54 protein-coding genes, 1 tRNA gene and 1 pseudogene are annotated in these 55,553 nt (G+C 67.3%); 31 read left to right on the forward strand and 25 right to left on the reverse strand.

Features of this window, described 5'->3' with window-relative positions; translation table 11 throughout:
• Positions 1 to 79 precede the first annotated feature (79 nt).
• Together NO887_RS01060 and NO887_RS01065 are read left to right on the forward strand one after the other, a co-directional pair.
• The gene (locus NO887_RS01060) at positions 80 to 1,699 is read left to right on the forward strand and encodes a COG1361 S-layer family protein (protein WP_256416659.1); all 1,620 of its coding nucleotides are present in this window, start codon (positions 80 to 82) and stop codon (positions 1,697 to 1,699) included.
• Positions 1,700 to 1,702: 3 nt separating this feature from the next.
• Positions 1,703 to 4,174: an efflux RND transporter permease subunit gene (locus NO887_RS01065; protein WP_256416660.1), complete on the forward strand. Its 2,472-nt coding sequence runs from the start codon at positions 1,703 to 1,705 to the stop codon at positions 4,172 to 4,174.
• 59 nt (positions 4,175 to 4,233) lie between these two features.
• Here the strand turns inward: NO887_RS01065 and NO887_RS01070 are convergent, their stop codons facing one another.
• Both NO887_RS01070 and NO887_RS01075 read right to left on the reverse strand, forming a co-directional pair.
• Complete coding sequence (locus NO887_RS01070; RefSeq protein WP_256416661.1) at positions 4,234 to 5,772, reverse strand: tubulin/FtsZ family protein; 1,539 nt, start codon at positions 5,770 to 5,772, stop codon at positions 4,234 to 4,236.
• A gap of 57 nt (positions 5,773 to 5,829) precedes the next feature.
• Positions 5,830 to 7,002, reverse strand: a complete 1,173-nt coding sequence (locus NO887_RS01075) for a tubulin/FtsZ family protein (RefSeq protein WP_256416662.1) — start codon at positions 7,000 to 7,002, stop codon at positions 5,830 to 5,832.
• A gap of 205 nt (positions 7,003 to 7,207) precedes the next feature.
• Here NO887_RS01075 and NO887_RS01080 point away from each other — a divergent pair, with 205 nt between their 5' ends.
• Positions 7,208 to 7,639 carry a DoxX family protein gene (locus NO887_RS01080; RefSeq protein WP_256416663.1) on the forward strand — a complete coding sequence of 144 codons (432 nt, stop codon included), beginning with the start codon at positions 7,208 to 7,210 and terminating at the stop codon, positions 7,637 to 7,639.
• Here NO887_RS01080 and NO887_RS01085 read toward each other — a convergent pair.
• Complete coding sequence (locus tag NO887_RS01085; protein WP_256416664.1) at positions 7,614 to 7,919, reverse strand: hypothetical protein; 306 nt, start codon at positions 7,917 to 7,919, stop codon at positions 7,614 to 7,616. The genes NO887_RS01080 and NO887_RS01085 overlap by 26 nt on opposite strands.
• 156 nt (positions 7,920 to 8,075) lie before the next feature.
• On the opposite strand from NO887_RS01085, the gene NO887_RS01090 reads away from it, so the two are divergent.
• The 3 genes from NO887_RS01090 to NO887_RS01100 all read left to right on the forward strand — a co-directional run bounded on the left by NO887_RS01090 (position 8,076) and on the right by NO887_RS01100 (position 9,856).
• The gene (locus NO887_RS01090; RefSeq protein WP_256416665.1) at positions 8,076 to 8,315 is read left to right on the forward strand and encodes a ribbon-helix-helix domain-containing protein; all 240 of its coding nucleotides are present in this window, start codon (positions 8,076 to 8,078) and stop codon (positions 8,313 to 8,315) included.
• The gene (locus tag NO887_RS01095; RefSeq protein ID WP_256416666.1) at positions 8,308 to 9,033 is read left to right on the forward strand and encodes a queuosine precursor transporter; all 726 of its coding nucleotides are present in this window, start codon (positions 8,308 to 8,310) and stop codon (positions 9,031 to 9,033) included. The genes NO887_RS01090 and NO887_RS01095 overlap by 8 nt, the downstream gene beginning before the upstream one ends.
• Positions 9,034 to 9,124: 91 nt before the next feature.
• Complete coding sequence (locus tag NO887_RS01100; RefSeq protein ID WP_256416667.1) at positions 9,125 to 9,856, forward strand: DUF5781 family protein; 732 nt, start codon at positions 9,125 to 9,127, stop codon at positions 9,854 to 9,856.
• 413 nt (positions 9,857 to 10,269) lie between these two features.
• On the opposite strand, the gene NO887_RS01105 is transcribed toward NO887_RS01100, so the two are convergent.
• Positions 10,270 to 11,649, reverse strand: a complete 1,380-nt coding sequence (locus NO887_RS01105; RefSeq protein WP_256416668.1) for a hemolysin family protein — start codon at positions 11,647 to 11,649, stop codon at positions 10,270 to 10,272.
• A 142-nt stretch (positions 11,650 to 11,791) separates the two neighbouring features.
• Between NO887_RS01105 and NO887_RS01110 the strand changes: the two genes are divergently transcribed.
• Both NO887_RS01110 and NO887_RS01115 read left to right on the forward strand, forming a co-directional pair.
• Entirely contained in the window at positions 11,792 to 12,052 is a 261-nt protein-coding gene (locus tag NO887_RS01110) for a glutathione S-transferase N-terminal domain-containing protein (RefSeq protein WP_256416669.1), read from the forward strand.
• Position 12,053: 1 nt separating this feature from the next.
• Positions 12,054 to 12,563, forward strand: a complete 510-nt coding sequence (locus NO887_RS01115) for a redoxin domain-containing protein (protein WP_256416670.1) — start codon at positions 12,054 to 12,056, stop codon at positions 12,561 to 12,563.
• Positions 12,564 to 12,611: 48 nt separating this feature from the next.
• On the opposite strand, the gene NO887_RS01120 is transcribed toward NO887_RS01115, so the two are convergent.
• The 4 genes from NO887_RS01120 to NO887_RS01135 form a co-directional block, all read right to left on the reverse strand.
• Positions 12,612 to 13,595, reverse strand: coding sequence for a replication factor C small subunit (locus NO887_RS01120; RefSeq protein ID WP_256416671.1), 984 nt, complete (start codon positions 13,593 to 13,595; stop codon positions 12,612 to 12,614).
• An 89-nt stretch (positions 13,596 to 13,684) separates the two neighbouring features.
• Positions 13,685 to 14,635: an electron transfer flavoprotein subunit alpha/FixB family protein gene (locus tag NO887_RS01125; RefSeq protein ID WP_256416672.1), complete on the reverse strand. Its 951-nt coding sequence runs from the start codon at positions 14,633 to 14,635 to the stop codon at positions 13,685 to 13,687.
• The gene (locus NO887_RS01130) at positions 14,632 to 15,420 is read right to left on the reverse strand and encodes an electron transfer flavoprotein subunit beta/FixA family protein (protein ID WP_256416673.1); all 789 of its coding nucleotides are present in this window, start codon (positions 15,418 to 15,420) and stop codon (positions 14,632 to 14,634) included. Before NO887_RS01130 ends, NO887_RS01125 begins: the two co-directional genes overlap by 4 nt.
• A 78-nt stretch (positions 15,421 to 15,498) precedes the next feature.
• Positions 15,499 to 17,103 carry a DUF7345 domain-containing protein gene (locus tag NO887_RS01135; protein ID WP_256416674.1) on the reverse strand — a complete coding sequence of 535 codons (1,605 nt, stop codon included), beginning with the start codon at positions 17,101 to 17,103 and terminating at the stop codon, positions 15,499 to 15,501.
• A 139-nt stretch (positions 17,104 to 17,242) separates the two neighbouring features.
• Between NO887_RS01135 and NO887_RS01140 the strand changes: the two genes are divergently transcribed.
• Positions 17,243 to 18,583, forward strand: coding sequence for a DUF7094 domain-containing protein (locus tag NO887_RS01140; RefSeq protein ID WP_256416675.1), 1,341 nt, complete (start codon positions 17,243 to 17,245; stop codon positions 18,581 to 18,583).
• Between the two features lie 14 nt (positions 18,584 to 18,597).
• Here NO887_RS01140 and NO887_RS01145 read toward each other — a convergent pair whose 3' ends face one another.
• The gene (locus NO887_RS01145; protein ID WP_256416676.1) at positions 18,598 to 18,951 is read right to left on the reverse strand and encodes a hypothetical protein; all 354 of its coding nucleotides are present in this window, start codon (positions 18,949 to 18,951) and stop codon (positions 18,598 to 18,600) included.
• A 398-nt stretch (positions 18,952 to 19,349) separates the two neighbouring features.
• Here NO887_RS01145 and cysS point away from each other — a divergent pair, with 398 nt between their 5' ends.
• The 3 genes from cysS to NO887_RS01165 all read left to right on the forward strand — a co-directional run bounded on the left by cysS (position 19,350) and on the right by NO887_RS01165 (position 22,751).
• On the forward strand, positions 19,350 to 20,885 hold the full coding sequence (gene cysS, locus NO887_RS01155) for a cysteine--tRNA ligase (RefSeq protein WP_256416677.1): 1,536 nt from the start codon (positions 19,350 to 19,352) through the stop codon (positions 20,883 to 20,885).
• Positions 20,886 to 20,995: 110 nt separating this feature from the next.
• A complete protein-coding gene (locus NO887_RS01160) occupies positions 20,996 to 21,475 on the forward strand; it encodes a TrkA C-terminal domain-containing protein (RefSeq protein WP_256416678.1) in 480 nt (159 codons plus the stop codon).
• A 58-nt stretch (positions 21,476 to 21,533) separates the two neighbouring features.
• Complete coding sequence (locus NO887_RS01165; RefSeq protein ID WP_256416679.1) at positions 21,534 to 22,751, forward strand: cation:proton antiporter; 1,218 nt, start codon at positions 21,534 to 21,536, stop codon at positions 22,749 to 22,751.
• Positions 22,752 to 22,805: 54 nt separating this feature from the next.
• Here NO887_RS01165 and ilvA read toward each other — a convergent pair whose 3' ends face one another.
• Positions 22,806 to 24,017, reverse strand: a complete 1,212-nt coding sequence (gene ilvA / locus NO887_RS01170) for a threonine ammonia-lyase (protein ID WP_256416680.1) — start codon at positions 24,015 to 24,017, stop codon at positions 22,806 to 22,808.
• A 354-nt stretch (positions 24,018 to 24,371) separates the two neighbouring features.
• Between ilvA and NO887_RS01175 the strand changes: the two genes are divergently transcribed.
• The 3 genes and pseudogenes from NO887_RS01175 to NO887_RS01185 all read left to right on the forward strand — a co-directional run bounded on the left by NO887_RS01175 (position 24,372) and on the right by NO887_RS01185 (position 27,240).
• Complete coding sequence (locus NO887_RS01175; protein ID WP_256416681.1) at positions 24,372 to 25,439, forward strand: ATP-binding protein; 1,068 nt, start codon at positions 24,372 to 24,374, stop codon at positions 25,437 to 25,439.
• Positions 25,440 to 25,476: 37 nt separating this feature from the next.
• Positions 25,477 to 25,671 (forward strand): annotated as a pseudogene (locus NO887_RS01180) (MATE family efflux transporter); the annotation flags it as partial.
• 60 nt (positions 25,672 to 25,731) lie between these two features.
• A complete protein-coding gene (locus NO887_RS01185; RefSeq protein ID WP_256416682.1) occupies positions 25,732 to 27,240 on the forward strand; it encodes a stage II sporulation protein M in 1,509 nt (502 codons plus the stop codon).
• A gap of 32 nt (positions 27,241 to 27,272) precedes the next feature.
• Here NO887_RS01185 and NO887_RS01190 read toward each other — a convergent pair whose 3' ends face one another.
• Complete coding sequence (locus NO887_RS01190) at positions 27,273 to 27,752, reverse strand: DUF7529 family protein (protein ID WP_256416683.1); 480 nt, start codon at positions 27,750 to 27,752, stop codon at positions 27,273 to 27,275.
• 216 nt (positions 27,753 to 27,968) lie between these two features.
• Between NO887_RS01190 and NO887_RS01195 the strand changes: the two genes are divergently transcribed.
• From NO887_RS01195 to NO887_RS01210, 4 genes are all read left to right on the forward strand, one after another.
• Positions 27,969 to 28,682, forward strand: a complete 714-nt coding sequence (locus NO887_RS01195) for a phosphoribosyltransferase family protein (protein ID WP_256416684.1) — start codon at positions 27,969 to 27,971, stop codon at positions 28,680 to 28,682.
• Positions 28,683 to 28,863: 181 nt separating this feature from the next.
• On the forward strand, positions 28,864 to 30,264 hold the full coding sequence (locus NO887_RS01200) for an NCS2 family permease (RefSeq protein ID WP_256416685.1): 1,401 nt from the start codon (positions 28,864 to 28,866) through the stop codon (positions 30,262 to 30,264).
• A gap of 100 nt (positions 30,265 to 30,364) precedes the next feature.
• Positions 30,365 to 30,619: a glutathione S-transferase N-terminal domain-containing protein gene (locus NO887_RS01205; RefSeq protein WP_256416686.1), complete on the forward strand. Its 255-nt coding sequence runs from the start codon at positions 30,365 to 30,367 to the stop codon at positions 30,617 to 30,619.
• Positions 30,620 to 30,685: 66 nt separating this feature from the next.
• On the forward strand, positions 30,686 to 31,066 hold the full coding sequence (locus NO887_RS01210; protein WP_256416687.1) for a DUF192 domain-containing protein: 381 nt from the start codon (positions 30,686 to 30,688) through the stop codon (positions 31,064 to 31,066).
• Between the two features lie 105 nt (positions 31,067 to 31,171).
• Here the strand turns inward: NO887_RS01210 and NO887_RS01215 are convergent, their stop codons facing one another.
• From NO887_RS01215 to NO887_RS01230, 4 genes are all read right to left on the reverse strand, one after another.
• Positions 31,172 to 32,719: a sensor histidine kinase gene (locus NO887_RS01215; RefSeq protein WP_256416688.1), complete on the reverse strand. Its 1,548-nt coding sequence runs from the start codon at positions 32,717 to 32,719 to the stop codon at positions 31,172 to 31,174.
• A gap of 70 nt (positions 32,720 to 32,789) precedes the next feature.
• Positions 32,790 to 35,384 carry a DNA topoisomerase I gene (locus NO887_RS01220; RefSeq protein WP_256416689.1) on the reverse strand — a complete coding sequence of 865 codons (2,595 nt, stop codon included), beginning with the start codon at positions 35,382 to 35,384 and terminating at the stop codon, positions 32,790 to 32,792.
• Positions 35,385 to 35,846: 462 nt separating this feature from the next.
• A complete protein-coding gene (locus NO887_RS01225) occupies positions 35,847 to 37,040 on the reverse strand; it encodes a DR2241 family protein (protein WP_256416690.1) in 1,194 nt (397 codons plus the stop codon).
• A gap of 2 nt (positions 37,041 to 37,042) precedes the next feature.
• The gene (locus NO887_RS01230; RefSeq protein ID WP_256416691.1) at positions 37,043 to 37,912 is read right to left on the reverse strand and encodes a CbiX/SirB N-terminal domain-containing protein; all 870 of its coding nucleotides are present in this window, start codon (positions 37,910 to 37,912) and stop codon (positions 37,043 to 37,045) included.
• A 171-nt stretch (positions 37,913 to 38,083) separates the two neighbouring features.
• On the opposite strand from NO887_RS01230, the gene NO887_RS01235 reads away from it, so the two are divergent.
• From NO887_RS01235 to NO887_RS01260, 6 genes are all read left to right on the forward strand, one after another.
• Positions 38,084 to 38,632, forward strand: a complete 549-nt coding sequence (locus tag NO887_RS01235) for a DUF7523 family protein (RefSeq protein ID WP_256416692.1) — start codon at positions 38,084 to 38,086, stop codon at positions 38,630 to 38,632.
• 204 nt (positions 38,633 to 38,836) lie between these two features.
• Positions 38,837 to 39,652 (forward strand): hypothetical protein, encoded by an 816-nt coding sequence (locus tag NO887_RS01240; protein ID WP_256416693.1) that lies wholly within the window; start codon positions 38,837 to 38,839, stop codon positions 39,650 to 39,652.
• A gap of 54 nt (positions 39,653 to 39,706) precedes the next feature.
• Positions 39,707 to 40,513, forward strand: a complete 807-nt coding sequence (gene pheA, locus NO887_RS01245; protein WP_256416694.1) for a prephenate dehydratase — start codon at positions 39,707 to 39,709, stop codon at positions 40,511 to 40,513.
• 95 nt (positions 40,514 to 40,608) lie between these two features.
• A complete protein-coding gene (locus NO887_RS01250; protein WP_256416695.1) occupies positions 40,609 to 40,974 on the forward strand; it encodes a DUF7562 family protein in 366 nt (121 codons plus the stop codon).
• An 84-nt stretch (positions 40,975 to 41,058) separates the two neighbouring features.
• Positions 41,059 to 41,976: a GIDE domain-containing protein gene (locus tag NO887_RS01255; RefSeq protein ID WP_256416696.1), complete on the forward strand. Its 918-nt coding sequence runs from the start codon at positions 41,059 to 41,061 to the stop codon at positions 41,974 to 41,976.
• A 57-nt stretch (positions 41,977 to 42,033) separates the two neighbouring features.
• Entirely contained in the window at positions 42,034 to 43,335 is a 1,302-nt protein-coding gene (locus NO887_RS01260; protein ID WP_256416697.1) for a ribonuclease catalytic domain-containing protein, read from the forward strand.
• 75 nt (positions 43,336 to 43,410) lie between these two features.
• On the opposite strand, the gene NO887_RS01265 is transcribed toward NO887_RS01260, so the two are convergent.
• From NO887_RS01265 to NO887_RS01275, 3 genes are all read right to left on the reverse strand, one after another.
• The gene (locus NO887_RS01265; protein ID WP_256416698.1) at positions 43,411 to 44,034 is read right to left on the reverse strand and encodes a MaoC family dehydratase; all 624 of its coding nucleotides are present in this window, start codon (positions 44,032 to 44,034) and stop codon (positions 43,411 to 43,413) included.
• A gap of 94 nt (positions 44,035 to 44,128) precedes the next feature.
• Entirely contained in the window at positions 44,129 to 45,412 is a 1,284-nt protein-coding gene (locus NO887_RS01270) for an MFS transporter (protein WP_256416699.1), read from the reverse strand.
• A 147-nt stretch (positions 45,413 to 45,559) separates the two neighbouring features.
• Positions 45,560 to 45,694, reverse strand: coding sequence for a hypothetical protein (locus tag NO887_RS01275; protein WP_256416700.1), 135 nt, complete (start codon positions 45,692 to 45,694; stop codon positions 45,560 to 45,562).
• A gap of 179 nt (positions 45,695 to 45,873) precedes the next feature.
• On the opposite strand from NO887_RS01275, the gene NO887_RS01280 reads away from it, so the two are divergent.
• The 3 genes from NO887_RS01280 (at position 45,874) to dpsA (ending at position 49,074) form a co-directional block, all read left to right on the forward strand.
• The gene (locus tag NO887_RS01280; RefSeq protein ID WP_256416701.1) at positions 45,874 to 47,049 is read left to right on the forward strand and encodes a CARDB domain-containing protein; all 1,176 of its coding nucleotides are present in this window, start codon (positions 45,874 to 45,876) and stop codon (positions 47,047 to 47,049) included.
• Positions 47,046 to 48,314, forward strand: a complete 1,269-nt coding sequence (locus NO887_RS01285) for an ABC transporter substrate-binding protein (protein ID WP_256416702.1) — start codon at positions 47,046 to 47,048, stop codon at positions 48,312 to 48,314. Before NO887_RS01280 ends, NO887_RS01285 begins: the two co-directional genes overlap by 4 nt.
• A gap of 214 nt (positions 48,315 to 48,528) precedes the next feature.
• Complete coding sequence (gene dpsA, locus NO887_RS01290; protein ID WP_256416703.1) at positions 48,529 to 49,074, forward strand: DNA starvation/stationary phase protection protein DpsA; 546 nt, start codon at positions 48,529 to 48,531, stop codon at positions 49,072 to 49,074.
• 129 nt (positions 49,075 to 49,203) lie between these two features.
• Here dpsA and NO887_RS01295 read toward each other — a convergent pair whose 3' ends face one another.
• The 6 genes from NO887_RS01295 to NO887_RS01320 all read right to left on the reverse strand — a co-directional run bounded on the left by NO887_RS01295 (position 49,204) and on the right by NO887_RS01320 (position 51,708).
• Positions 49,204 to 49,542, reverse strand: coding sequence for an amphi-Trp domain-containing protein (locus NO887_RS01295; protein WP_256416704.1), 339 nt, complete (start codon positions 49,540 to 49,542; stop codon positions 49,204 to 49,206).
• A 5-nt stretch (positions 49,543 to 49,547) separates the two neighbouring features.
• Positions 49,548 to 49,715, reverse strand: a complete 168-nt coding sequence (locus NO887_RS01300) for a hypothetical protein (protein WP_256416705.1) — start codon at positions 49,713 to 49,715, stop codon at positions 49,548 to 49,550.
• Between the two features lie 124 nt (positions 49,716 to 49,839).
• On the reverse strand, positions 49,840 to 50,241 hold the full coding sequence (locus NO887_RS01305; RefSeq protein WP_256416706.1) for a metal-dependent transcriptional regulator: 402 nt from the start codon (positions 50,239 to 50,241) through the stop codon (positions 49,840 to 49,842).
• Between the two features lie 10 nt (positions 50,242 to 50,251).
• Positions 50,252 to 50,473 carry a hypothetical protein gene (locus NO887_RS01310; RefSeq protein WP_256416707.1) on the reverse strand — a complete coding sequence of 74 codons (222 nt, stop codon included), beginning with the start codon at positions 50,471 to 50,473 and terminating at the stop codon, positions 50,252 to 50,254.
• Between the two features lie 9 nt (positions 50,474 to 50,482).
• Entirely contained in the window at positions 50,483 to 51,193 is a 711-nt protein-coding gene (locus tag NO887_RS01315) for a thermonuclease family protein (protein WP_256416708.1), read from the reverse strand.
• Between the two features lie 443 nt (positions 51,194 to 51,636).
• Positions 51,637 to 51,708: transfer RNA gene (locus NO887_RS01320), tRNA-Ala, on the reverse strand.
• A 240-nt stretch (positions 51,709 to 51,948) separates the two neighbouring features.
• Between NO887_RS01320 and NO887_RS01325 the strand changes: the two genes are divergently transcribed.
• The 3 genes from NO887_RS01325 to NO887_RS01335 all read left to right on the forward strand — a co-directional run bounded on the left by NO887_RS01325 (position 51,949) and on the right by NO887_RS01335 (position 54,562).
• Positions 51,949 to 52,698, forward strand: a complete 750-nt coding sequence (locus tag NO887_RS01325) for a DUF120 domain-containing protein (RefSeq protein ID WP_256416709.1) — start codon at positions 51,949 to 51,951, stop codon at positions 52,696 to 52,698.
• Positions 52,698 to 53,435 (forward strand): 3,4-dihydroxy-2-butanone-4-phosphate synthase, encoded by a 738-nt coding sequence (gene ribB, locus NO887_RS01330; protein WP_256416710.1) that lies wholly within the window; start codon positions 52,698 to 52,700, stop codon positions 53,433 to 53,435. Before NO887_RS01325 ends, ribB begins: the two co-directional genes overlap by 1 nt.
• A 197-nt stretch (positions 53,436 to 53,632) precedes the next feature.
• Positions 53,633 to 54,562 carry a branched-chain amino acid transaminase gene (locus tag NO887_RS01335; protein WP_256416711.1) on the forward strand — a complete coding sequence of 310 codons (930 nt, stop codon included), beginning with the start codon at positions 53,633 to 53,635 and terminating at the stop codon, positions 54,560 to 54,562.
• A 58-nt stretch (positions 54,563 to 54,620) separates the two neighbouring features.
• On the opposite strand, the gene NO887_RS01340 is transcribed toward NO887_RS01335, so the two are convergent.
• Positions 54,621 to 55,400, reverse strand: coding sequence for a DUF502 domain-containing protein (locus tag NO887_RS01340; protein WP_256416712.1), 780 nt, complete (start codon positions 55,398 to 55,400; stop codon positions 54,621 to 54,623).
• Positions 55,401 to 55,553 lie beyond the last annotated feature (153 nt).

Raw genomic sequence — 55,553 nt, forward strand, 5'->3', positions numbered from 1 at the left:
ACGATTCAGTCTCCTGCTGGCAGATTGCCGCCCTCTCACCGTGTTCCAGACGATCGCAGCCGCGGCCGAGAGGTAGCGAATGCGAACTCGAACACTGTCCGTGCTTCTCGTGAGCGTCCTGCTCGTTACAAGCGGCGTCGGCGTCGGAGCCGTCGCCGCGGACTTGGCCGACACATCGGTCGGGAGTGCGACACCGGCACAGACCTCGAACGTCGGCGGCTCACCCGATCTCGACGTGTACGCGTCGAACCCGAACCTCGTCCCGGGGCAGACCAACACGGTCGAGTTGACGATCGCGAACGACGGGAACCTGCGGTTCGGCGATCCGTCGGCGGCTGAAACGGTTATGACCGCGCGTAACGTTCGCGTCGACGCCGAGGCGGGGGGCCCGCTCTCCGTCGAGTCCGGTGAAACCGCGATCGGCGGCGTGACGACGAACGCGCCGGGGGAGGTCCCGGTGAGCGTCAACGTCCCCGACGACATCGACGCCGGCACCTACACGCTCGACCTCGATCTCACTTACTCGTACATCTCCTCCGGCGACGACCGCACCGTCACCGTCTCTCGCGACGTCGAACTCCGCGTCCGCGACGACGCCCGCTTTCAAGTCGTAGACGTCGAGAGCGACGCGCAGATCGGCGACAGCGGCACCGTCGAGGCGACCATCGAGAACGTCGGCGCGGAGACGGCCCGCAACGCCGACGTGAGCTTCAGTACGCAGAGCAACAGCGTCACCGTGAGCGACGCCCAATCCGACACGGTTCGCGTGCCGGAACTCGATCCCGGCGAAACCACGACGGTCGCCTACGATGTCGGCGTCGCGTCGGGCCTCCCGGTCCAACAGTACACCCTCTCTGGCTCAGTGGCGTTCGACGACCCCGACGGAATCAGCCGCACCGACGACGGACTCTCGATCGGTGTCCTCCCGCTCGCGGAACAGGAATTCGCGCTCACCGACGTGGAGTCGCAGCTCCGGGTCGCCGAGGACGGCGACTTGGTCGGCACCGTGCGCAACGACGGGCCGGTGCCGGCCCGCAGCGTCGTGGTGCAGTACGCCGGCGACGACCAGAGCGTGATCCCGGCCGAGCGATCAACGGCCGTGGGAACGCTCGACCCCGACGAGTCCGCGAACTTCTCGCTGCCGATTGCGATCGGCGGCGAGGCCGAGGCCGGCCTGCGCTCGCTCGACATGGCGGTGCAGTACCGCAACGACGAGGGCGAGACGCGGGCGTTCGAAGACCTCGTCGTCGACGCCGAGGTCGCGCCCGAGCGCGACCGCTTCGACGTCGCGATCGAGAACCGCACCATCCAAGCCGGCGGGACGCGGACCGTCGACGTCGCGGTGACGAACAACCTCGAAGAGACCGCGGGCGACGTGGAGGCTCGCCTGTTTGCCGACGATCCGCTCGACACCGGCGACACCGACACGGGCTACGTCCAGTCGCTCGACCCCGGCGAGACCACGACGATGACCTTCGAGTTGACAACCACGGGCTCCGCGACAGCCGGGAGCACGTATCCCATCTCGCTCGACTTCCGCTACGACGACGCCGACGGCGACAGTCAACTGACGGACACCTACCGCGTTCCCATCGACGTGACCGAAAGCGAGGACGGCGGGCTGCCGCTGCCGGTCATCGTCGTCGCGCTCCTCGTCGTCGGGACGGGAGCGCTCGTCGTCTACCGGAGGCGGCAGTAGCCGATGTCGCTCGGCGAGCGCACCGAGGCGTGGACGCGACGGCTCAACGACGCCATCGTCGACAGCCCACGCCGAGTCATCGTCATCTTCCTCGTACTCACGCTGGTGTTCGCCGGCGGAATGGGACTCGTCAGCACGGACACCGGAGCCACCGACTCGTTCACCGAGGGCCTTGACGAACAGGAGGCGCTCGACGCCGTCAATCAGGAGTTCGAGGACCCGTTTGAACCAGAGAGCGAGTCCACCCAGCTCATTCACTCGGGCGGTAACGTCCTGACGAAGGAGGCGCTTGTCAGAGATCTCCGCGTCCTAGAGGAAGTGGAATCGCGCGACGACCTGCGCGTCGCCTCGACGAACGGCCCGGCGACGGTCGTTGCTCAGCGGATCGACCCGTCGGCGACCACGGCGGCCGAACAGCGGCGTGCGATCGAGTCGACGAGCGCGACGCGAGTCCGGCAGATCGTCCGCGGCCTGTCCGAGAATCCACGGTTCACCGGAACGCTCGCGACCGATTTTAACCCGACGAGCGCGAGCGCCTCGGCGTCGATCACGGTGGTCTCTCACGATGTGCCCGCCGGGTTCTCCGACGGCGACCTCCAAGAGGTCCAGACGACGATTCGGTCGATTGCGGCGGATCAGCCCGGCGAGATCACGGCGTTCGGCACCGGTGTGACCAACGCGGAGACAGCCAACGTCATCGGCGACTCCCTCACCATCGTGATGCCCGTCGTCGTGCTGTTGCTGCTGTTGTTCTTAGTCGTCGCCTATCGCGACCCGATCGACCTCTCGCTCGGACTGTTGTCGCTCCTGATGACCGTCATCTGGACGTTCGGGTTCCTCGGCTTCTCCGGGATCCCGTTCAGCCAACAGCTCATCGCCGTCCCCGTGTTGCTGCTCGCGGTGGGTGTGGACTTCGGGATCCATATCATCAACCGCTATCGCGAGGAGACCGTCGCGGGGTACGAGGCCACGGAGGCGATGCGAGAGGCGAACAACCAGCTGATGATCGCCTTCATCATCGTCACCGTGACCACCGTGTTCGGGTTCGGCGCGAACGTCATCTCCGATCTCGGACCGATCCGGAATATGGGGATCGCCTCGGGGATCGGGATCATCTTCACCTTCCTGATCTTCGGGCTGTTCCTCCCGGCGGCGAAACTGGAGGTCGACGAACTACGCGAGAAATACAACGTCCCCGAGTTCAACTCCGCGCCGATCTCCTCAGAGGACTCGACGCTCGGGAAGTTCCTGACGTTCCCGGCGCAAGTCAGCCGGTACGCGCCGATCGCATTCGTCGTCGTGTTACTCGTGACGGGCGGCATGGCCGCGACGTACGGCAGCGGCGTCGACACCTCCTTCGAGACCGAGGACTTCCTTCCGCCGGAAGAACAACCGGCCTACGTGACCGGCCTCCCGGAACCGTTCGCGCCGAGCGAGTACACCGTCACCGAGACGCTGAACCTCCTCGAAGATCGCTTCTCGACAAATCAGGATCAGTCGGTGAAGTTGTACGTCGAAGGGAACTTCGAGGAGGGGCACGCGCTTGAGGCCCTCGCCGATCCGAACGATGATGCGCCGGGAGCGCTCGCCGTCGGCGACGGCGGGAGCGCGCAGCCGACCAGCATCGTGACGGTGATGCAGTCGCACGCCGAACAGGATCCCGAGTTCGCCGACCTAGTCGCCCGAAACGACATCGACGGCGACGGGATTCCCGACCGCAACCTCGCCCGAGTCTACGACGCGCTGTTCGCCTCGACGTCGGGCGACCGCGCCGAACAGTACCTCACGCCGGACCGACGGAGCGCGCAGGTCGACTACGCGATCGATTCGAGCGCTTCACAGGCCGAGGCCGCCGTCGACGCCCGACAGTTCGCGGGGGACTTCCGATTCGAGACGACGGCGACCGGCCAGCTCGTCGTCTTCGACGCGGTGACGGACATCATCTTCAACTCGGCGATCCAGGGACTGATCCTCGCGATGGGGCTGACGGGGCTGTTCCTCGTCATCGCGTACGCCGTCTTGGAGGGCAAGCCGCTTCTCGGGATCGTGAACCTCTTCCCGATCCTGATCGCGATCGCGTTTCTGCTCGGGACGATGCGGTACCTCGATATGTCCCTGAACGCGCTGACCGCGACGATCCTCTCCATCTCGATCGGACTCGGGATCGCGTACTCGGTGCACGCGACCCACCGGTTCATCGATGAGTTCAACGAGGGCGCTGACGCCTACGAGTCGATGATCATCACGCTCTCTGGGACGGGCGGTGCCCTACTCGGGAGCATGCTCACGACCTCGCTCGGAACGGGTGCGCTCGCGCTCGCCATCACCCCAGTGCTCGGCGACTTCGGTCTATTGATGGCGCTCAGCGTGGTGTACTCGTTCGTGTTCACTGTCGTCGCTCTCCCACCCGCGGTGCTGTTGTGGGAGCGATACAACGGCACGTGGGACGGCCTCGCGATGCCCATGACGGGGTGAGGAATACCTCCCGCCTCAGCGCCGGAAGCGAGTGCGTCTCAGGCGTCTCAACGATCCGTTCACTTTTCTGCGTCCTCGCCGGGTGCGTCGTCAGTGAATTCGAACTCATGATCGCGCGCCGCGACGGCGTCACCCGTGTCGGGGTCGGTCTTATCGGAGTCGGCCGTACCGCGTTCACCCACGTCAGTACCGCCGACGTTAGGCGATTCGATACCGTCGTCAGTAGGTTCGATATCGTCGTCACCGCGGTCGATGTCGACCGTTCCGCCGTCGGTATCGGTGAGCGTGGTGTCGCCGGTGTCCTCCGCGCCGCCGGTGTCCTCCGCGCCGCCGGTGTCCTCCGCGCCGTCGGTGCCCGTCTCACTCGGCTCGAACGCGCCGGCCGCCGTCGCCCGTGCCTGTAGCTCGTCGATGCGCGGGACGGTAGTCACGTTCGCGAAAAGCACCGTCGCGGTGATCGTCGAGGCGTCGGGAAGCGGCTCGTCGCCGGCGAGCACCTCCACGGTCCCCGTCTCCTCTTCGAGGAGATACCGGCCCGTCTCGAAACCCTTCCGGGAGATCGCCGACGGAGGCCCAGAGAGGATCAACAGCGCGCGGTCGGTCGAGGTGATGTCACAGGGCAGCGTCAACTCGGCGTTGAGCACCTGCTGGACGAGCCGTTTGACCGTCGCCGCGTCGGTCTCTTGGCCGCCGCGGGTGTCGTCCGCGAGTCCGAGAAGTCGGAGCAGGCGAGCCATTAATCCCGACGAGTCGGTCTCGATGGTAACCGTCTCGCGGCCGATCGAGGCGAGGCCGCCGACCTCCAGCGTTCGCCGGATGTCTGCCGGGTCGATCCGCATCTCGGAGGGGGAAGTGGGGGCGCGCTCGCCGGCACCGAACAGTCCCACGATCCGCGTCGCGATCGCGTCGTTGATCGCGTCGTAGCGCTCGTCGACCGGCTCTACGCCGTGTCGCCACGCCTCGTTATCGACCGGGAAGACGGCGTCGGCGAGTGGAACGAGCGTCCGGATCCCGCGGGCGGCGGTCAGTGCTCGGCGGTCGGACTCGGTCGACGCCGGGAGGACGCCGAGCGCGTACACCGGACTCTCGTGGACCGCCTGCAGTTCCTCGACGATCACGCTCCCGACGCCGGCTCCCGTTCCGCCGCCTAGTCCGGCGACGACCATCGTCGCCGCCACCTCGGTCTCGTCGATGCTGTCCAGCGCGCGACGGATCTCCGGGAGGTCCGTCGTGGCGACGTCGGCACCGACTTCCGGGTCGCCGCCGACGCCGGGGCGTTCGGTAGACGACTTATCCGATCCGTCGCGGTCCGAGTCCGAGGCGGCTTCCGTGTCGTCTGCGTCGACGCCGTCCACGTGGGTGGAACTCGTGTCGTCCGCGTCGGCCGCGACGCGCTGGGTCACGTCCGGGTGGGTGTCGCCGATCAGGACCTGCCGTTCGTCCGGGATCGACTCGGTCTCGTCGAACGCGTGCGCCGCGGTGTTGAACGCGAGGACGTTCCCTTCGGTGAACCACCGGCCCGTCTCCGCCTCTGCGGCGACCAGCCGGTCGACAATTCTCGTGCCCGCGTCGCCGACGCCGATCAGAGCGAGTTTCATGTGTGCCTCGCCTCTCGTTGCGGCCGCCCCGCCTCTGCGGACCGTCGGTTCCGATCGTTAGACGATCGGGTCGAGGTCATTGTTGTCGTCGGTGATCAGCGACTCGATCTCTTCGTCGCGGACCGCGTCCAACTCCTGAATCTTGTTCTGGGCGTCGACGGCCTGGTTCTGGATCTCGTCGATCCGAGGCGTCTCAGTGACGTTCGAAAGCAAGACGACCGCCGCGAGCGTCGAGGAGTTCGGGCGGGGGTCGTCGCCGGCGAGCACGTCGACGGTGTCAGCCTCATTCTCCAGCCACTCGCGGGCGGACTCGACGCCCTTCCGCGAGATGACCTCCGGCGGCCCGGCGAAGACGATCAGCGCGCGGTCCGCGCTCGACACCTCACAGGGGACGGTCAGTCGAGAGTTGACCGCCCGGCGGACGAGCCCCTTGATCTTGGCGGCGTCGGTCGACTCCGCCTGCGGCTCCTCGGCGTCGTTGAACTTCGAGAGCAGCCCCTCCTTGGGAACGTCGAGGTCGGTCGACGCGTAGCCGATCGAGGAAACGCCGCCGACATCGAGGGTTCGCATGATGTCGCTCGAGTCCATAGCGTTCTCGCCGACATCGGACTCGTCGACCTCGCCGGCCGCGAGCAGCGTGACGATCCGCGTCGCAAGCTCTCGGTTCATCTCGGCGTACCCCTGCTCTATCGTCTGGCCGCGCGAGCGCCACGCGTCGTTGTCGAACGCGATGAAGTTGTCGACGTTGGTGACGAACGACTGCAGCGAGCGGGCGGCGTTGAGGGCCGGCCGACCGCCCTCGTACTGGCCGGGAAGCACGCCGAGCCCGTAGATCGGCTCGTCGTACATCTTCTGGAGTTCGGTGATAACGACCGGGGCGGCTCCGCTGCCCGTCCCGCCGCCGAGGCCGGCCGCGACCAGCACCGCGTCGACCTCGTGGATCTCAATGTCGTCGAAGACCCGGCGTATCTCGTCGATGTCGGTCTTGGCGACCTCTGCCCCGATCTCGGCGTCGCCACCAACGCCGTGGCCACGGGCCTTGCTGTGGGTGTCACCGATGAGGACGCGGCGGTCCTCCGGGATGTTCTCGGGCTTGGCGAGGTCGGTTCGAGCCGTGTTGATGACGAGCGCGTGTCGGCAGAGGTCCCGACCGGTCTCGACCTCGAACTCGATCATCTGGTCGATTATCTTGCTGCCGGCGTTGCCGACGCCGATCGTCGCGAGCTTCATCGGCCTACCCTCCGGGATCGCTCGGTGGGGGAAGGCGATCGGGTCTGTCGTCCCGCGCTGTCGGTACGGACGTGAATCTCGTTGATCATGGGGTTGTTGGGTGTCTCGTACTCGACGCGTATTAAGCTGTGTCAGACGCGACGACGCAGACGAGGCCGTCTCGAAAGCGAATCCGTTAACACCGCGACAGCCGTCTATTGGATAGATGGAAGACAGAGACGATACATCGGCGAGCACCGCCGACACGCAGACCGACGCCGAAACCGACGGATCTGCACCGCTTTTCGGACGACTGCTCTTCGCCGGCGGACTGCTCGCGCTGGCGGTCCGGAACCTCACGGACCTCGACGGCCGCATCGCGTACGCGGACGCCAAGGGCGTACCCCTCGCCGACGCACTCGTCCCGGCCGCGAGCGGCCTCCTGCTCGGCGGGAGCCTCGGTATCGGAGCTTGGAAGCGCCCGAAGCTCTCCGCGGGAAGCGTCGCTGCCTTCTTCCTCGGAGTCACACCGATCATGCACGACTTCTGGGCGGTTGAGGACGAATCGCGCGACGAAGAGCTCACCTCGTTCCTCCAGAACCTGACGCTGTTTGGTGCCGCGGTCGCGTTCTTCACTCGCGCCGGCGACGGCGAGTGAGCGGGTAGCCGATTGCTCGCTCTCGGGCGGCCGCAGTAGCTGTCCAGAAGAACAGCCATACGAACAGGAACGCGAACAGGAGCCCCGTCGGCGACAGCGCTCGGAGGGGGCTCGCGAGGTCGGCGAGCACCGGCAGCGCGAACAGGAAGACCGCGGCCGCCGCGCCGCCGCCAGCGAGACACTCGATCAGTCGCCAAACCGCGATCTCACCGACGCCGACGTCGCGACTCGAGGGACGCTGTCCCTCCGCTTCCGCCTCCGCGCTCATTGGTGTGGTCATACATACCACTCACCATAATAATCACAATCTTTTATTATAAATCTGCCGGCAAGACGACACGCCGGAAGCGATCCGGTGAGCCGTTCGAGCATCGATATTCTTCACAGAGCACCCGAATAAGAACGCTCTTGAGCGTCCGCGGCGGACTAAATCGACATGCCCAAGATCAGCGTGGAGATCCCCGGCGAACTGCTCGCCGACCTCGACGAACACGTCGGCGACGACGGGAAGTTCGTGAACCGCAGCGACGCCGTCCGCGCGTCGATCCGCAAGACGCTGGACGTACTCGACGAGATCGACGCCCGCCACGATCGGCTGGTGGCCGAGAGCGCGGGGAGCGAGGACGGGACCGCGGGGAGGGAGGGCGAGACTGACCGCGAGGGCGGCGATGAGTAGCCGAGCGGACGGCCTCGCCGGCACGGACGGCCCCTTCGCAGTCGACCCGCTGGACCGGTCCGCGGTGGCCGCGGTCGCGCTCGTCACCCTGTTCACCGTCGCGCTCGCGACGGCACAGCTCACCGCGGCGAAGGTGATCGCGCTGCCGTTGCCCGTCGCGCTCCCCGTCGTCGGCCCCGAGATCACGCTTCCGGGTGCCGCGCTCGCGTACGCGCTCACGTTCCTCGCCTCGGACTGCTACGCCGAGCTGTACGGTCGCCGCGCGACGCAGGTGGTCGTCAATGTCGCCTTTCTCGCGAACTTCCTCGTGCTCGCGTTAGTGTGGTCGACCCTCGCTGCGCCCGGCGTGAATCCCGAGATCTCGGCCGCGTTTGAGACCGCGCTCGCCCCGGCGACTGGGATCGTCGCCGGTAGCCTGCTCGCGTACGTCGTGAGCCAGAACTGGGACGTGTTCGTCTTCCACGCGATCCGCGACCGGACCGGCAGTGGGCTGCTGTGGCTGCGCAACATCGCGTCGACGGCCACTAGTCAGGCGCTCGATACCGCGATCTTCGTCGGCGTCGCCTTCTACGCGGCTCCGACTCTGCTCGGTGTCGGATCGCCGCTTCCGCCCGCCGCCCTGCTCGCACTCGGACTCGGCCAGTACCTCCTCAAGCTCGCGATCGCGCTGCTCGACACCCCCGTCGTCTACCTCGTCGTCGGCCTCGTCAGCGAGTGAGCGGGGCGCGGAGGTCGCCCGCGCGGACGACGAATACGAGCAGGTGGCCGGCGCAAGAGACTTACCGGTCGCACCCGTGTGAGTAATACACATGGACCTCCGCGTGCAGGGAGACGTGCCTCCCGATCCGTTCCTCGGTGCCGCAGACCTGTTCGAGACCGAGTGCTCGCTCGCCGATCCCGTTCACGTGAAGGTGCGCGAGGACCCCGACGAGCGGACGTGGGCGGGCCACTACGACGGCTACCACGTCCTGAACGTCTCGAAGCGCGCCGCTACCAGTGCGATGGCCCGCGAGCTGGCCGTCCACGAACTGTCGCACATGGCCCGCCACGAGGAGGGCCACGCCTCCCACGTCCAGTCGACGGAGGAGGCGCTATACTTGGGGCTCTCCGGCGAGAAGGTGGAGCGCCGGAAGCTCGCGCACTGTTACCAGATCTCGAACCACATGAAAGACATCTACGCCGACGACATCACGCTCTCGGTCGCGCCGGCCGACAAGCTGCTCGGCTTCTTAGAGTCCACCCTCGCGGCCGCCGTCGCCGACAGACCGGCGGTCTCGCGCGACGGCTCCCCGCCGGTGACGGGTGGCGCGGACCCGGAGATCACCGCCGTCAACGCCGCCTTCGCGCTGGCGTTGGTCGAGCGCCACGACATCGCCGGCCCCGGTCACCGAATCTATGACCTCGCGCGGGCCGCCGGCAGCGACACCGACGCGGTCGACGTCGACGCGTTCAAGCAGCGGTTCCTCGCGCTCGGTCCCGATCCCTCCGAGAGCGACTACCGAAAGGCCCTCGTCGACGCCGCCCGCGCGTACGCTATTTAAAAAATATACAGGAAATAGTAGATCGTAGCGCTCGAACAGAGACACGGTTGGATCGCCGAACGGACCGAGTCGGAGACAGGACTACGGAACGGCGGCCGGATTCGAACACTGGCGCGTGATTCTGACGGTGGCGCGCGCCGGTGAGCGCCGCACCGCGGCGCGAGCCGCCCGCGCGAGGGAGGGCGGCGGCGGCCGAGAGCGGTGCGGGGTCCGCGGCCGCCGCCGACCGAGGCTGGGGAGGCGCGAGGTGCGGAGCGGTACTGTGCGGGCGACGAAGGATCCGAACGCGTGCCCGCAGCGACGATCACCGCACCAGCAACGATGCGTGAACAGCCACCAGCAACGATGCGTGAACAGCCACCAACAACGATGCGTGAACAGCCACCAGCGACGACACCCGCCCGACGGTCGAGCTACGCCGCGTCGTCCGTGGGTGTCTCGGCGTCGCTCGCCTCGTCGTCGGAGAGTACGTCGCCGTCGTCAACATCGAGCACGGTCACTCGGGCGGACATGATCCGAGTGTTGTCCACGCGCTCGATCCGGATGCGGATGCCGTCGAATTCGATCTCTTCTCCCTCCTCGACGAGCCGTCCAGCGCGGTTGAACACGAACCCGGCGAGCGTCTCGAACTCCTCGCCTTCTGGCAGATCGATGTCGAGCAGGTCGTTCACCTCGTCGATGTTCACCTCGCCTTGCACGACCGCGACGTTCTCTTCGATGAACTCGACCGGCGCGGACTCGTCGCCTTCCAAGATCTCGCCGACGATCTCCTCGACCATGTCTTCGAGGGTGATGATCCCCTCCGTCGTCCCGAACTCGTCGATCACGGTGACCATCTGGAGACGGTTGTCCTGCATCTCCGCGAGCAGTTCGTCTGCATTCTTCGACTCGGGGACGTGCAGCGTCGGCTTCACGATCCGTGCCAGCGACGGCTCCCCCTCGGAGTAGCGCAGTTCGCGGACTAGGTCTCGAACGGTGACGACGCCGATGATATTGTCGAGGTTCCCTTCGTAGACGGGGACGCGCTCGTGGTCGGCTTGGATGCACGTCTCTATCGCCTGCTCCACGTTCGACTCCTTCGCGACTGCCGTCACGTCGAGCCGGGGCGTCATCACCTCCTTGGCGATGGTGTTGTTAAAGCGGAAGATCCGGTCGAGCATCTCCCGTTCTTCCTCCTCGATCACGCCCTCGCGCTCGCCCGTTTCGATGATGTCTTGGATCTCGTCGCGGGTGACGTACGTCGACTCGATCGCGGCGGAGCCGCCGATGACGCTGTTGACGCCCTTGACGATGTAGTCGAAGAGCACGACGAGCGGGTACAGCGCGTACTCCGAGAGCTTCAGGGGGCGGGCGATTCGCAGCGCCCACGACTCGGTGTTTTCGACCGCGTACGACTTCGGCGCGCTCTCGCCGAAGATCAACACGAGCGTCGTGATCCCGAACGTCGTCGCCAGCACGGACTGCCCGCGGGAGAGGTAGATCCCGAACAGCGCGGTCGCGATGGAGGTCATCGCCACGTTGACGATGTTGTTGCCGACGAGGATTGTCACCAGCAGCCGGTGAGGGTTCGCCTTCATTTCGCGGATCGTCTCCGCGCCGCGGACGCCCTCGTCGACGAGGCTGTCGACGCGGTGTTGCGGCAGCGAGAACATCGCGATCTCCGACGAGGAGAAGAACGCCGACAGTCCGACTAACGCGAGGATCGCCAAGATTCCGAAGGCGGTGATCACGTCCTGCCCCGGGATCGGAAGCTGGAGGAGGCCGACAGTCAGCGCGCTCAACGACAATCCCATGTTCATTCGTCTTCCGACGGCACGAGGTTAAAGGATTACCTTCGGACGGTGCCGTCATCGGTCCGAGACGACCGCATCGACTACACACGAGGAACGTGCCGCCGCCGATACGATTACCCGTTCCGCGTTCGAAACGTGAGCCATGACAGACACACAGATCACCCTGTACCGACTGCAGGCGTGCCCGTACTGTGAGCGCGTCGCCCGGACGCTGAACGAGCTCGGTCTCTCGTACCGCTCGCGGTACGTCGAGCCGATGCACTCCGAGCGCAACGTCGTCAAGCGCGTCTCCGGCGCGCGGAGCGTCCCGGCGATCGTCGACCCCGAGACCGGCGTGACGATGTCCGAGAGCGCGAACATCGTCGAGTACCTCCGCGGGACCTACGGCGAGGGAGGTGCCTGAGATGCCCGACTTCGATGTCGTCTCTCTGCCCGAGACGGACCACGTCGCCGAGAGCGACACCGCGCCCGACTTCACCCGACCGCTCGTCGACGAGGAGTACTGGGAGGATCGGTCGCTCGATTCCGTCGTCGACGGGCCGACGCTGCTCGTCTTTCACCCGATGGACGGCGCGTTCCAAGCGACGTACCTCTACAACACGGTCGACGAGCACGGGTGGGCCGACGACCTCGACGTGGTCGGACTGTCCGTCTCTACCCCGTACGCCCACAAGCGCCTGCTCGCCGAGCGCGCCGACGGCGTCCGGATCTTCTCCGACCCCGGCGCGGCCGTGATCGAAGAGTACGGCCTCTCCCACCACATCGACGGTATGACCGGGATCACGGAGACGCGCCCGGCCGTGTTCCTCCTCGATGCCGACCGGACCGTCGAGTTCGCCTGGGTCGCGAGCGAACACCCCGAGTTCCCCGACGCCGAGGCGATCGACGACGCGATCGACGACCTGCTCGACTGAGTCGTCGACGGTCGGTTCTCCGGCTTGTCGCTTCAAGCGGTCGACGGCCTACTCCGCAAGCGACAGCGCGGCAAGCAGCGACTCCAGTTGCACCTGCTCGTTCGCCCCCTCCGCGATCCGGTAGTCGGCCTCGCCGATCCGCTCCATCAGCCGGACGGCCTCGCGCTCGCTCAGGTCGAACTCCCAGACCGACCGGTGGAGTTGGTCGATCACGTCGCCGCCGGCCATCCCCGTCTCGGTGAGAAGCGTGTCGAGCGTCGCGCGCGCCTTCGTGAAATCACCGGCCAGCGCGTCCGTCACCATCGACTCGATCTCCTCAGGTCTCGCGGTCGCCGTGATCGCGTACACCGCCTCCTCGTCGACGATCTCGCCGGTCGTCGCCGCGGCCTGCAGGGAGTTGATCGCGCGGCGCATGTCGCCGTCTGCGGCGTAGACGAGGGCGTCGACGCCGGCGTCGGTCACCTCGATCTCCTCCGCCGCGGCGATCTCGCGCACCTGCGCCGCCACCGCCTCGTCCGACAGGGGCGAGAACCGGAACACCGCACACCGCGACTGGATCGGGTCGATGATCTTCGACGAGTAGTTACACGAGAGGATGAATCGGGTGTTGTCGGAGAACTGCTCCATCGTCCGGCGGAGCGCTGATTGGGCGTCATCGGTGAGGCTGTCCGCCTCATCGAGAAACACGATCCGGAAGTCGCCGCCGAACGACGAGCGCGCGAACCCCTTGATCCGGTCGCGAACGACGTCGATACCGCGTTGGTCGGAGGCGTTGAGCTCCAAGAAGTTCCCGCGCCAGTTGTCCTCGCCGTAGATTTCGCGAGCGATAGCGGTGGCGGCGGTCGTTTTTCCCACGCCTGCTTGTCCTGAAAATAACAGGTGCGGCACGTCGTCCTGGTCGATGTAGCTCTGCAGTCGCTCGACTATCTCCTCTTGACCGTGGATGTCGTCGAGCGACTGCGGCCGGTACTTCTCGATCCAGATCTCGCGGCCCGTCGCGGTCGCAGCCGGCTGCTCGTCGGCCTCGCTCATTGCGCGATCGGAGGGTCGGCGGGATGATAAACGAACCGAGAGGCGGGCGAGTCGTCTCGGCTCGGAGATCCGTCGTGCCCCGCGTCGATCTACTCGAACTCCGCGGTGAGCGCGGGAACCACGTCGAACAGGTCGCCGACGATCCCGTAGTCGGCGATGTCGAAGATCGGCGCGTTCGGGTCGGTGTTGATCGCGACGATCGTGTCCGACCCCTTCATGCCGGCGACGTGCTGGACCGCGCCAGAGATGCCGACCGCTATGTACACGTCGGGCGCGACGACCTTGCCCGACTGCCCGACCTGTCGGCTCTTTGGGAGCCAGCCGTTGTCGACGATCGGCCGCGACGCCGACAGGGTCGCGCCGAGCGCGTCCGCAAGCGCTTCGACCAGTTCGAGGTTCTCCTCCTCGCTGATCCCCCGGCCGACCGAGACGAGCACGTCGGCGTCCGCGATATCGACGTCGCCGCCGCCGACCTCCTCGAACCCGGTGACGCGTGCGCCCGATTCCGGCGCGTCGATCTCCACCGTCCCGACGGTGGCGTCACCCACGCCCTCAGCGGGTGCCCACTCGCCGCCGCGAACCGTGATGACGAACCGGTCGCCGGCCACGTCGAGGGTCGTCTCCACCTTCGAGCCGTACATCTCGCGGGTCACCGTGAGCCCGTCGGCGTAGTCGAGCCCGATCGCGTCGGTCACGATCGGCACACCGAGTTCCTCTGCGAGCGCGGGCGCGTAGTCGAGCCCGTTCACGGAGTTCGCGAGTACCACGGAGCCGGCGTCGAGTCGGGCAACCAACTCGCCGACCGCGGCCTGGTAGACGGTGTGATCGAACTCCTCGCCGTTCGAGACCGCGTGGACCGCATCGACGCCCTCGCGGTTCAGGTCCTCGGCGAAGGCGTCGACGTCGCCGGCGACGACCGCGACGTGGAGGTCGCCGCCCCGCGCGTCGGCCAGCTCCCGGCCGGCGGTGATCGCCTCGTAGGAGACGTCTCGAAGGTCTCCGCGGCGGTGTTCGGCGACGACGAGCGCGTCGTCCGTCACGCGTCCACCCCCGACTCGCGCAGGCGCTCGGCGAGGCGCGCCGCGGCCTCGCCGGCGTTGCCCTCGATCAACTCGGCGTCCGACTCGCTCTCCGGCTCGGACAGCGACGTGATCGTCACGTCGCTTTCCACGTCGCCGGCGACGAGTCCCAGATCGGCCAGATCGGTCGCGGCGATCTCCTTCTGTTGGGCCTGTCGAATCCCGCGGAGGCTCGCGTACCGCGGCTCGTTGATCCCGGTCTGGACGGTCAACACGGCCGGGAGGTCGACGTCGGTCAGCTCTTCGACGCCGCCCTCCAGCTCGCGGCGGACGTGCGCGACGCCCGCGTCAGCGTCGACGTCGAGGGCGTTGACGACGGCGGCGTGCTCGAAGTCGATCCGCTCCGCGAGCGCGACGCCCGTCGCGCCGAAGCCGGTGTCCGCCGCTTGGACGCCGCCGAGCACGAGGTGGGGCGCTTCATCGGCAACGACCGCCTCGAACACCGTCGCCTTGGCGGCGACATCGGCGAACCCGTCCGCGAGGGCGTCGTCCCAGACCCGAACGGCGCGGTCCACGCCTTTCGCAAGCACCGTTCGAATTGTCTCCTCGGCGCGTTCCGGACCGATCGTGACGGCGACGACCTCGTCCGCGATCCCGGCCTCGGCCAGCTGCACCGCCGCCTCGACCGCGTAGTCGTCCCACTCGTTGAGGCTGTAATCGAGGTCCGCCGGCGCAATAGCCGTCCCCTCGATCGCGAAGTCGTCGCCAACCTCCGCGACCTCCTTGACGGTCACCAGAACCTTCATGGCCGATACACCGGCGCTCCGTGGGTAATGGCTTTCGGAACACCCACCTCGCCGCGACGAACGGGGGCCTCGAACCGCCTACGGGGCGGAGCCGTCACCTTGATCGCCGTCGCCGGCGTCCCGACCGCCAGCATCGTCCCGATCGCCGCCATCGCCGTCTCGGCCGGTGTCCCGACCGCCAGCATCGTTTTGACCGCCATCCTCGCCTCCGCCGCCCGAGGGCCGTCCACTGTCGGGAAGCGAGATCAGGTTCTCACGGCCCAGTCGGAGCTTCTCGACGCGCTCCTCGTCGGCCATCGCGGAGAGAAGCTGCGACACCTTCGCGTCCGACCAGCCCGTCTCCGAGACGATGTCGGCCTGTCGCATCCGCCCGCCGTTGTCGTCGAGGAGGTACTCGACGCGCTCCTCGTCGGAGAGCAGCGACCGGTCGACCTCGTCTGTCTGTTCGCTTTCGCCCGTCGGTTCGTCAGCATCGTCCGAGTCGGCCGTATCACCCGAGTCGCGTTCCGCGGAGTCCGACGCGGTCTCCGCGTCGTCGGTCGGGTCGGTCGGGTGGGCATCGGCGGAGACGCCGCCGCTCTCCGCGGAATCGGGGCCGCCGTCGGAATCGTCGATCTCACCGGCAGTTCCGTCCTCGATGTCGTCGGACGCCGCCGTGGCGTCGTCTCGCTTCGTGTCGGTGCCGTCTGCCGCGAGTCCGGCCGCGCCGACCTCGTCCGCGTCGGATTTGCTCGCGCCGGCGTCAGCCGTGATGGAGGCGTCCGCGTTCGGTGACGATGCGACCGCGCCACCGGCCGCGTCGTCGCCGAGGCCTCCCCGCCGTCGGTAGCCGACGATGCTTCCGGCGATGATCAGCGCGCCGATCACGATCGCGGCGGCGAGCAGCGTCCACGGCGGGCCGGGCGTCCCGGTCGACGCGTACACGACCGCGACGCCCTCGTCCGCGTCGAACGTCCGCGGCCCTTCGATCACCACGGCGTTTTCCTGTAGCGACGCCGTCGTGCTGGTGACTGTGTAGCCGTCTGGCGTCGACACTTCAAGCGTCTGTCCTGATTCGAGCGACCGCAGCCACGTCCCGTCAGGCGTCGTCAGCGCGTCGCCCAACACGAGGTCCTCGCCGTCCTGCGCGAGAAACGCCGTCCAGACGAACGAGAGGCGAAGCTCGCCGACCGCGACGGTATCCTCGCCGGCGACGTCGAACGACGACGTATCGTCGTGGACGACGACCTCGCGTTCGGCCCCTTCGACCTGCATAGTCCGGTCGAGGTTCCGACTGGCCTCGCGCGCGAATCCCGCGAACAGGTCGGCGCTCGGCCCGATCTCGCCGCTCTGGAACCGGTCGCCGATCGTCTCGAACGCCGTTCGCTCGGCCTCGTCTGTGAGCGCGTACCGGACCGACACGACCCAGCGGGCGTCGCGGTCGGGGGTCGGCTCGATCCGTATCCGGGTCGCGGTAGTCGGATCGAAGCCGTCGTCGGTCTGTTCGATCGCCGCGTCCGACGTGACGGCCGCCGGTGTCGGATGGAGGGGCTGTGGCTCCAGATCGCTCGCTTCGGCCGTCGACTGCGCGGGTGGGGTGGAGGGAGCGGCGACAGCGCCTCCCGCGGCGGGCGCGACGACGCCCGCGAGGAGGAGCACGCAGACTGCCGCGGCGAGGAGAACGCGAGACGGAGGGTTCCGCATACACCACGAAACCACTCAGGCACCGGGCAAAACGCTTTCCATGGACGGGACGGAACTCGGACATCGAGCGGCGAACCGCGACCGCCAGCGCCGGCTCAGTGGGGTGGATTTTTCATATCGGGCGGCGAACCGACGCCTAATGAGGGCCCTCCCCGTCGCCGTCGCCGTCCTCCTGCTGCTCGTTCCGATCGCGGGCACTGCCACGGTGTCCGTCGGCACGCCGGATGCGACCGTCTCGTCGCACTCGGCCGTCTCGTCAGAGGTACTCACCTCGTCGCCATCGGGGGCAACGGTCGGGTCGGGCGCGCCGTCTCCCGATCCCGGGCGGCTCGGCACACCCGTTCCGCAGCAGACGGCCGACGAGAACCGCACGTTCCGGACGATGTCGGTGTCGGACGGTGGTCCGGTGCGGGTCGAGACGGCCTCCCACGGCGCGAACCTCGGTCCGTCACTCGATGTCGCGGTCGACGGGACGAGCGCGGCGATGGAGACTGAGACGCTCGTCCAACAGGTCGACGCTGCGGAGACGAGCGCGGACCGCCGAGAGCGAATCCTCGATGCGCTCGACAGGGTCGAACGCGGCGAGGAACGCCTCTACGACCGACAGCAGACGGCCATTCGCTCCCACGCCTCGGGTGACCTCTCGAACCGAGAACTTCTCGACGAGCTCGTCCGTATCGCTGCCGCCGCTCGCGAGTACGAGCGGCGGCTCGACGCCCTAGACACCCTCGCCGACGAGACGAACGAATTCAGCACGCCCTCGCGGTTCGCCGAACTATCGGTGCGTCTCCAAGTGTACGAGGGGCCGGTCCGCGATCACGCGCTCGCTGCCGCCAGCGCGTCCGTCTCCGACGCAAACGTGCAGGTCCAGTCGAGCGACGACGCCCTCGTGTTGGCGACGATCACCGACGGCCAGTACGTCCGGGAGGTGATCCGGCTCGACCGGTGGGTCCGCGACGGCGGCTCGATCAGTAACGACGCGGCGATCAACGCAGTCACAGAGGCGTATCCTGAGACGGTTTCGCTCCGCCAGCCCGACGCATTCGGGGCTGGGTCGATCCAGCGCGTCAGTGTGCCGCACGAGTTCGGACTCCTCCGGACGTACGTCAGCGGCGGGACGACGCGAGTGTTCGTCGAACACCAGCGGATCGACCTCGACGCGTTCACCGACATCGAGTCGGTCACGGAGGCGGGCGACGGGTTCGACGTGACCGTCGACCGGAGCTACGCCGGCGGACCGGTGACCGTCACCGTCCGCGACGAGGAGAGCGGCGACCCGGTCTCCGGGGTCACCGTCACGAAGCGCGTGGGCGACGCCGACAGCCAGACGATCGGAGAGACGGACGACGACGGCGTCGTTCGAACCCTCTCGCCGGCGGACACCTACCGCATTACCGTCGTCGACGAACCCCGCGTCGTCGTCGTCGAGGAACTCGAGCCGATCGCGACGCCCGCGCCGGTCGAGGCAGAGAGCGGGTAGCTCGCCCGCCCGCCTCAAATGTCGATCCCGTCCGGATCGTTCCACTCGTCATCGTCGCCGCCGCCGTCGTCCGCCTCGGTTCCGGCCGGGCCGAGCGCCTCTTCGCCGCGGCGAGACTCGTGGATCGCGAAGCCCGCCTCGCGGCTCTCTCCGCCGCCGGCATAAGGATCCTCGTCGGGGTCGTAGTCCAGTTCGCTCCGCTCGAAGACGTATGCGAGAAAGCCGAAAAGCGGGACGAAGACGGCGATCGCGGTCCACTTCCGTCGACTCATCCCGTGGCGGGGCGCGTCGACGTAGACGTACGCCGCGAATCCGACGAGCCACGCGAGCGGGACGCCGACGAGGATGGCCGCGACGAGCGGGTCCATACCGTCGCTTCGCGCACACGAACATAAGCGCGGGGGACGTTCCGGCGAGAGCGTCCGACTACCCGCAGCCGATCGTCGACCGCGACGATGGGGATGAGCGCGCCAAGCGCGTCTTTGAGGAGGTGCTCGGAAAGCGATGAGATACTAAAAGCGGTAGACGCAAGAACAACGCCCAACGCGGTGGCGCGCCGTGAGCGGCCCGCAGGGGCGCGAACGACCGCGAGGGAGTCGGCCGGCCGGAGCAACGCGGAGGACGGCCGGCGAGGCTGGGGAGGTGTGAGGTGCTGTGCGGTTGCGGGTGATGTGTATCGGCTGGACAGCCGCGAGAACGGACACGCCGCCATTCGCCTTCGATCGATCCGACGGTTTAAAAGGCTCACCGTAGCAACGAGCCGGTAATGAGTCTGGTCGTCACCGACACCCTAGAAGACGAGCGCGTCGAGTTCACCGCGGACGGCGACGTCACGCTGTACGTCTGCGGGCTGACGGTGTCAGACGACCCCCACCTCGGACACGCGCGGCTGTGGTTCCACGCCGACGTGCTCCATCGCTGGCTCGACCACCTCGGCTACGACGTGCGCCACGTCGAGAACGTCACCGACGTGAACGAGAAGATCACCGCGCGGGTGGGCGAGCGCGACGAGTGGAACACCGAGCGCGACGTGGGCGAGACGTTCTCTGCGTCGACCTTCTCGGCGATGCGCGGGCTAAACCTCCTGCGCGCTGAGGTGTACCCGCGAGTCACAGAACACGTCCCGGAGATCGTCGACCTCGTCGAGACCCTCGTCGAGCGGGGGTACGCCTACGAATCGAACGGTTCCGTCTACTTCGACGTCACGAACTTCGACGAGTACGGGGCGCTCTCGAATCAGGACGTGGCGGAACTGGAAGCGCAGGGCGAACCCGACGAGCGGTCGGAGAAGCGGCACCCGGCGGACTTCGCGCTCTGGAAGGCCGGCGGCGTGAGCGAGACCGCCGCCCGCGAGCACGCGAAACACGACCACGACGACGCGGTCCCCGCGGGCGAGACGTGGGATGCCCCGTGGAGCGAGGGGCGGCCGGGCTGGCACGTCGAGTGCTCGGCGATGTCGACGACGCACCTCGGTGACACGCTCGACATTCACATGGGCGGCCGCGACTTGGTCTTCCCGCACCACGAAAACGAGATCGCGCAGTCGGAGGCGGCCACCGGCGAGACGTTCGCCCGCCACTGGCTCCACGTCGGCCTGCTCGCGATGGAGGGCGAGAAGATGTCCTCCTCCATCGGCAACTTCTGGACCGTGCCCGACGCCTTAGACGAACTGGGCGTCAACGTGATCCGGACGTTCTACGCCGGAGCGGCCTACCGCTCCGAACAGGCGCTCACCGAGGAGACGATAGCGGAGGCCGAAGAGCGCTGGGAGCGTCTCTCGCGGACGTACGAGCGTGCGGTCGACGCGGTCGACTCCGTCGACGCCCGCGCGAAAGCGGTCGATGACGATCTGCGAGCTGCGGTGACGGCGACCCGCGAGGAGTTCGCGGCGGCGATGAACGACGACCTGAACCTCCGGGAGGCGACCGCAGCGCTCCTCGAACTCACCGACACCGTGAACCGCCACGTCGACGGGGTCAACGCCGCGCACGGGGGCGGCGAGACGAGCGGGACAGACGGAACGAGCGAGGCCATCGACGCCGCGTACGACTACCGAGGGCTGCGCGAGGCCGTCGAGACGTTCGACGACCTCGCTGGCGACGTGCTCGGACTCCAGTTTGACGCCGCGACCGACGGCGAAGTCGACGCGGCCGGCGAACTGGTCGAACTCGTCGTGGACGTTCGGGAGGCGGAGCGCGAGGCCGGCAACTACGAGCGCGCCGACGAACTGCGCGACGCGCTCCGCGAGGTCGGCGTCGAAATAGAGGACGGACCGGACGGGACGACGTACCGGTTCGCGTGAGTCCGGCGGACCGCTCGCGGGTTCGGACGGGACCGCGGGCTGATTCGCCGGTCTCCGGGGCCGCCGCAGTCAACGTACACATCTATTAGCGTGGGCTCGCTTCTCCCGGTATGCCGATCAGCGAGTCAGACCTCCCGGGCGTGGGAAAGAAGTTCGAGATCGATCTGGATGACGGCGAGATGGTCGTCGTCATCCACAATACCGGCAAGCGGGAGGTGTTCCGCCGGCCCGACCCGGACGCCGACTCCGAGAAGGTGTTCGAGTTCTCGGACGACCTCGCGCGGACGATCGGCTCGATCATCGAGGGGGCGCACTTCCAGCCGATCGAGCCGGACACGCAGGAGACGACGCTTCCCGGCGGGATCCTCTTGGAGTGGTACGAGCTTCCCCCGGGCTCTCCACTCGTCGGTGAGACGTTAGAGAGCGCCGACATCGGTAACCGGACCGGCATCTCGATTGTCGCCATCCAGCGCGGCGAGGGCGTCGTCGACAGCCCGGATGCCGACACCGTCCTGCGCGAGGGCGACACGGTGATCGCGGTCGGCACCCGCGAGGACTGCGCCGCCTTCGAGGCGCTCCTGACGGAATGAGCGGAGCAGAGAACTGCGACACGGAGCGGTCGGAGAGACCCAGCGGAGGTGGCCGCTAGTGGCGCTGCTCGACGTAGGCGTCATGTTCGTCGCTATCGCGGTCGCCGGCGCGCTCGCGAACCGGCTCGGCCAGTCCGTGATCCCGTTCTACATCCTCATCGGGATGGGGCTCGGCGAGTACGTGCTCGGCCGGATCTCGCTGCCGGCGATCGGGACGGTCTCGGTTCCCGAGACGGAGTTCATCGCGCTCGGAGCGGAACTCGGGATCGTCTTTCTCCTCTTTTTCCTCGGGCTGGAGTTCAACCTTGACCGGCTGCTCGCTCGCCGCTCGCAGATCGGCACGGCGGGCACGATAGACCTCGCGAACTTCGGCGTCGGGCTCGTGTTCGGGTGGCTCGTGTTCGGCGCGTTCCTCCCGGCGTTTCTGATCGCCGGTATCGTCTACATCTCCTCGTCGGCTGTGATCACGAAGTCGCTCATCGACCTCGGCTGGATCGCCAACGACGAGGCGGAGCCGATGTTGGGGACCCTCGTCTACGAGGACCTGTTCATCGCGGTCTACCTCTCCGTCGCGTCCGCGCTGGTGCTCGGCGGCGGCGATGTCGCCGCGGCCGCGACAGACATCGGGATCGCGCTCGGCTTCATCGCCGGGCTGCTCGCGCTCGTGCAGTTCGGCACCCCGGCGTTCGACCGACTGGTCGCGACCGACAACGCGGAGTTCGTCGCGCTGCGGGCGATCGCAGTCGTCGTGTTCGTCGCGGGCGCGGCGCTCACGCTCGGCGTCAGCGAGGCGGTCGCCGCCTTCTTCGTCGGGATGGCCTTCTCCGCGACCGACTACGCCCACGAGGTCGAGACGCTGTTGGAGCCCGTCCGCGACACGTTCGCGGCGATCTTTTTCTTCTGGATCGGGCTCGTCACCGATCCGCTGTTGTTCGGGGGCGTCGCGGCGCTCGTCGCGCTCGCGGTGGTCGTGACGACGCCGCCGAAGCTCGTCACCGGGTACCTCGCGGGGCGCGCGTTCGACCTCAACACGCGACGCTCGGCCCGGGTCGGACTGGGAATGACGACGCGCGGAGAGTTCTCGCTGATCATCGCGACGATCGCCGTCACCGGAGGCGACAGCGGGGCGTTCGACCCGGCACTTGCGTCGACGATCAACGCGTTCGCGGTCGGGTACGTGCTCGTGATGGCCGTCCTCGGGACGACGCTCATGCAGTACTCCGGGCCGTTCGAGGCGCTCGCTGTCTCGTGGTTCGACGAGTCCGAGTCGGCGTGACCGCGCGGGGCGGTCGAAACCGATCCGGCGTGACATCGGAACGGCCGGGACGTTTTACGAGAGGATCTCCACGTCGTAGCCGTCGGCTTCGAGCGCGTCCACGATATCGGCGGCGTGTTCGGCGTCGTCGGTCTCCAGTTCGAGCTCGAGTTCGGCGGCGTTGACGGCCACGTCGCGGGAGGTGCGGTCGTGGTGGACTGCGTACACGTTCGCGCCGGTGCGAGCGACGATACTGGAGACGCGTTCAAGCTCTCCCGGCCGGTCTTTCAGATCGATCGTGATCTTGAGGTAGCGGCCCATCTGGACGAGTCCGCGCCGGACCACGGTGCCGAGGCGGTTGAGGTCGATGTTGCCGCCACAGAGCGCGGCGACGATCGTCTCGTCGTCCGCGTAGTCGACCGCCTCGGAGAGGATCGCCGCGAGCGCGACCGCGCCCGCACCCTCGACGAGCGTCTTCGACCGCTCTAAGAGGAGCGTGAGCGCCAAGGCTATCTCGCGGTCATCGACGGTGACGACCTCGTCGACGTGCTCCGCCATGATTTCGAGAGTCTGTTCGCCGACCGCCCGCGTCGCGATCCCGTCTGCGATCGTGTCGACGCTGTCGATCTCCACGACCTCGCCCGCCGCGAGCGACTTCGCGGCCGAGGCGGCCCCCTCGGCCTGTACGCCGACGACACGAACGTCGGGCCGCTGCGCTTTGATCGCGACGGCGACGCCCGAGATGAGCCCGCCCCCGCCGATCGGCACGACCACCGTGTCGAGGGCGGGACAGTCCTCGACGATCTCCAGCCCGAGCGTCCCCTGACCGGCCATCACGACCGGGTCGTCGAACGCGTGGACGTAGGTTCGCCCCTCCTCGCGCTCCAGCCGGTGGGCGTACGCCTGCGCCTCATCGTAGTCGACGCCTTCCAGCCGGACGCTCGCGCCGTATCCACGGGTAGCTTTCACCTTCGAGACGGGCGCGAACTTCGGCATCACGACGGTGGCGTCGACGCCGGCGCGGTCGGCCGCGAGCGCGACGCCCTGCGCGTGGTTGCCCGCGCTCGCAGTGACGACGCCAGCGTCGCGCTCGGCGGGCGAGAGCGTGGCGATCCGGTTCATCGCGCCGCGGATCTTGAACGCACCCGTGCGCTGGAAGTTCTCCAGTTTGAGATGCACGTCCGCCCCGCTCATCTCGGAGAAGGTCCGCGACCGCTCCAGCGGCGTGTGGCGGGCCACGCCGTCGACCCGTTCGCGCGCCTCGCGGACGTCAGAGAGCGTCAGCATACCTCGTATCGCCCGGCCGGTGGCTAATCGGTTCCGGTCCGAGAACCGCGTCGGGAGAGAGACGTTCACGCGGAGCGGATGCCACAACGGAGACGAGCCGATGGCTCTTAGGCTATAAAGGGGGGGAATGCACGCGTGTGACGTGCAAGTGAAACAAGCGGGCCTGCATATAAAAAGGTGAGGCTAGCGAGGTGAAAGTAAAACCGCTAGACAGCAGCGTCGTCAGTCCTCTGTCAGACGGGGTTTTGCAGGCATGAGACACACGCACATATTCGCTGTTTTTCCACGTTCGTGCCGGCAGTGTAGACTCTCGGATCCACAACGGCTTTGCTCGTTGCTGCGGTTAGTATGGGCATGGCGACAGTGCGCGGCCACCACGCTATCGTTGCGCTCGGGGCCGCCGCGCTTCTCGCGTCGGTGTTCCACCACGGAAGCGAACTGAACTCGCTCTCGAATCTGACCGGCCCGCTCGTTGCGCTGACCGTCGACGGCGGCATCGCCCTCGCCGTTATCTACGCCGGTCGTCGGATCGCTTCAGCCGATTTCTCACCGACCGAAGAGTGGCGGATCGCCCGCTGGACGGTCGCCGGGACGGTTCTCGCAGTCACCGCGATCGGCGCGACGCTCGTGGTCCGCGGCTTCGAGGGGCGGGCGCTCGCCGAGCCGCCGTTTCCGCTCTTGGTCGCCGCCGGCGCGGGCAGCCTCGGCGGCGCGATCGCCGGCTACCACGCGGCCCGACAGGCGGCAGAAGCCCGCCGGGCGCGCGACGCGGTCCGCGCCGTTTCGATCGTGAACCACCTCCTGCGCCACGACCTTCGCAACGACCTCACCACCATCAGCGGCTACGCCGACCTCGCCGCAGAGGGCGACGCTCGGGGCGACGCCGTCGAGGTCATCGCCCGGACGGCGGCCGAGGGCGTCGACCGGATCGAGGAGACGAGCGCCGTCGCGGACGCGCTCCTCGGAAACACCGATCTCCGCCGGGTCGACCTGACCGACGCGGTGCGGCGCGTGACGGCCGGGTTCGCCGACCGCTCCGCCGTGACCGTCGAGACCGACCTCGACGACGACGCCCCGATAGCGGCCACAGACGGCGTCCGGTCGATCGTCGACAACCTGATCGAGAACGCGGTTGAACACGGGGGACCCGAACCGACCGTCCGCGTCACCGTCCGCGACGGCGACGAGACCGTCACTCTGACCGTCGACGACGACGGACCCGGTCTCCCGGCAGAGCGGCACGGGCCGCTCGTCAAGGTCGACGAGGAGGCCGGCGGGCTGTGGCTGGTCGCGACGCTCGCGGCGGAGTACGGCGGCGATGTCGTCGCCGACGACGCCGACCTCGGTGGCGCGCGGTTTGTCGTGACGTTCCCGCGATTCGATCCGTCGGAGTACGCGGCGGTCGCCGGCTCCGACACGTAGAAGCCGCGCGCGACCGTCGGACCCGCCACATGGTCCTCCCGCGGGTGCCTACGTCGGGGTCCTGCTCGCGTACGCGTGGATGGCACTGGTCGTCGTCGCCGGCTTTCGGTACTCTGACTGGGCCGTCCGCGCGGCCGATCTGATGGCCGAGCGGGGGAGCACTGAGATCCCGGACGACGATTCCGCCCCAGAAGACGATTCCGCCCCGGACGACGACGCAGCGCTCGACTGATCCCGACTGACGAGTCGGGGACGCGGACCGATTAAGTGTCACCCGGCCGATGACGCCCGTATGGACCTGTCCTCCGCCGTCACGACGACGGCTGCGACCCTCCGACGGCGTCCCGGCGACCTGCTCCCGTTCTACTTCCTCGGGACGGCCGTCCCCGTCATCGCCCGCGTCGGACTCTTCGTCGCGCTCGCCGGGGTGTACCTCCACGTCGAACTGACCGGGCGTCTCGCCGACGCCCGCGAGGGCCTCGCGGATCTGGACCTCACCCCACCGGACACGCAGGATCCGGAGGCGATGCAGGCATGGGCCGAAAGCGTCGAGCCCGCGCTCTCTCCGCTCGTCTCCCCGACCGCGGTCCTCCTTCTCGCCGCCGGCACGCTTGTGACTCTTCTTCTCGCCGTGCTCGCGTACGCCGCCATCTCCGCCGGACAGCTGTCGGCGGTCGCCGCGCGTCTCCGCGGCCGACGCGGGCTCACGGCGGGCATCGCCGGAGTTCGCGGCCGCTGGATCTCGTTTCTCGGCATCTACGTCGCCGAGTTGCTGCTGTGGGCCGGCGCGGCGCTGATCGGTGCCGCCGCGGTCGCTGTTGGGTTCCTCGTCAATCCCTTCCTCGGTGCCGCCGTCGCGATCGCGGTGCTCCTCGTCGGGTTCGTGGTCCTGCTCGCGGTCCGCGTCGTCTTCGCGTTCGCGCCCGCCGCGATCGTCGTCGACGACGCGAGCGCGTTCGAGGCGATCACCGGTTCCGGCGGATTCGTCCGCACGAACCCCGCAGACGCCGCCGGGTATCTCGTCATCACGATCGGCGTCCTCATCGGGACCGCGTCCGCGGCCTCTGCGCTTGCGTTCTTGGGTGCCGGCGCGATCGTCGGGCTGGCGAGCGCGGTCGTCGTCGCCCCCGCCCTCGACGTTCTCAAGACCACGCTGTACGGCGACTACCGCGACGCGGTCGTTCCCGTCCCCCCGCCGGAATCCGGCCCGATCGATCAGATTCGCCGGGGCGTTCGCCGCGGCTGGCGCGAACTCCTCGCGTTCGTGCGCCGGTCGCCCGGCGCACACGTCGTCTCGATCGCCGTCGGGGTCGGGTTCGGCGCGCTCGGCTGGCTCGCGGTCGATCCGCTCGCCGGCGCGGTCACGACCTCCATCGAGTCTAGGCTCGTCGGGCACGTCCCGCCGGCCGCCGCCGTCAACTTCTTCGGCAACAACTGGGCCGTTGCGATCGCCACGGCGACCGGAGGCGTCGCGCTCGTTGTCCCAGCGTTGTCGTCGATCGCGTTTAACGGGTTCGCGCTTGGTGCCACCGCGGCGCTCGAATCAAACCCCGTCGCGCTCGTCGCGTTCGTCCTCCCGCACGGGGTCTTCGAGCTCCCGGCGCTTTTCATCTCCGGCGCGCTCGGGATCCGACTCGGCGTCGTCTCGTGGCGTACGTTCCGCGGGAGGCTCTCCCGCGAGGCGTTCGCGAACGCCTTAGAGAACGCCTTCTGGGTCCTCGTCGGACTCGGGATCGTGCTCGGCGTCGCCGGGTTCATCGAGGGGTTCGTCAGCCCGTACTACTGGCGACCGTTCGTCTGAGGCTGAGTCCTACCTCGAACTGCGGTGACCGGTTACTGCGGGGGCAAAAGCGGCGTCGGGTCCTCGTGTCGGAATTCGATCGCGTCACCGCCCGGCGGGTGACAGTAGGTGGTCATCACGTCGCCGTCCCGGACCCGATCGAGCATCTGTTCGGCGTCGATCACGCTGTAGGAGAGCGGGAGACAGAGCGCCGACCCCGTCTCAGTCGCGCGGAACACGAGCGTGAGATAGACGACGCCGTCCGCGGTCGCCCGGTACGACTCGAACTCGTCGAGCGGCGCGTCGGCCAGCAGATCTGTGAGGCTGTCGAACGCCTCTTGGGACACGACCGCGTCGAGTCCGACCCGGTCGTCTGCGGTCTCGGGCCCCGGCACCGGACGCACGTCGTCGGGGACCGGAACGACCACCGACCACCCCTTCTCCCGGTGCTCGTCGGCGATGTCTTGACACTCCTCGATGACCCTCTCCCACGCGTCCTCGTCGTCCGCGAGCGAGCGTTCGTCGGCGTCCATACACGTCGTAGGCGGTCGACGGGGGGTAAACCTTCGTGTCGGGTGTCGCGACATCCTCCGGCCACGGCCGCCGCCGAGACGGCGACCGCGTTCGCTCCGGGTCTCGACGTGCGCCGGGTCTCGTCCCCTCGATATCCAGTTGTGTGGATTCTGACGGCCGATTTTGCGCAGACGTCACTTCGACGTATTCATACTTGTGCGATCACGATCATCAATATGAATCGAGCAGAGAAGGCGGCCCTCCAGCTGCAGGCGGTCGCCGTGTTGCGCATGCTGAAAGAGACCCGAACGTACGATGAACTGTCGGCGGTGACGGGGCTCCCGGCCGGGGATCTGAATCGCTACGTGAACGGGCACGTACTTCCCGGTGCCGACCGCGCGAGCGAGGTCGTCGAGGCGGTGGGTCGCGACGCGCTCGCCGACGAGCTGATCGCCCGCGTCTCGTTCGACGACGAGGGGTACGTCGACAACTCCGGCGTCGTCTTCGACCAGTCGTTCCTCGATCTGGTCGCGCCCGTCGCCGCCGAGACGTTCTCGTTCGAATCGCCCGACGTGATCCTCACCGCCGCCACCGACGGCATCACCCTCGGCGCGGCCATGGCGTCCTTCTTCGACGCGCGGCTCGCGTACGCCAAGAAGTCGAAAGAGACCGCAGTCGAGGAGTTCATCGAGTCGCGCCAGCGGCTCGCCTCCGGGATCGAACTCACCTATTACCTGCCCGCCCGCGCCGTCGAGGCCGGCGACACGGTCCTCGTCGTCGACGACCTGATACGCTCCGGTGAGACGCAGGAGCTTCTCCTCGACATCGCCCTGCAGGCCAACGCGGACGTCACCGGCGTGTTCACGCTCATCGCCGTCGGCGACGAGGGGATGGAGCGCGCGCGAGCGATCACGGACGCGCCCGTCGGCGCGCTGACGACGTTCGAGTAGCCGCGATCGGATCGAGGTGTGGTGGCCGCCGAGTCGGTAGGACCGGTCGAGGACGTACGTCTTCGTATTTTTCGAAGCTATTGAGAGACAGTGTCGGTGGAAAGAATTCTAGAAGTGGATATATGACAAATTTGTTTCAGCAACACTTATTATCCGATCCGAGGGAACACACATCCGTTCAATGGGACTTTCAGACACGCTGTCCGCACGCTTCGACGTGGAAGAACGCGGTTCCGACGTGGGAACCGAACTTCTCGCCGGACTGACGACGTTCCTCACGATGTCATACATCATCGTAGTCAATCCGGCGATCCTCTCGAACGCCATCGACGCCGGCGAGAACACGTTTCAGCTGTTGGCGGTAGTGACGATTCTCGCGTCCGTCGCCGCGATGTTGGTGATGGGGCTGTACGCCGACCTCCCCTTCGGGCTCGCACCCGGGATGGGACTCAACGCCTTCTTCGTCGTCGTGGTCACGCAACTCGGCGTGCCGTGGGAAACGGCACTCGCGGCCGTGTTCTTGGAGGGCGTACTGTTCATCGCGTTGACCGCGGTGGGCGCACGCGAGTACGTCATCAGGCTGTTTCCGGAACCGGTCAAGCTCTCCGTCGGTGCCGGGATCGGGCTCTTTCTCGCTCTGCTCGGACTCGAACAGATGCGGATCATCACCGGCTCCGTGAGCCTCAATCCCGTCATCGCGCTCGATCCGATCGCGATTCTCGCCGCGATCGGGATCTTGCTCACGTTCGCGCTGTGGGCTCGCGGCGTCCGCGGCGCTATCGTCGTGGGAATCCTTCTCACGAGCATCTTCGCGTATCTCGTCTCTGCGTTCGGGGTCGAGCCCCGTCCGGGCGGTGCAGACCAAGGACTCGTCGAGACAGCGACGCTTGCGCCGGGGATCTCCGGGATCACCTACGATCTCGCCGCCTACGATATCTCTCCGATCGCGTTCGCGTTCGTCGAGGGGTTCCAGAACGTAGAGGCGCTCACATTTGCTCTCGTCATCTTCACGTTCTTCTTCGTTGACTTCTTCGACACCGCTGGAACGCTCACCGGGCTCGGACAGGCCGCCGGGATGACCGACGAGTCGGGAGATCTCCCCGACATCGACAAACCGCTGATGGCCGATGCGGTCGGCACCACCGTCGGCGGACTGCTCGGAACGTCCACGGTGACGACGTACATCGAATCCTCGGCGGGGATCGGCGAGGGCGGACGAACCGGGCTCACCGCGCTCGTCGTGGCCGCGCTCTTCCTCCTCTCGCTTCCGTTCGTGCCGCTTCTGTCGGCGATCCCGTCGTTCGCGCCGTACGTCGCGCTCGTGGTCGTCGCCGTCATGATGCTCCGGAACGTCACGGAGATCGACTGGGACGACCTCGTGCACGCAATTCCCGCGGGCCTCACGATCATCATCATGCCGCTGACTTCGAGCATCGCGTACGGGATCGCCGCCGGTCTCCTGAGCTACCCAGTCGTCGCGGTCGCGGCCGGTCGTCGCGAGGAGACGCGCCTCGGACACGTGCTCATGGCGCTCGCATGCATCGGATACTTCGCGGTGCGGTTCGGCGCGCTCGCGGGGTGACCGCGGCGCGTTGCCCCCCGACCGACTGCGGCCGCTCTCATGCGCGCCGCGCGCATCGACCGCAGCACTTCTTTACGCGTCAGTCCCGTAGACGGGATCGATGGCCGACCTGACGCTGTACGAACTGGAAGGGTGCCCGTACTGTGCGAAAGTGAAGACGAAGCTCGCAGACCTCGGCGTGGAGTACGACTCCGTCATGGTGCCGCGCTCGCACGACGAGCGCACCGAAGTCGAGGACGTGAGCGGCCAGACCGGCGTTCCCGTGCTTGTCGACGAGGCCAACGGGATCGAGGGGATGGCCGAGAGCGACGACATCGTCGAGTATCTCGAGGAGACCTACGGCAACGCGAGCTGATCGGACGACGCGATCCGATCGGACGACGCGAACCGATCGCGAGGCTATTTATCCGGCCGCGTCGACGTGAAAGGCGTGCGACTCGTCCACCGCCCCGGTTCGGCCACCGACCGGTCGACGGCCGAGACCGAAATCATCCTCGCCAGCGACGTCGATGTCGCCCGCTCCGCGTTCGAACAGGGTCGCGGGCTGATGTTCCGGCGCTCTGTCCCCGACGACTACGCGCTCGTGTTCCCGTTCGGGGCTGCCGAGACGCAGTGGCTCCACATGCTTTTCGTCCCGTTCGCGATCGACGCGCTGTGGCTGGTCGACGGCGAGGTAACGAAACAGAAGCGACTCTCGCCGTTCGTGGGAATCGGCCGCGGCCGCGCCGATACAGTCGTCGAACTCCCTGCGAGTACTGCCGACGCGGTCGCGGTCGGCGACGAGGTCCGACTCGTCGAGTGATCCGGCTACGGGTCGCGTCCGGCGCGGCCACGCCAACGGACGGCCACACCAATGGACGATCACGCTGACGCCAGCCGTGCCGACCCAGCGATCGCACCGCGCCTGTCACGCGGTCTCGACCGTCCTGAGTTCGATCTCGATCCGGCTCCCCCCGTCTCCGCTCTCGGTGATGTCGAGGTTCCCGCCGCTCGCGCTGACGATCCAGCTCACGTACCAGAGTCCGAGCCCGCTCGCGTGTTCGAGCGGCGTCTCCGCACCGGTGAGCACCGCTCGCTCGGCAGGGGGAATACCGGGTCCGTCGTCGGCGACGACCAGCGACGCCCACGACTCGCTCGGCAGTTCCGCGGCCGAGATCTCGACCCGCGGCCGGTCCGTGTCGCTGTGCCGGATCGCGTTGTCGACGAGTTCCGCGAGCGCCTCGGCCAAGTAGCCGATCGCGGAAACGGTGACGCCGTCGGACACGTCCACCCCGATTTCGGCGCGCTCGCGCAGCTCCGCCGGCAGGGACGCGATCGCCTCGACGACCGTCTCACGGAGGTCGAGCGGCTGCGGGCTCGGTCGGTCTGCGAGCAGTCGCTCGACCTTCCGCGCCGTCTCACCCACCCGCAGCAGCCGCTCGGCGGTGGCGACGACGCGTTCGAGTTCTGTGATGCGCTGTGGGTCGTCTGTGGCCTCGATCGCCCGTTCGGTGAATCCCGTCACCACGTTGAGGTCGTTCCGGAAGTTGTGCCGCAACACCCGCGTCAACACGGAGAGCCGCTCCTCGCGGAGCGCGGACGCCGCCACGTCCTCGCCGATCCCGACCGCCCCGACGACCTCGTCGCCGTCGGTGATCGGCCCGAGCGTGAGTCGGTAGGCGACGCGCTCGCCGTGGCGGGTGAGAAGCGTCACCTCCCGATCGACGACCTCCCCGTCGCGGTACACTCGCCGGAGCGTCTCGGTGACGCTCGTCTCGGTTCCGTCGGCCTCGCCGTTTGGCTCGGGTTCGATGAAGAGCGAGGTGAGTTCGGTCGTCGACAGTTCGCGCTCCTCGTAGCCGGTGTCCGCCGCGAACTGGTCGTTCCACCGTGCGAGGGTCCCGTTCGCGGTGCACTCGAACAGTGCCCCCGGAAGCGTCGCCGCGATCGCCTCCGTGACGCGGAGCTGTGACTCCAGTCGGGACTCGGCGCGAACCCGGTCGGTGATGTCGGCGAGACCGACGATCAACCACTCCTCTCCGTCGATCGCCGCGAGCCGCGGCGTGAGTTCGATTCGGCGTCGGGCGTCGTTCGTCCCGAGCGGAGCCGAACCAGACGCGTCAACCGCCGGACCGCCCGCACTCGTTGCGATCGTCACCGCAGTTGCGCCGTCGGCGTCGAGCGCGCGGTCGATCGCCGACTCGACCGAATCACAGTTGACCGTAGTCTCGCCGACGCTCGCGGTCTCTCCGTCTGCGAGCGTGGACAGACGGAGGTGTCGCAACGCCGCGGGATCCCGATCGAGGAGGACGACTGCGGGCGAGTTCGCCGCGCAGATCGTGTGCGTCTCCGGATCGCACGCGAGCGCCGGCGTCGGTATCGCGGACAGCACCGATCGGAGGGCGGGAGACACAGGATCGTCTTGCGTCGGACTCCCTTCGCGTTCCGAGTCGTCGTCGCCCTCGCGGCGGTTCATTGCTACCTCAGTCGAGGCATTCAGGACTTATTGTTTTGGGGGTGGACCTCCGAGGAACCCTCCACAGCCGTCAGTCCGCGTTCGCCTGCCAGTCTCGGACGGTGTCGGGACCGACGCCGTCGACATCGGCGGCGAGGTCGTCCGGATCGGCGGACTTGAGGTCGTCGACACCCGCGACGCCCGCGTCCTGCAGTTTCGCGGCCGTCTTCTCACCGATTCCCTCGACGGCCTGCAGCTCGGATCCCTCCTGTCGGGCCGTGAACTCGCGGTAGTTGCAGATCGGACAGCCGAGGTCCCACGGCTCGTCACCCGAATGGACCCGAAGGTGCGGGAGGCCGTGTTCCTCGCAGGTCTCGTCCGTGACCTCGATCTCGCCGCGTCGCGGGAGCGGGAGCGAGTAGTCGCAGTCGGGGTACCGCGTGCAGCCGACGAGCCGAGAGCCGGAGCGCAGCCGCTTGATCGCGAGTTCCCCTCCATGCTCTTCGCCACACTCCGGACACGCGCCGATTACCTCGTCCTCCTGTTCGTCCGCCTCGTCGGCCTTGCACTGCGGACAGCCGTGGACGAACGTCTTCCGTCCTGCGAGCATCTTCACGTGCCGGAGGTCGTGATCCTCACAGGTATCGTCCAGAAGTAGGGGCTTCCCGGTGGATGGCAGCGGCAGAGTGTACTCGCAGTCGGGATAGCCGTCACAGCCGACGAAGTACGACCCCTGACGAGACTTCCGAACGAGCAGATCCGAGCCGCACTCCGGACAAGGGCCGAGCGTCTTGTCCGCCTTCAGCGACTTCTGGAGGTGGTCGCCGACCGCCTCGCGCGACTCGGTGAGGTCGTCGAACACGCGTTCGAGCAGCTCGCGCGACTCCGCGGTCACCTCGTCATAGCCTTTCTCGCCCGCCGCGATCGCCTGCATGTCGCGTTCCAGTTGGGCCGTCATTTCCTCTGACACGACGTGCTCTGCGAACTCTTCTGCGGCCTCGACGACCGCCTCCGCGAGCCGCGTCGGCCGCGGCGGGTCGCTCTCGATGTAGTTGCGGTCGTACAGCTTCTCTAAGGTTCGGTGCCGCGTCGCCTTCGTGCCGACGCCGCGTTTCTCCATCTCCTCGATGAGCCGCGACTGCCCGTAGCGCCGGGGGGGCTGGGTCTCTTTAGCCTCCGTGCGCCGGTCGTCGAGCGCGAGCGTCTCGCCGACCTCGACATCGGGGACGATCCGCTCGTCGCTCGACCGATACGGGTACACGTCGTGGTAGCCAGCTTCGAGGAGTCGCTTGCCGTTCGCCTTCAGTCGGAGGCCGCCGTCGGCGACGAGGTCCCCCGGACCCGTCGCCTCGTCCGGGTCCCGGAGCGCGGCGAGTCCGTCCGCGCGCTCGGCGATCGGCGTCGCCTCGCCGTTCGCGAGCGCGACGACGCGGAGCCGCTCCCACGTCGCGGGTTCGGCACAGGTCGCGAGGAAGCGGCGCACGACGAGTTCGTACACCTCCCACTCGTCTTCGGAGAGGTCGGACGCCGATGGAAGTTCGCCGGTCGGATGGATCGGCGGGTGGTCCGTCGTCTCCTCGTCGCCCTCGGTCGGCTCGATCGCGTCCTGATCGAGGAGACTCTTCGCGTCCGCGCCGAACGTCGAGGCGGCCGAGAGGTCGTCGAGAAGTTCGCGAGGATCGAGGTCCTCGGGGTACACCGTGTTGTCCGTCCGGGGATACGTGAGGTAGCCGTCGGTGTACAGGTCCTCCGCGAGCGACATCGCGCGCTGGGCGGAGTAGCCGAGCGACCCCGCCGCGCGGATGAACGCCGTGGTGTTGAACGGCGTCGGCGGCTCGTCCGTCTGCGTCCGACGGGTCACGTCGTCGACGACGGCCGCCTCGGCCGCGTCGAGCGCCTCGGTGAGCACCTCGGCGGCGTCGCCGTCCCAGACGCGCTCGGCCTCGTTGCCCTCGTCGTTCAGGTAGAAGTAGCGCGCTTCGAACGGGTCGCCGCCGGCCTTCGTCAGGTTCCCGTACAGCTCCCAGTACGATTCGGGATCGAACGCCTGAATCTCGCGTTCGCGGTCGACGATCAGCTTGAGCGTCGGCCCCTGCACCCGGCCGACGGAGATGAAGTCGTCGCCGAGCTGGCGAGCAGATAAGGAGAGAAACCGGGTGAGTGCCGCCCCCCACGTGAGGTCGATCACCTGTCTAGCCTCCCCGGCAGCGGCGAGATCGAAGTCGAGATCGTCGGGGTTCGCGAACGCTTCTTGAACTTCGTTTTCGGTGATCGAAGAGAATCGGACGCGGTCGATCGGAGCGTCCTCGTTCACCTCGCGGACGAGTTCGTACGCCTCTTTGCCGATCAGTTCCCCCTCGCGGTCGTAGTCGGTCGCGATGACGACCCGCGAGGCGTTGCGCGCGAGCTTGCGAAGCGCGGCGACGATCCCCTCTTGGGTCGGCTGCTTGGTGGTCGGGGCGTCGATGAGTTCGACTGGCTCCACGTCGCGCCAGTCGTTGTACTCCGGCGGGAAGTCGACGCCGACGACGTGCCCTGACAGGCCGATGCAGCGCTTGCCGCCCCACTTGTAGACGTTCACGTCGTTCTGCCGCTCCGCCGTCGCGGACTCGCCGCTCAGGATGTCGGCGATGCGCCGGGCGGCGTTGTCCTTCTCGGTGATTATCAGTTCGGGGCCGCGACTCATTGCGCCGAGATAGGCCGCTCCCGCGTCTAAAGCTTTCGCGATGCGCTTTAATATCGCCCGCACGCGCGACTGTGCACGAGAGTCGTCCGCGTTTTGCGTGAATGGTCGCGTGTCGTCGCGTGCGTTTGTTTATAAGTAGTTGAGTCCCACCCCGCACCGCAACCGCACCGGCGGGAAACGTTCCTGCTCGCTTCGCTGCGCGGGCTGCGACTTCCGTACTCCCGCTCGCTCCCGGTGGTCGCTCGCGGGACCGCACCTCACGCCTCCCCAGCCTCGCGGTTCGCGCTCTGCGAGCGCTCACCACTCCCTCGCGTGTGCTCCTCGCGGCCGCCTTCGACGGCCACTCGGCGGCACGCGCCACCGCGCTCATTTATAAGGGATTGCGCAATCAATTTCTGTTGGTTATAAACGGTTCCACGAACGGCGAGGCGGCTCGATTCCGCGCAAAACGTCGCGGCAGGCCTACTCTTTGTCTTCCTCGTCCGGCTCGGTCGGGACGCCGCCGAGGTTGCCGACGTCGTCGAACAGTTTGGCTCGCAAAAAGCGCGTCCGGTAGCGGTTCGCGCCCTCCTTCGTGTCCGCCTCGCGGATCTCGTCTATCCGGCCGTCGGCGACCGCGTCGATGATGTCTTCGACCTGCGCTTTCTCGCTCGGGGTCAGTTCGAACTCGTAGGTGCGCGGCTGTTCGCTCTCTAGTCGCGTCCACTTGCGCGCGGCGCTCACGACGACCGAGCAGGGCTCGCGGCAGGGGAACACGCCGTCGCCTCCGTCGACATCGAGGTCGGTGTCGTCGTCGTACTCCCACTCGCGACGTTTGAGACACTGCGAGTCGTCACAGCACGCCTCGGCGACCCAGTTCACGTGCTCGTGACCCTCGCCGCGGTCCCACGTCTGGATCACGCCGTAGATGCCCGACTGTCTCGCCATCGTCTCGCGCCAGTGGGTCACGTCGAGGTCGCCCTCGCGCTCGCGGTGCCAGTTGGCGACCGTCGCGGGGTAGATCGACTCGACGACCTCGTAGGCGTCTTTCGGACCCAAGTCGTCGAACACCCACCCGTCCCGGAGCGTGGGCGCGGTCTTGAGCGGACGATATCGTCCCTTCGCGTCGAGTTTCACGAGGTCGCGGGCGTCGAGCGGATCGTCGTAGGCGTCTAGGTCGGTGACTGGCGTCCCCGCGTCCGCCTCGTGACGCACGTCGTATCGCCGCTCGCCGCGATCGGTGATCCGAGCCGTAATCGTCAGTTCGCCCCACGCGCGCTCGATCCCCTCGGCGAGCGCGGCGTATCGCGTCGCGACCGTCTCGCCGTCGGCGTCTTCGATCCATCGGATGAACGCGCGCCGGGGGCCGAACTCGCCGATCACGCGCTCGAAGACGTACCAGTCCGTGACCACGGGGGCGCGCTCGGCGAGCGCCGCGTGGAGGTCGCGCTCGCTCAGTCCCGTTCGGGCGTTATCGCCGACGGGATCGAGGACGTAGCGGTCCGGCCCGTCGTCGAGAGCGTCGTCGACAGAGACGGCGAATCCCTCGAATCGGAGGTGTTCGTCGGGATCGAGTGCGTCGAGCGCGTCGAGAACCGCGTCGAAGGCGTCGTTCGGTAGGTCGATCTCGGGGACTGCGTGGTTGTCGTCGCTCACGGCGGAAGCGGCGTCGCTCACTGTCAGTCACCCGTGGCGACGCGGGTCGTCTCGCGCACGTCGTCGAGCGCGGTCCCGAGGTCGGCCCCGGCGTCGGCGGCGCGCTCTAGGATTACGTCGGCCATCAGCGGCTCCGTCCCGACCGCGCCAGCGTACCAGATCCGGGTGCCGTCGACCGCGGTCGGCACGTCGTATCCCTGCGTGTGGTCCTCACAGAGCCCCACGTCCTCCGGGATGTCCTCTTGGGTATGGTAGCCGTCGGCGATGAAAAGCGGGACCAAGACGACATCGTCGCTCTCGAAGAAGTCGGGGAGGTCGTCGACCTCCGGCTCCTCGTCCATGTACAGCGCCCGAACCTCGTCGAAGCGGTCGCGCTCCGCGATCCGGTCCGCGTGGTACTCGATCGCCTTCGCCGAGTTCTCGTTGCGCTCGGTACCGTGGCCGACGACGGCGAGGCCGAAGTCGTCGCCGACGTCGGGGTCGCCGGTGACAGACTCCGCGCGTCGGACGATCACGTCAGTCATCGCGCGGTGGGTCCCCACCGGGCCGCAGTAGTGGACCTCGCGGTCGATGTCCTCGGCGACGAGCGTGGCCTGATCGGCCGAGAGGCCGTCGGATCCCCACGCCGAGACATCCCAGCCGTCCAGCCGGAGTTCGCGGGGTATCACTTGCTCGGTGAAGTACCCCTCGGAGACGAACAGCGGGACGATATAGACCTCGTCGCCCTCGACGGTGCGGAGCACCTCCCGGAAGTGCGGCTCCTCCTTCCAGAAGCCGGTGCGCACCTCGTCGAACGCGCCGGTCGCGCGGATCGTGTCCGCGTGGTCGTACGTCGGCGCGCTCGACTCCGGATTCAGGTGCGAGCCGTGTGCGACGATGACGAGCGACTGCATACCCGTTCTGGGGGCGCACCGCTCTTAGGGACTTCGGAGCGTCCGAGTGCGCGGGAATCCGGGGCGGGGTTCGCCGGGTCTCCCCTCGCGTCCGGTCCGGAACTCTCCTCGCGCGGCCGACACACCGAAAGCGACCGAAACGACCATGTCCGTCGGCACGGAGCGACCACCATGTCGCTCGCAGCAGCCGCACGCGAGGCGGTGCGGGCACGGCCGTTCCTCCGCGACGCGCTCCGCGCCGGAGTGGTGAACCACAGCGCCGCCGCGGCGTGGCTCGCGGCCGACGCCGACCTCGACGGCGACGTCGACGCCATCGCGACCGCACTCCGCCGCTTCCGTGAAGAGCTACCGGACTACGAGACCGCAGAGCGTACGGCCAGCGTCTCGATGCGGAGCGGAGTGTGCGTCGTCCACGATCGGAACGGTGGCGACCGAGACGATGGCGACCGAGACGGCGACGACTCTCCCGCGCACGTTCTCCTCCGCGTCGGCGACGCCGTCCTCGCGGACGGCGGCTCCGAGACCGCGATCCTCGCGACCGGCGAAGTCGACGCCGCGGCGCTCGCGACGACCCTCCGCCGACTCGCCGCGGCGGATGTCGCGGTGTCTGCCGCCGCCGTCGTCGGCGAGTCGCTCGTAATCGCCGTGGAGCGACGAGACGGCCCGACCGCGGTGCGGGTCGTCGAGGCTGCGTTAGCGGCGGTTCCAGACGACGCGTGAGGCGGGCCGGCGCGATCCGACTCACGTCCGACTGCGGTGCCTTCGCCTGACCGGATTGTCACCACCCGATCGACGTGTCTCCATGCGAAGCCGATACCTCCTACGGGGTCGATGACTCACGGCTCGGCCTGTCGCGATCGAGTGATTTCATGACACGACCCACAACTGCTCAATTTATTAATGTATAGGAGATAACGGGTAGTGATGAATACACGCCGGCGTCGTTGGGAAGATGGTGCAACCATCCTCTACGAGCGGGCCGTTCGGATCCCGCTCCCGACCCTCGACGCCGAACGAACGCTTCGCGGCCACATTACGAGCTTCGCGGACGCCTGCGTCCGACGGAGCGAACTGCTTGCCGACCCTGACCTTCCGCTCACTGAGGCGTACGGCGTCGAACTCGACGAGATGCATCGAGGATTCGAGCACCGCCTCCGTCAACTCACCGGCGACGACTACCGGGAGGTCGCGGACGCGTACCTCCGCGGCGAGCGCGACGACTGGATTGGCGCGCTCGCGGTATACTACCTAGAGTGTTACTACCGGCTGCAAGAGCGGTTGACGCTCGACGACGAGATATTTCTCTTGGCGGTGCTCCGCTATCCGGACTGTTTCACCGTGAACCTCGGCTTCGCCGTCGGGGAGGTGGGCGGCGACGCCGTCCACTACGAGTCGCCCCGGCACGCCGACACGGACCTCACCGACGACCACCACGAGCGGTACTTCGCCGAGTGTCAGTACTCACAGCGGGAGGCAGCCGAGTACATCCGCGACCGGATTCACTACATTCGCGATACCGTGCCGGATCCGGATACGACGCCCTTCGACGACCGGAAGTACGGGGGATTCGTCTACGTCACCGGCCGACAGGGATCGGTGTTCTCGGAGTATATCGGGCCGCTGGACCCGGATCCGAACCGTTTCGACGACGTTGCCGCGACGCCGGGGCTAGTTCCGGAGGGACCGGAGGTCAAACGCGTGAAGCGAGATCTTCTGGATGGCGCGGAGTTCGTCGCTTGACTTCATCTCGACACACCCGCACGCTTTTCAGCGGCGACCGTGTTGGTGCGGTCGATGAATGCCGTCACGCTCGGTCCCGCCGGCACGTACTCACACCGCGCGGCGCGGGCCGTCGCCGCCGAGGTGTCGTTCCGCGAATCCGTCACTGCCATCGTCGACGCGGTCGCGTCCGGCGAGTTCGAGCGGGGGGTCGTCCCCATCGAGAACAGTATCGAGGGGTCCGTCACCGAGAGCCTCGACGCCCTTGCCGACCACGATGTCGCCGTCACCCGCGAGGTCGTCACGCCGATCCGCCACGCCCTCCTCGCGCAAGGCCCCGAGTTCGAGGTCGTCGCCAGTCACTCGCAGGCGCTCGCGCAGTGTCGCAACTGGCTCGAATCCGAGTATCCGGACGCCGGCCTCGAAGCCGTCGCCTCGACCGCCCGCGGCGTTGAGCGCGCGCGTGAGGATGCCAGAGTCGCCGGGATCGGTCACCCGGACAACGCCGGTGACGATCTCGAAATCCTTGCCGAGGACATCCAAGACCGCACCTCGAACGCCACCCGGTTTCTGGTGATCGCCGCCGAGTCGGCCCGCTCCGACGCCGGCGGCAAGACCACCCTGATCGTCTATCCGAACGCGAACTACCCCGGCCTCCTCTTGGAACTCTTGGAGGCGTTCGCCGACCGCAACCTCAACCTCTCGCGGATCGAATCGCGTCCGAGCGGCGAGCGGCTCGGCGACTACCTGTTCCACTTCGACGTCGACGCCGGACTCTACGAAGAACACATGCGACAGGCCGTCGACGATGTCGAGAAGATAGTCGACAACGGGTGGGTGCGCGTGCTCGGGTCGTACGACACCGAACACGTGTTAGAGTAGCCGGACTTTCGGACGTCGGAGTCGCCTCGCCGCGCCGTCGGACAAGCGTCAGCCGCGCACCAAATGCTAAGTACAGCGGGGCCGAGGATATCCGTATGTGGCGAGCCCGGAGAAGCCGGGACCGGCGGACGGTGATCTGCATCGCGTGTGGTGACTCGGTGCTGCGCGAGGACGCACGTGAGTACGACAAGGAGGGCGACCGCTGGAGCCGGCGCGACAAGGAGTTCGAGTACCTCTGTACCGACTGCGACGACGAGATATGTCACCAGCCCCGCGACGGCCTCGAATCGCTGATCCTCTCCATCGAGTCCGACGGGCTCTCGCGTGAGGAGTTTCTGAACCGGTACGCCGACGCCATTTCGGCGGACGCGACGGGCGCGGACGGCCTCGACGAGATGGACACGCTCGACGACGCCGACCCGTCGGACGACACGACCGAGCGGTTCGACCGAGACCGCTGACGCCCTCCGCCGCTGCGACGACCGGACTGGATCGCTCGTTCGACCGGTACGCCTTCGTGTTGTGCCCCGCAACGGTTTCGACGCATGCTTGCCCTCCCGCACGCGACGGTCCCGCACGTTCTCTCCCAAACCGCCGTCAACGCCGTTCCGATCCTAATCGGCGTCGCCGCGCTGGCGGTCGGGGTCGCGTTCCTCGCGTACGGTGTTCGCGGCTCGGTCGACGCGTTCCGGGTTGTCCGCGCGACGCCGACCGATCCCCGATCGCTCCGGGACGACGACCGTCGCGTCCGACTCTCCGGACGCGCCGAGACGGTCCCGGACCGAACTGCCGACGGAGCCACTGCCGACGCCGGGAGCGCTGACGACGGCACGGCCGACCGCGACGCGACTCTCCCGGCTCCGTTCACCGATGAGGCGTGCCTCTGCTGTGCGTACGACGTCTCGGAGTACCGCAGTCAGGGGAAGGGCCGGTCGTGGGTCACCATCGACTCCGGCGAGGCCGGCGTCCCTTTCCGAGTCGCGTCCAACGGATCTGCCGTCCGCGTCGACCCCGCAGCCGCGGACTTCGTCTTCAGCGTCGACGAGGAGACCAAACTCAACGCCGGCGAGCGCCCACCCGAGCGGATCAGACGGTTCACCGACGCGGTCGCGGCCGTCGACGAAACCGACACCGGCTACGAGTTCGGACCGCTCACGCTCGGCGACGATCCGCGACGGCGCTACCGCCAGCGCCTCCTCCGCCCCGGCGACGAGGTGACCGTGGTCGGCGACGCCGAGGTGTTCCCCGACGCGCCCGTCGGCGAGGTAAAATCGATGATCGCGGGCGGATCGCCGTTCGTCGTCGGCGACGCGCCCGCGCGGCGGACGGCGCTCCGGCTCGTGGGGCGTTCCGTCGTGCCGCTCGTCCTCGGGATCGTGTCGCTCACCGTCGCGGCGGTCGCGCTGTCGCCGCTGCTTGGCGGAGCCCCCGTCTCCTTCCTACTGCCTGGCGCGGCGGCCTAGTGACGCGGTCGTCGGTCCCCCGACAGGCCTTTCTAACGCACGCGCGTTGGTCGCCGTATGACTGCTGACGAGCCGAAACCCGGGTCCGCCGAGGACCAAGGTCCCGTGACGATCACGCCGGCGCTCGCGGATCGACTCGCCGAGAAGCGCGAGGAGCTGTTCGAGGAGTTCGAGATCCGCGACGCGTTCCCGAACGAGGTGCTCCGCGAGGCCGAGGCCCGCACCGAGAACGTCTACGAGGAGATCGAAGCGGAGATCGACGAGCGGGAGGACCTCCGTGATCTGACGACGTGGACGACGGACCCGGTCGACGCCCAAGACTTCGACGACGCCATTTCGATCGAGCGCGAGGAGGACGCCTATCGGCTGTGGGTCCACATCGCCGACGTCACCCACTACGTCACGCCCGACACCGCGATGTGGGAGGAGGCGGTCGAGCGAGCCAACACCGTCTACCTGCCCGACTACACGATCCACATGCTCCCGCCCGTGCTTGCGGAGACCGTCTGCTCTCTCGTCCCGAACGAGGACCGGCTCGCGCACACGGTGGAGATGGAGATTGACGAGGAGACGCTCTCGTTCGAGGACATCGACATCTACAAGTCCGTCATCAACTCCGACGAGCGGCTCACCTACAACGAGTGCGAAGAGCGGCTGGAGGACCCCTCGCTCCCGCTCGGTGAGGAGAACGCGCTCGCGTACGAGCTGGCCGACCAGATGCACGAACAGCGCAAGGCGGACGGCTCGCTCGTGTTGAACCCGAGCCGCGACCGCGCACACACTATCATCGAGGAGTCGATGCTGAAGGCGAACAAGGCGGTGACACACACCCTGATGTGGGACCGCGGCGTCGAGGCGATGTACCGCGTCCACCCGCAGCCGACGCCCGACCAGTGGAACGAGGCCCTAAAAGAGATTCAGGAACTCGACGGCGTCTCGATCCCCGGCGACGCGTGGGGCGACGACCCGCGGAAAGCGGTCAACGCCGCGTTGGAGACCTCTCCCGGCCGGCAGCTCAACAAGATCCAGCGGGCAGTGCTGAAGGTGATGCCCCGTGCGAAGTACATGAACGACCCGTTCGGCGGCCACCACGCGCTCAACTTCGACATCTACGGCCACTTCACCTCGCCCATCCGTCGCCTGTCAGACACGATCAACCACTGGATCGTCCACGAGAACGACGTGCCGGAGAACCTCCTCGAACTCTGCGACCACGCCAGCGACAAACAGAAGGACGGCGAGACCGCGGAACGGCTCTACAAACAGTTCCTCCAAGAGCAGGGGCTCGACCCGCACGCGGTGAACAACCGGGGCGTCGAAGTCGTCGAGGATCCCGACGAGGCGAAACACACCGCCTGACGCGACCGTCGCTCTCCGTCGACTATCTCCCTCCGCCGACGACGGCGGACCGTCCGGCTACGACGAATCGTTCGGCTACGACAGATCCTCCGGCTGCGTGCCGATCCCCTCCGGCCACCCGGTCGGCTGCGCCGCGCTCGGGTTGGCGTGCGATCGTTTCAGCACCATCGGCGTGCGCTCTAACGAGAGGACGAGGTCGCCGTCCTGGTTGTACGCGCGGAGCTCGGTGGTGACGATGCCGACGTGGTCCCGCGATGACGACTCCCGTTTGTCGAGCACCTCCGACTCGGCGAAGATGGTGTCGCCGTGGAACACGGGCGCGTGGTGGCGGATCGCGTCGTAACCGAGGTTCGCGGTCGCGTTCGCGCTCACGTCGACGACACTCATCCCGACCGCGAGCGCGATGACGAACGTGCCGTCGACGAGGCGCTCGCCAAACTCCGTCTCGGCGGCGTACGCCTCGTTGAAGTGCATCGGATTGCAGTTCATTGTGAGGTTCGTGAACCAGACGTTGTCGGTCTCGGTCACCGTCCGCCCGTACGGATGTTTGTAGATATCGCCGACCGAGAAGTCCTCGTAGTACCGACCCTCCCACCCCGCGACCAGCCGGCGCTCCGTGCCGCCGTCAGCTGCGGCCGCGTCCGACGACGCTGTCGAACTCGTCCGACTCCGATCGTGCGGCTCGTTCTCTCGACCCATACTACCGCGACGGCGAACCGGCAAAAGAACGTTGCGCTCGCGCGGCCGGCTCTATCGGGTCCTAGCGCGAGCCACTTCGTCGAAACGCCGGCGATCAGTCCCTCCGGGTCGCGAGGCGCACGACCGCGGTCGCACAGAGCGCGCCGACGGTCGCGATCGCGGCCAGCACGATGAACAGTTCGCTCGCTCCCGCTCTGGTCAGGACCGTGCCGGCGAGCGCCGCGCCGAGCGATCCGACCCCGAAGATGGCGAGGTAGGTGAAGCCGAACGAGAGGCCCCGAGAGTCGGGCGGCGAGTAGGCGGCGACCGTCGCCTGCGAGAGCGGTTGGACGGTGAACAGCGCGACGCCGAGCAGCAGCGAGACCACGAGGAACGTCGCGGTGGTCCCGCTCGCGGGGACGAAACACAGCGCGAGCGCGGCCAGCGCGGCCATGAGTCCGATCAGCGCGCGCTCCGGCCGGACACGATCGGCGATGCGTCCCCCGAGGTACTGACCGAGCACGCCGACGGTGAGGACGGCGACGTACAGGTAGCGAGCGAGGTCGAACTCCTCGGCGTAGGGGCTCTCGGGGTCGATCAGCTGCACGTCGACGAGCCCGGAGAGCACGTCACCGAGCAGGTCCGGCAGGAAGGTGAGGAACGTCCGGTAGTAGAGCCCGCTCGACACGGCGAACGCCAACACCAGCACGAACCCGCCGGCCATGAGCGCTCGCGTGTCGCCGACGACGCTGTCGAGCGTCATCACCGTCGTGTCGGGGTCCGAACCGGCGTCGTCGCGGTCGTTTGCCGACGACACCGGATCGTCCTCGCGGTCGCTCGCCGCCGATATCCGTTCGACATCGACGGTCGCGCCGTAGCCCGCGACGAGGAGCGCCGGAACCGTGAGCAGCGCGGCAACGACCTCCCAGTCGAAGGCCAAAAGCAGGAGCGCGGTCGCGAGCGGGCCGAGCGCGATTCCGAGGTTTCCACCGATGCCGTGATATCCCAAGGCGGTGCCGCGCTGGTCGATTGACCGCGAGATCAGTGCGAGTCCGGCCGGGTGGTAGACGCTCGCGGTGACTCCCCATATTGCGATCGCGAGCATGAGGACGGGAAGCGTCGGTGCGAGGCTCACGAGGAGGAACGAGCCCGCCATGCCGCCGAGACACGCGAGGATGAGCGGCTTCGAACCGAACCGATCGACGAGGATCCCGCCGGGGAGCGCGCCGACGCCGAACAGCCCGTATCCGACGGTGACGATTCCGCCGAGCGTCGCCGCAGTCGTCGAGAACTCCGCGATCCACACCGTGAGCAGTATCGGTATCGAGAGTTCGTAGGTGTGAACCAGACCGTGTGCACCAGCGGTGAACGCGACGATCTGACGCTCGGCTGTGTCCATCGATCCGACGTTCACCGCCGGCGCTCATAGGTGCCGGGATATCCGTCGGAGTTGCCGCGAGGTGGCTGGGGGTGCCGCGAGGTGGCTGGGGGTGCCGCGAGGTGGCCGCCGTCGTGAGCCGGGCGAAGCCACGGTGAAGCGGCGGGACTAAGCGTAATTGAGGTACGTGTACACCAGCAGTCCAACGGAGACCACAGTCACGAGCACCAGCCAGCCGACCATGATCGCGCCCATCTGGCGATGCGTGAGGTTCTGTCCCTCGAGTATCTCTGAGACGCTCATACCGGCACCAATTCACGGAGAGTATATAATGGGTCTGTCTCGCGCGGCCTCCGGTCGGCACCGGACTACCGAGGTCGGTGCCGAACGCGCCCGCCGAGACGCCGAGTACACGTCATGTATTTTAGGCTAGCCTAAGAATTCCGGAACCTATTTGTACGTTTTAGGCTAGCCTAAATACGATGGTACAAACGAGCGATATCGGTTGCGGACGGCGTGTATTAGTAGGTGTTCTGGCGTGTCTCGTGCTCGCAGGGGGGCTTGCGGCCGGCGGATCTGCCGCGCCGCCGCAGGTGTTCGTGTCGTCGGTAGACGTTTCCGACGACGAGCCGACGGCTGGGGACTCGATCGTCGTGACGCCGACCGTCTCGTACTCGGGATCCGAGGACGGGAGTTTCGAGGTGACACAGGTGACGTTAGAGGGTCTCGACGGCACGCGGCACGCCGACGAATCGGACCTCGGCACGCTCGGCTCTGGAGACGCGCTCGACGTGCCGCTCGGAGCGACGCTGGAGTCGCCCGGCGAGACGCGGCTCGTGGTCCACGTCCGCGGTGTTCAGTACGGCTCCGACGGGCGGCTGGACCGGATCAGCCACACGAAGCGGCCCGTCTTCGTGAGCGTCTCGGAGCCGTCGACGCCGACGGAGACGACGCCGCAGCTCGGCATCGAGGCCGACGAGATGACCACCGGTGCCGAGTCGACGGTCAGCGTCGTCGTCTCGAACGGCGGCGACGACGAACTGACCGATCTCTCACTCGAGCTCTCCGGACTCGGCGGGACGGCGAACCAGACGAAACTCGACCCGGCTCTCGGCGCGGCGAACTCGACCACAATCACCTTCCGCGTCCGGCCGGCCGAGCCCGGTACCCACCCGATCAACGCGACCCTACGGTACGACGGGGGACACGTCGCGGCATCCGAGACGGTCGACGTCGCGCCGCTCGCCGACGACGTAGCGGTCTACGCGACCCTCGACGAACGGAACGGTACCGACGTGCTCCGATACCGGCTGACGAACCACGGTAACGCGCCCGTCCGAAACGCCGTCCTCTCCGGCACGACCGCGGACGCGTCGCTCCCCACGACGGCGCTTCGAACGGTCGACCCCGGCAGCGCGGAAACCACGGTCGTCGAACTCAACGATCGACCGACCGGTCAGGCCACGGTGTCGGCCGCCTACGAGACCGGCGGAACTACGGGGGAGACGAACGAGACAGTCACGCTCGGCGCTGACGGGACGAGCAGCGGTGACCGCGGAATCGGCGGACTGTTCGACCCGCTCGTGTTGCTCTCCGGCGGCGTCTTCATGACGGGATCGACGCTCGCCTACCAGACCTTGCGGGGGCGCGGCCGATGACGCGCGACGACACTCCGACAAGGGGCGACGACACTCCGACGGACTTCCTGACGCGTCGCGGCTGTCTCCGGTACGGCGGCGCGCTCGCCGGCGTCTCACTCGCCGGCTGTAGCGGCCGCTCGGAGTCCGGGGCGAACTCGACGCAGTCAGATACGGCGGACACAGGAGAGGCGTCGGACGCGGGCGACGACACCGACGACGCGACCGCGTCGGAGTCTGACTCGAACGACGGGTACGCGGTGACGATGGCACCGATGGGAACCGTGCGGTTCGAGGCTCCGCCCGAGAGCATCTTCACCCGGCTGACGCACCTCGCCGGGATGGCGTTTGCGCTCGGCCGCGGCGATGACGTGAACGCGATGCACGCGCCAGCGTACTACGACGCGCTCTGGAACCAGTTCACGCCTCGTCTCGACGGTGTCTCGCTCGACTGGACGGGACTGTACTCCTCGTGGAACCCGAGCAGGGAGACGCTGTACGAACTCAACAGCGATGTCCACCTCGCCGATCCGGCCAGCGTGTCCGCGCTTCAGGGCTGGGAGTCGGACGACGTAGAGGCGATCAGCGACGATATCGCGCCGTGGTTCGGCAACCAGTTCAGCGACACGCACGCTAAGCCGCCCGACGAGTGGGCGGACCGATACGCGTACTACGACCTCTGGGAGATGTTCGAACGGGTCTCGCAGGTGTTTCAGGCCGAAGACCGCTATCGAGAACTCGCGGCGGTCCACGATGACCTGCGAGTGACGATCGAGGCGAACCTGCCGCCAGCCGACGATCGCCCGCGTGCGGTGCTGATCGGGGCAAGCGACCTGTCGAGCATCTACGCCTACCGCCTCGACGATCCGGGATTCCTGACCGCACACACCCGGCCACTGAAACCGGCGAGCGCGTTCAGCACCGAGGTGTCGTCCGGCGACACCGTCGACATGGAAGCCCTACTCGAAGCCGATCCGGAGGCGATCCTCGTCCTCGGTGGCCTCCATCCCGAGACGGGAATCGAGTCGATCCGAGCGGAGCTTCGCGACGACGCGGTCGGCCAGCAGATCGACGCGGTCGAACGCGGCCGGGTCTACGCGCAGGGCGCTCGCTACCAGGGCCCGGTCGTGAACCTGTTCCAGTTGGAGATGACCGCCAAACAGCTCTATCCCGACGCGTTCGGCGCGTGGCCGACGTACACGGAGGGACCGTATCCCGAGCTACCCTCCGACGAGCAACTGTTCGACCGGGAGCGCGTCGCCGCTGCGATCACCGGCGACGTGTAGCCACACAGAGGGGTACGGGTCCGACGGCCGGTGCGTTTCGGTGGATCGTCGCCTGATCGCGTTTCGAGATATCGGCGTGTGGTACGGTCTCGACCGCCGAACGCGTCGGACTCTGCTGACTGATCGTGCGGTCAACAGATCGTTTTAGGCCACACGAAAAATTGTTTGTTTATTGAAAAGTTTTAAGAGGATGCGAGACCAATCAGGGAGTGTAATGAGTACACAGAAGTCCGTCCAACAGGAGGCCGGCACCGTCGGCGGGAACTCGGTCCGGCTCGACGAGGAGAAGGCGGCACAGATCATCGAGGCTCTGAACACGGATCTCGCGGACGCATACGTGCTCTACCACCAGCTACACAAACACCACTGGAACGTCGAGGGGGCGGAGTTCCTCGAAATCCACGTGTTCTTACAGGAGGTGTACGAGGACGTCGAGGACGCGGCCGACGAAGTCGCAGAACGGCTGCAGGCGCTCGGCGGCGTACCGCACGCGAGCATGCCGGCGCTCGTCGAGAACGCGACCGTCGAGGCCGAAGACGAGGACGTCTACGACATCCGCACGTCGCTGTCGAACGACCTCGAAATGATGGGCGACATCATCGAGAGCTACCGCGAACACATCGAACTCGCCGCCGGCCTCGGTGATTACGCGACCGAACAGATGCTGCGCGAACAGCTCGAAACCATCGAGGAACACGCCCACCACATCGAACACTACCTCGAAGACGACACGCTCGTTCTCGACTCCGCGACGAACTGAGGCGATATTCCGCCGCTTCCCGTCGCATCGGTTTCCCGTCGCATCGGTTTCCCGTCGCATCGGTTTTCCCGCGTCGTGACGACAGTCCGCAGTCGTCTCCGCCATCTCTCACGAGCCGCTGTCGTCAGGTCACTCCACGTCCGGCGCGCTCTCGTCGGTCCGTCCCGGCAGCTCCAGTTCGATCTCCAGTTCCGGCTCGCCGACGCCCTCGAAGTCGATCGACAGCTCAACCGGCTCTCCGAACGCGAACGGCAGCTCCCACTCGTCGGTGGAGATAGTCAGATCGTCGGCGTCGCGGAGTTGCTCGCCCACGTCGATCAGGAACGACCCCGCCTCGGCCGCGTCCAAGCGGTACTCCTGTTCGAAATCCCTGCCGGTTCTGATAATCGTCCGCTCGGCAGCGTCGGTGCTGTCGCCGGTGTCGTCGACAGCGACGCCGTCGGTAGTGTCGGACTCTGAGTCCGCCATCGTCGCTACCGGACCACGTCGATGGTTACGTCGCTCGCGATCCACCCGTCCGTGTTCCCCGATTCGAGGAACACAGATGTCCCTGGACAGCTCTCACAGAGCGATATCTCGGGTCCGTAATCTGACTCGGGAGCCGACTCCTGTTCGGAACGAGACTGGGTGCCAGCGGCCATTACCGGCGTTTAGGCAGACCTAAAACAAAAAGGGTGTGGTTTGCGTCGCCCCGTCCGATCGGGTGGCGGTCGGTGATACCGCGTGCGGACGGGCTCTCCCCGGAGCGGACTCTCGCCGAGTCGATCACGAATCGGACGCCAACAAGTGCTCTTCCGACGCCGCAGCGTCGGCGTCGAGCGGGAGCGTCGACGCCAGCCGCTCGGCGACGACCGGACTCACGGTTCCGGCAAGTTCCATCGCCTCCTCCTCGTAGTCGTCCAGCCCGAGGACGGTCTCGAAGAACCGCGAGAGCGTGGCGTAGGTGTCATACAGTTCCGTTGCGGTCTCGCGGCCCTCGGCAGTCAGCGTCGCTCCCTCGTAAGGCTCGTGCGCGACCAGTCCGCGGTCGTCGAGTCGCTGGAGCATCTCCGTTGTCGCCGCGGGTGACCGCCCGACTGCGTCGGCTATCGCTCCGGGAGACACCGGTTCGGCGTCCCGCTGCTCCGCGACGTAGACGACGAGGAGGTACCGCGCGTCGTCTCCCATCGTCCACGACTCACCCCTCCGACGACCGATCGTCGCCCGAGCCGCCGCGCGTCGTCTCCGAGTCGGATCCAGTCGGGGACGCTCCCGTCTCGTCGTCCGACCCGAAAAGCGCGAGGTAGAGCCACAACTTTGCGCGTGCACGCGACCGGCGAAACCGACGGACGCCGCCGATATCCAGCTTGCGCCGGTTCTGACACGTCTGATCAGCGGGGCCGCCGTCGTCGCTCGCCATGTTTTTAGGCTACCCTAAACAATTATAATTGTTCCGGACGGCAGGCGTACATATCTCGGTCGGGGAACCGGAACGACCACCCGGTGAGATTGGCTCGCAAGCGAACGTCGCCGATCCCGGTCTGGAGTCGTTCGTCGCCTCGAAGCCCCACAGTCCGGCGGACTCCGCACGCGCCTCCCGCTCCGTTTCGCGGAGCGCCTCACGCATGGAGAACGGGGTGTCGTACAGCCGCGCGTAGCCGTTCGCGAGGAGTTGCTCGTTGACGTTCTCGCCGTCGACGTACACGTACGCGAGCAGTCGACCGAACCCGCCGCGGCGGTTCGCGTCCGGATCGGTCTCGATCCGGACGGTCTCGTTCGCGAGTGTGTCGGTCGCGTACCGGGTCGCTCGTTGGCCCCACGTGTGGAGGTGGTCGCGTCCGGCAGCCGTGTCGGGGATTCCGAACTCCTCGGGCGTAACAGAGTCGCGGGTCGTCTCGGGCGTGTCGACGCCCAACAGCCGAACGGTGTCGGTCTCGCCGTTCGGGAACGCGACCTCGATCGTGTCCCCGTCGATCACCCGCGTGACGGTCACGACCCACTCGGTCCCCGAGTCGGGACCGCGCGTCTCGTCGGCTGCGTCCGCCGACGGCGACGGCCGTTCGTCGTTTCCCGCCATTCCGCCACAGCCCGCGAGACCGATGAAAAGCGCCACTGCGAGGACCGCTATCGTCTTATTCACGTCTACGACCGCGCACACCTCGCATCCACAAGAATCGTTCGCCCGGGTACCATGTGCTCTAATTTCGCTCGGTGACCGAGGCAGATGGATCGATCGTCACTGCATCGTCGTCTCGGAAGGACAGAGGAAGGAACTCTCGATTGTTCACTGGGTTTATTGAATAATCTAAATAATATATTTGGGTAGAGAAGGAATCAGCTAGCGGTTTGGGGAACTTTCGAAAAGACAACCGAAAAGTATGGCCTCGCGGAGATTTTGAACCAAAGCCAGACGTGCTTGATCACTGCGTTCATTGCACACGGCCGGCAGGGTTCAAATCTCGCTCGTTACAGTGATGCGCCACTCGCGACGTTGCTCGCGGCATAAAACATGGACTCGCGGGGGTCTCGTGAGCGAAGCGAACGAGACCAAGCGGGGAAACGAGACGAACGAAGTGAGTCGAGTGGACTCGCGGGGATTTGAACCCCGGGCCTCTTCCTTGCGAAGGAAGCGATCTGCCGCTGATCTACGAGCCCTCATCGTCGAACAATTGCCGTTCGTATTTGTACCTTACCTTTCCGCGACTCGTACGGGGGACGTTCGCACTGAACGCCGGACCGTCGCGCGGTCGCCGCGACCGACGGGATTAGGTGACTGCCGCGTCAACCCTCACGTCCGAGTCTTGTCGACGCCGGCGGACTGGGCTACATCATCACGGTTTTGAGACGCATCACGTATTCGTTACCCTTTTGCGTTCGCAGACCCCACGTTGGCGTATGGCAGAAGCGACGGCGACGGCTGACCCCGACCCGGCCGCGATCGCGGCCCTGAAACACGTCGGGCTCGTCGGCGGCCTGACCGAGACGAAGGTGTCGTGTGCGGCCCTCGGCGACCACCTTGATGCCTCGACGCAGACCGCCTCCCGGCGGCTTCAGACCCTCGAATCCGCGGGCTACATCGAGCGCGACGTGGTCGGCGACGGGCAGTGGGTCCGGGTCACGGACGCGGGCGAGGCCGCGCTGCGCGCGGAGTACGCCGACTACCGGCGGCTCTTCGAGACCGACGTCGACCTCGTCCTCCGCGGCACGGTCACCGGCGGAATGGGCGAGGGCCGCCACTACATCACCCTGCCCGGCTACGCGGAGCAGTTCCGATCGCGGCTCGGCTACGAGCCGTTCCCCGGGACGCTCAACGTCGACCTGAACGAGGAGAGCGTCCGCCGGCGCGGTGAACTCGCCGGGATCGACGCGGTCCCGATCGACGCGTGGGAGGACGACGACCGGACCTACGGCGCGGCCTCGTGTTACGGCGTCACCCTAGTCGCCGGCGACGAGCGCTACGAGGAGGTCCACGCGATCGTTCCCGACCGCACCCACCACGACGACGATCAACTGGAGCTCATCGCGCCGGAACGGCTCCGTGACGCGCTCTCGCTCGACGACGGCGACTCCGTCGAGATCCGCGTGGCGGCGGCTGATCGGGTCGACGAGCCGGGGACCGACGCGGTCGAGACGGAGGTGGCCTGATGCGCGTCGACGCCGATGTCGACGGTTCGAGCGCCGACACCGACGAGTCCACCGCCGACCGCCCGACGGCCGATCGGTCGTCCGTCGACCGCGCGCTCGACGCGTTCCGCGCCGGCGACCCGGTCTGTGTCCACGACTTCGCGGACCGCGAGGGCGAGACGGACATCGTCTATCCCGCTGGCGCGGTCGACGAGGCCGCGGTCGCGCACATGCGCAACGACGCCGGCGGACTGATCTGCGTCGCCGTCGACGATCCTGTCGCCGACGCGTTCGACCTCCCATTCCTCGCCGACGCCCTCGACCACCCGGCCGTCGACGACGCCCCCGCCTACGACGACCGGTCGTCGTTCTCCCTTCCCGTCAATCATCGCGAGACGTTCACGGGGATCACGGACGAGGACCGCGCCCGGACGATCGTCGAGCTGGCGAACGCGGCCGCGGCGGCGGCCGCCGACCCCACCGGATACGGGCCCGAGGACTTCGCGGCGGAATTCCGCGCGCCCGGACACGTCCACGTGCTCCGGGGCGCTCGCGACGGGCTCGCCGGCAGGACCGGCCACACCGAACTCGGCCTCGCGATGGCCGAGGCGGTCGACGCCGCGCCGGCCGCCGTCGTCTGTGAGATGCTCGACGACGAGACGGGCGCGGCGCTGTCGCCCGCGGACGCCGCCGCCTACGCCGAGCGACGTGGAATCCCCTACGTCGAGGGCGCAGATCTGGTCGCGGCGCTCGACTAGCGATCCGCAGCTGTCGGCGGAGTTGGGGAGGCCCGTGCGAGGCTGAAAAGCCGCTGTGCGGGGTTGGAGAACACGCGGAAGCGCCGCCGGCTGACCGGAAGGTTTGTGGGCGATGTGGCGCACGCGATACCCTTCCGGATCGGAGATCGGGGCGTATATCTAACAAATTTAAGCCGGGAGGTCACGACCGTTCGTATATGGGATTCGACGAGATGGATGTCGACACGATCTGGAAGAACGGGGAGTTCCTCGACTGGGAGGACGCGACTACCCACGTTCTGACGCACGCGCTCCACTACGGGACGGGCGTGTTCGAGGGCGTCCGCTGTTACGACACCGAGGAGGGACCGGCGATCTTCCGCTGGGAGGAGCATCTCGACCGTCTGTTCGACTCCGCGAAGCTGTACGACTTAGATATCGACTACTCGCGCGAAGAACTCACCGAGGCGACGCTCGAACTCCTCGACCGGCAGGATCTGGAGTCCGCCTACATCCGACCGATCGCCTACTACGGCTACGACTCGCTCGGCGTCTCGCCCGCCGACTGTCCGACCGATCTCGTGCTCGCGGCGTGGCCGTGGGGCGCGTACCTCGGCGAAGAGGCCCTCGAAGAGGGCGTCGACGTGATGGTCTCCTCGTGGCGGAAACACGCCTCCTCGCAGGTCCCCACGAACGTGAAGACCACCGGCCTCTACGTCAACTCCATGCTCGCGGGCGAGGAGGCCCGCCGAAACGGATACGTCGAGGCCGTCGTCTTGAACAAGGAGGGGAACGTCGCCGAGGGACCGGGCGAGAACATCTTCATGATCAACGACGGCGAGATCTACACGACCGGTCCGGCCCAGTCGATCCTAGAGGGGATCACCCGCGACACCGTCATCACGCTCGCCGAGGAGCGGGGCTACGAGGTCAACGACGAGGCCGTGATCTCCCGCGGACAGCTGTACACCGCCGACGAGCTGTTCTTCACCGGCTCCGCTGCCGAGGTGACGCCGATCCGCTCCGTCGACGACACGGAGATCGGCACGGGCACCCGCGGTCCGGTCACGGAAGAACTACAGGACGCGTTCTTCGAGCTTATCGAGCGCCGCACCGACGCGCACGACGATTGGTTCACTTACTTGTAGGCTTGACGCAGGGTCCCCTCGTCGCCACTCGCCGTTCCGAGCCATATATGCGCTCCGCCTACTCCGAGCCCGCACCGACGCCGCCCGCGGATTCGGTGGCCCTCCCTTCGCCGCCGGAGGCACCTTCCCGGCCGGATGCGTCCTGATCGCCTCCGCCGGGACGGTCTCGCTCTCCCGGGTTCCCGGCGGTGGAGACACCGCCGAGACCGCCCGGACGGCCGACGGTGTCGTTCGGTGCCGCCGCTTCCTCGACGGGGACCTGATGGGCCGACTCCGCGAAGCCGGCCGAGAGGACGCGCGTCATCCCCTCCTCAACGGTCTCGCCGGTCTCTTCGATCTTCTCCGGTTCGACTTCGATGACGAACCCGGTCGTGATGTTCGGCGCGGTCGGCATGAACAGGACGACCTTGCCGTCTCGTGTCTTCTTGCCGGTTCGGAACGCGGTCATCCGGATTCCCGGCCAGGTCTCCAGATACACCGGGCTCTGCAGTTCGTCAGTGCCGGAGACGGCCGTTTCGATCGCGAGCTTCGAGGCGTTGTACACCACCCGCAACGCGGGGATGCGGTTTATCGCGCCGTCGACCGCGGACTCCGCCAACCGTCCGAGCGTCGTCCGCATGAAGTAGCCGACCGCGAGGACGATCGTCGCGAACACCGCGAGCGCGATGACGATCCGGGAGACGGGTTCGAGTGGTCCCGGAATGAACGCCGGCTGGAGGTCGTCGATAAGCGGGATCGACGCGATGTAACGGTAGATCCACTGGAGGACGACGAGAAGCACCAACAGGGGTGCCAGCACGATGAGGCCGCTGGCGAAATCGCGTTTCCACGTGGACATCTATCGAATCGGTATGCGGCGGCGAGGGTTAAGAGGGCTTCTACGGCGGACCGCAAACACCGAACCGCATCCGCGTCACCGAACCGCCTCCGCGACCTCACCGAACCGCATCCGCGTCACCGAACCGCATCCGGGAACACCGATCCCCGTCCA

The organism is Halorubrum laminariae, assembly GCF_024494655.1.
GTDB classification, from domain to species: Archaea; Halobacteriota; Halobacteria; order Halobacteriales; family Haloferacaceae; genus Halorubrum; species Halorubrum laminariae.

Excerpts from the sequence above, each read along its gene's own strand:
- NO887_RS01145 (WP_256416676.1), bottom strand. The coding sequence starts at position 18,951 with ATGGACCCGCTCGTCGCGGCCATCCTCGTCGGCGTCCCGCTCGCGTGG.
- NO887_RS01160 (WP_256416678.1), top strand. The coding sequence starts at position 20,996 with ATGCCGATCAGCGAGTCAGACCTCCCGGGCGTGGGAAAGAAGTTCGAG.
- ribB (WP_256416710.1), top strand. The coding sequence starts at position 52,698 with ATGCGCGTCGACGCCGATGTCGACGGTTCGAGCGCCGACACCGACGAG.
- NO887_RS01185 (WP_256416682.1), top strand. The coding sequence starts at position 25,732 with ATGGACCTGTCCTCCGCCGTCACGACGACGGCTGCGACCCTCCGACGG.
- cysS (WP_256416677.1), top strand. The coding sequence starts at position 19,350 with ATGAGTCTGGTCGTCACCGACACCCTAGAAGACGAGCGCGTCGAGTTC.
- NO887_RS01080 (WP_256416663.1), top strand. The coding sequence starts at position 7,208 with ATGGAAGACAGAGACGATACATCGGCGAGCACCGCCGACACGCAGACC.
- NO887_RS01065 (WP_256416660.1), top strand. The coding sequence starts at position 1,703 with ATGTCGCTCGGCGAGCGCACCGAGGCGTGGACGCGACGGCTCAACGAC.
- NO887_RS01190 (WP_256416683.1), bottom strand. The coding sequence starts at position 27,752 with ATGGACGCCGACGAACGCTCGCTCGCGGACGACGAGGACGCGTGGGAG.
- NO887_RS01130 (WP_256416673.1), bottom strand. The coding sequence starts at position 15,420 with ATGAAGGTTCTGGTGACCGTCAAGGAGGTCGCGGAGGTTGGCGACGAC.
- NO887_RS01280 (WP_256416701.1), top strand. The coding sequence starts at position 45,874 with ATGGTACAAACGAGCGATATCGGTTGCGGACGGCGTGTATTAGTAGGT.
- NO887_RS01260 (WP_256416697.1), top strand. The coding sequence starts at position 42,034 with ATGACTGCTGACGAGCCGAAACCCGGGTCCGCCGAGGACCAAGGTCCC.
- NO887_RS01265 (WP_256416698.1), bottom strand. The coding sequence starts at position 44,034 with ATGGGTCGAGAGAACGAGCCGCACGATCGGAGTCGGACGAGTTCGACA.
- NO887_RS01060 (WP_256416659.1), top strand. The coding sequence starts at position 80 with ATGCGAACTCGAACACTGTCCGTGCTTCTCGTGAGCGTCCTGCTCGTT.
- NO887_RS01205 (WP_256416686.1), top strand. The coding sequence starts at position 30,365 with ATGGCCGACCTGACGCTGTACGAACTGGAAGGGTGCCCGTACTGTGCG.
- NO887_RS01140 (WP_256416675.1), top strand. The coding sequence starts at position 17,243 with ATGAGGGCCCTCCCCGTCGCCGTCGCCGTCCTCCTGCTGCTCGTTCCG.
- NO887_RS01250 (WP_256416695.1), top strand. The coding sequence starts at position 40,609 with ATGTGGCGAGCCCGGAGAAGCCGGGACCGGCGGACGGTGATCTGCATC.
- NO887_RS01335 (WP_256416711.1), top strand. The coding sequence starts at position 53,633 with ATGGGATTCGACGAGATGGATGTCGACACGATCTGGAAGAACGGGGAG.
- NO887_RS01240 (WP_256416693.1), top strand. The coding sequence starts at position 38,837 with ATGAATACACGCCGGCGTCGTTGGGAAGATGGTGCAACCATCCTCTAC.
- NO887_RS01085 (WP_256416664.1), bottom strand. The coding sequence starts at position 7,919 with ATGACCACACCAATGAGCGCGGAGGCGGAAGCGGAGGGACAGCGTCCC.
- NO887_RS01310 (WP_256416707.1), bottom strand. The coding sequence starts at position 50,473 with ATGGCGAGCGACGACGGCGGCCCCGCTGATCAGACGTGTCAGAACCGG.
- NO887_RS01195 (WP_256416684.1), top strand. The coding sequence starts at position 27,969 with ATGAATCGAGCAGAGAAGGCGGCCCTCCAGCTGCAGGCGGTCGCCGTG.
- NO887_RS01220 (WP_256416689.1), bottom strand. The coding sequence starts at position 35,384 with ATGAGTCGCGGCCCCGAACTGATAATCACCGAGAAGGACAACGCCGCC.
- NO887_RS01255 (WP_256416696.1), top strand. The coding sequence starts at position 41,059 with ATGCTTGCCCTCCCGCACGCGACGGTCCCGCACGTTCTCTCCCAAACC.
- NO887_RS01100 (WP_256416667.1), top strand. The coding sequence starts at position 9,125 with ATGGACCTCCGCGTGCAGGGAGACGTGCCTCCCGATCCGTTCCTCGGT.
- NO887_RS01270 (WP_256416699.1), bottom strand. The coding sequence starts at position 45,412 with ATGGACACAGCCGAGCGTCAGATCGTCGCGTTCACCGCTGGTGCACAC.
- NO887_RS01095 (WP_256416666.1), top strand. The coding sequence starts at position 8,308 with ATGAGTAGCCGAGCGGACGGCCTCGCCGGCACGGACGGCCCCTTCGCA.
- NO887_RS01325 (WP_256416709.1), top strand. The coding sequence starts at position 51,949 with ATGGCAGAAGCGACGGCGACGGCTGACCCCGACCCGGCCGCGATCGCG.
- NO887_RS01300 (WP_256416705.1), bottom strand. The coding sequence starts at position 49,715 with ATGGCCGCTGGCACCCAGTCTCGTTCCGAACAGGAGTCGGCTCCCGAG.
- NO887_RS01285 (WP_256416702.1), top strand. The coding sequence starts at position 47,046 with ATGACGCGCGACGACACTCCGACAAGGGGCGACGACACTCCGACGGAC.
- ilvA (WP_256416680.1), bottom strand. The coding sequence starts at position 24,017 with ATGCTGACGCTCTCTGACGTCCGCGAGGCGCGCGAACGGGTCGACGGC.
- NO887_RS01235 (WP_256416692.1), top strand. The coding sequence starts at position 38,084 with ATGTCGCTCGCAGCAGCCGCACGCGAGGCGGTGCGGGCACGGCCGTTC.
- NO887_RS01115 (WP_256416670.1), top strand. The coding sequence starts at position 12,054 with ATGCCCGACTTCGATGTCGTCTCTCTGCCCGAGACGGACCACGTCGCC.
- NO887_RS01215 (WP_256416688.1), bottom strand. The coding sequence starts at position 32,719 with ATGAACCGCCGCGAGGGCGACGACGACTCGGAACGCGAAGGGAGTCCG.
- NO887_RS01070 (WP_256416661.1), bottom strand. The coding sequence starts at position 5,772 with ATGAAACTCGCTCTGATCGGCGTCGGCGACGCGGGCACGAGAATTGTC.
- NO887_RS01200 (WP_256416685.1), top strand. The coding sequence starts at position 28,864 with ATGGGACTTTCAGACACGCTGTCCGCACGCTTCGACGTGGAAGAACGC.
- NO887_RS01105 (WP_256416668.1), bottom strand. The coding sequence starts at position 11,649 with ATGGGATTGTCGTTGAGCGCGCTGACTGTCGGCCTCCTCCAGCTTCCG.
- NO887_RS01295 (WP_256416704.1), bottom strand. The coding sequence starts at position 49,542 with ATGGCGGACTCAGAGTCCGACACTACCGACGGCGTCGCTGTCGACGAC.
- NO887_RS01090 (WP_256416665.1), top strand. The coding sequence starts at position 8,076 with ATGCCCAAGATCAGCGTGGAGATCCCCGGCGAACTGCTCGCCGACCTC.
- NO887_RS01175 (WP_256416681.1), top strand. The coding sequence starts at position 24,372 with ATGGCGACAGTGCGCGGCCACCACGCTATCGTTGCGCTCGGGGCCGCC.
- NO887_RS01340 (WP_256416712.1), bottom strand. The coding sequence starts at position 55,400 with ATGTCCACGTGGAAACGCGATTTCGCCAGCGGCCTCATCGTGCTGGCA.
- pheA (WP_256416694.1), top strand. The coding sequence starts at position 39,707 with ATGAATGCCGTCACGCTCGGTCCCGCCGGCACGTACTCACACCGCGCG.
- dpsA (WP_256416703.1), top strand. The coding sequence starts at position 48,529 with ATGAGTACACAGAAGTCCGTCCAACAGGAGGCCGGCACCGTCGGCGGG.
- NO887_RS01305 (WP_256416706.1), bottom strand. The coding sequence starts at position 50,241 with ATGGGAGACGACGCGCGGTACCTCCTCGTCGTCTACGTCGCGGAGCAG.
- NO887_RS01230 (WP_256416691.1), bottom strand. The coding sequence starts at position 37,912 with ATGCAGTCGCTCGTCATCGTCGCACACGGCTCGCACCTGAATCCGGAG.
- NO887_RS01110 (WP_256416669.1), top strand. The coding sequence starts at position 11,792 with ATGACAGACACACAGATCACCCTGTACCGACTGCAGGCGTGCCCGTAC.
- NO887_RS01075 (WP_256416662.1), bottom strand. The coding sequence starts at position 7,002 with ATGAAGCTCGCGACGATCGGCGTCGGCAACGCCGGCAGCAAGATAATC.
- NO887_RS01135 (WP_256416674.1), bottom strand. The coding sequence starts at position 17,103 with ATGCGGAACCCTCCGTCTCGCGTTCTCCTCGCCGCGGCAGTCTGCGTG.
- NO887_RS01275 (WP_256416700.1), bottom strand. The coding sequence starts at position 45,694 with ATGAGCGTCTCAGAGATACTCGAGGGACAGAACCTCACGCATCGCCAG.
- NO887_RS01120 (WP_256416671.1), bottom strand. The coding sequence starts at position 13,595 with ATGAGCGAGGCCGACGAGCAGCCGGCTGCGACCGCGACGGGCCGCGAG.